Consider the following 54,095-nt stretch of genomic DNA (forward strand, 5'->3'; position numbering starts at 1 on the left):
CGCTCAGGCGGGCGCGGTCTTGAATATCCGTCAGCATTTGCATAGCTGGCCCTTACAGGTTGGGCGAGATTCTCGCAAGCCTAAGCGAAGGTTTCCCGGAAAACGTGATCCCCCTGAAAGCCGGGGCCGGGGCGTGGGCGGGGTTGAACAATGAGCAAGCTGAGCGTGATCTATCTGGGCCTCTGCGCCGCGGTCCTGACCGCGGGGCTTGCCGTGCAATCTGTCCAGGGCGGCGCGACACCCTCGCAGACCGGCTTTTCGGAAAACACCCTCCGCGCGGTGATCGACGCGACCGGCCAGGGGCCGCATTAGGCGCCCCTGCGGCGCCGCGCCATCGCAGCACTCGAAACGTATTGTCCCGGCAGCGCCGGTCGGGCCGCCATGGCCCCGGCGCGTTGCGCCTGTGGTGCGAGCGGCGCCTAACCGCCCGCCCGACAAGGCTTGTCTGGTGAAACCTGACGGTGCAAGCTGACCTTCCCCGCACCAGGAGCCCAGATGGACCCGCAGACCGACCCCGCCAACGCAATCGCCCTGCTCGAGGGCCTTCTTACCAACGCGCAGGCCTGGGCCGAGTTCTATTTCAACATGCTGCTGCGCCCCTGGATCCGCTATCAGGTGCTCATCGCGGTGACCCTTCTGGCGGTGGCTTGGGGCGTTGGAAGCCTCGCCCGTCCGCGGCTGCACGACTGGATGCGCGGCCGCGAAGGCTGGCCGCGCTGGCGGATGCGGGTGCTGGTGATCGTGCATCGCCGGCTCAGGATGATCTTCTTTGTCGCCCTGATGTGGATCGCCGTGCTGATCATGCGCGAGGTGACCTGGCCCTCGCGCTCCTACCTGCTTGCGATCTTTGCCAATCTTGCCGCCGCCTGGCTGTTTGTCGTCTTTGCTACCCGGTTGATCGACAATCCGCTGTTGCGCACCACGGTCCGCTACGGCGCCTGGATCTGGGTCACCCTGTCGATCCTCGGGCTGACCGCGGACACCCAGCGCCTGCTCGAAGGCCTGGCGATCACTCTCGGCGACATGCGGCTTTCGGCCTGGCTGCTGGTGCAGGCGTTGGTGATCCTGACGGTGACAATTGCGCTGGCGCGCTTCATCGCCAAGACCACCGCCACCCGGATCCGGCGCAACGAGGATATCTCGCCGTCGATGCAGGTGCTGGCGGTGAAATTCCTCCAGGTGGTGCTTTACGGCGCGGCCTTCTTCATCGGGCTCAACATGGTCGGCGTCGACCTGACCGGGCTGGCGGTGCTCTCGGGGGCGATCGGCGTCGGCCTCGGCTTCGGGCTGCAAAAGGTGGTGTCGAACCTGGTGTCGGGCATCATCATCCTGATCGACAAGTCGATCAAGCCGGGCGACGTGATCAGCCTGGGCGAGACCTTTGGCTGGATCAACGCGCTCGGCGCGCGGTATGTCAGCGTCGTCACTCGCGATGGCCGCGAATACCTGATCCCCAACGAGGATCTGATTACCGGCCAGGTGGTGAACTGGTCGCATTCCTCGGATTTCGTGCGACTGGATATCTTTTTCGGCACCGCCTATGGCGACGACCCGCACAAGGTGCGCAAGCTGGCCATCGCGGCGGCCTCGGGCGTCAAACGGGTGCTGGAACATCCCAAGACCCCAGTTTGCCATATCGTCGGCTTCGGCGACAGTTCGGTTGATTACATCCTGCGCTTCTGGATCAGCGATCCGACCGGCGGGCTGACCAACATCCGCGGCGATGTGTACCTTGCGCTTTGGGACGCTTTCCAGGAAAACGACATCTCGATCCCCTTCCCGCAGCGCGAGGTGCGGATGCTCAATGACCGGGCGGAGGAAACCGAGTCCGGCGGCATATTGCAACCCTGAGCCCAGTTTCATTGAATTGTGACCCTCGGATTGCTAGATTGAGGGTACGCCAAGCGCCGGGCGATGCGGCGCGAAACCAAGGAGGACCGAGTCCTGACTCTTACCGTTGCGGCAAATTCTGCCGTTCAAGGCGCGCCCCGTACGGGCCAACATGCGGAAGTCACCAGCGAAGAGCTGCTTGCGCAAATCCTGACATCTCTTTCCGACAGCAAGGCCGAGGACATCGTGGAGATCGACCTCCGCGGCAAAACGGCCATGGGCGACTACATGGTGATCTGCTCCGGCCGGTCGTCACGTCAGGTCGCGGCGATTTCGGAAAAGCTTGTCGACATGCTCAAGGCCGATCTTGGCCGCAGCGCCAAGACCGAGGGCAAGGAAACCGGTGACTGGGTGTTGATCGACACCGGCGATGTGATCGTTCACGTTTTCCGCCCCGAGGTGCGCGAGTTCTACCAGCTGGAGAAGATGTGGCTGCCGACAGGCGAAGCCGCGTCGCGGCCCACGGGCCACTGACCCAGCCGGATGCGTGTGCATATATGCGCGGTGGGCCGCCTCAGGGCGGGCCCCGAGAAGACATTGATCGAGGATTATGCCACGCGCTTCGACAGGACGGGCCGGGCTCTCGGGCTGGGCCCCGTGACCTTTCACGAGGTCGAGGACCGCAAGGGCGGCGGCATGCCCGCCGAGGCCGCCCTGTTGCGCAAGGCGCTGCCCGATGGCGCGGTCAAGCTGGCGCTGGACGAGCGCGGCAAGCTGATGAGCTCTCCCGATTTTGCAGATGTTCTGGCGCGTCACCGCGATGATGGCCGCGGCGATCTGGCGCTGATCATCGGTGGCGCCGATGGCATCGACCCCGGGTTGCGCGCGGAATGCGACATGGCGCTGTCTTTCGGCAAGATGGTCTGGCCGCATATGCTGGTGCGGGTGATGCTGAGCGAGCAGCTGTATCGCGCCGCCTCGATCCTGGCCGGCGCGCCGTATCACCGGGTCTGAAACGCGCTCCTGCCCGCCCCTCACGCCGACGTCTCATCCGAAGCGAAGTCAGATCGGCGTTGACAGAAAAGACGCTTTGCGCGGCCCCTGCCCCGCACACGTAGCCACGGCGCCGCTTCGGCTTAGCCGCAATTGCTTGCGGCCCGTGCGCAGCCGGGCGGCGCCGTGGCATGCCGTGCTGCGGCCCGTCGGGCCGCCGTGAGGGTGGTCGCATGCAAGACAGGGACACAATGCCACAGATCCGCTGTCACCGCAATGCCACAGCCGTCAGTTTACTGGCTCCAGAAGGCTGATAAAGGTATCGCCGTACCGGCGCGCCTCGAGCAGATCGAATCCCTCGGGCGCGACCTGTGCCGTGCTTTCCTCCCAGACGATCAGCGCATCGGCGGCGATCCAGCCGCCGGCTTGCGCCGCGGCCAGCGCCTTGGCGCCCAGCGCCTTGCCATATGGCGGATCGAGAAAGACCAGATCGAACCCCGCCCCCTCGTTTGCCGGAAGCCGGGTGGCATCGCGGGCGATCAGCCGCGCCCGCCCGGCCTCGCGCAGCAGCGCGATATTGGCGCGGATCAGCTTTTGCGCCTTGCGGCCGTCATCGACAAACACCACCTCGGCGGCGCCGCGCGACAGCGCCTCGAACCCCAGCGCGCCGGTGCCGGCAAAGAGATCGAGCACCCGCGTGCCATCGAAGGGCGCACCGAAGCGGCCGCCACCCAGCATCCCGAACAGGCTCTCGCGCACGCGGTCGGTGGTGGGCCGCAGATGCGCGCCCGCATCGCCCTTGCCGACCGGGGTCAGCGCCCGGCCGCGATGTTCTCCGGCAATGATCCTCACCGTTTCAACAACGTCTTCATATCGCCGTCGGGGGTGTGCACCTCGTCGCGGGTGATGGTCTTGCCGGCCTCGATCAGCCGCTTGGCCACCATGTAGCCGCGGGCGTCGTTCATCGCGTCGACCGCCACCAACTGCGCGCCGTGGAAATACCAGAACGAGGTGCGCCCATCGTCGCCATGGCGGGTCTCGACATGGTCATAGCCGGTGTTGAGCCCGGCAATCTGCAACTTGCAATCGTATTGATCCGACCAGAACCACGGCTTGGCGACATAGTCCACATCGCCGCCCATCATGTTCTGCGCCACAACCTCGGCCTGATCGATGGCATTGGGCACGCTTTCCAGACGAATGCGTGTGCCCCGATAGGGAAAAGAGGTGCAATCCCCGGCCGCATAGACATCCGGCGCCGAGGTCCTGCCACGAGCGTCGGTCTTGATGCCGTTGTCGATCTCCAGCCCGGCCGCCTCGGCCAGCTCGGTCGCCGGCACGATGCCGACCCCGACAACCGCCATGTCGACCGCGATCTCGCTGCCATCAGTGAACCTGGCGCCGCTGACGTCGCCGTCGCCCAGCAGACGTTCGAGCCCGACACCTTCGCGGATATCAACCCCGTGGCTTTTGTGCAGCGCCCGAAAATGGTCCGAGGTCTCCCTCGCCGCCACCCGTTGCAGGATGCGCTGGCCCATCTCGACCAGGGTTACCTGCATGCCCTTCTTGGCCGCCACCGCCGCCGCCTCGAGCCCGATGTAGCCGCCGCCGACGATCAGCGCCCGCGCCCCCTCGCGCACCTGCGGCGCCATCGCGTCGACATCGGCCAGGGTGCGCACGGTAAAGACATTGCCCAGATCGCCGCCGATCGCCGCTGGCAACCTGCGCGGGTGCGACCCGGTGCAGAGCGCCAGCTTGTCGTAGGCCAGCCCCTCCGCGCCCAGCGACACCGTCTTGGCGCCGACGTCGAGCTCCGTCACCTCGGTGTTCAGCCGCAGCGTGATGTCCAGATCGTCATAGAAGTGCGCCGGCCGCAGATAGAGCCGCTCCTGCGCCATTTCGCCCAGCAGATAGGCCTTGGACAGCGGCGGCCGTTCATAAGGCGGCACCGGTTCCGCGCCGATCAAGGTGATCCGGCCGTCAAAGCCGCTGTTGCGCAGCTTGGCAACAAGCGATGCCCCGGCCTGCCCGCCGCCGACCACGATGAAATGCGCCATGGGCTGTCCTTTCGCTGAAATCCGAATATCTTGCTGGCCCTCGCCGCGGCAAAGCCTATATCGGGCGTCACGGCGAACGCAATTCGAATAGGACCACAGACATGACGATTTCATCCGGCGACACCCTGCCCACGGCCACCCTGCTGCGGATCGGCGCCGACGGGCCCGAGACGGTGGATCTCGGGGCACGGCTCAAGGGCCGCAAAACGGTGATCTTCGGGCTGCCGGGCGCCTTTACCCGCACCTGTTCCTCGGCCCATGTGCCGAGCTTCATCCGCACCCGGGCGGCGTTCGAGGCCAAGGGCGTGCAGGACATCATCTGCGTCTCGGTCAACGATCCCTTCGTCATGCACGCCTGGGGCGAAAGCAGCGGTGCCAATGCCGCCGGGCTGAGCTTTCTGGCCGATTCCGGGGCCGAGTTCACCAAGGCGATCGGCATGAACTTCACCGCGCCCGCCGTGGGGTTCTTTGACCGCTCGGTGCGCTACGCGCTTTATGCCGAGGACGGCGTCGTCCAGGTGCTGCACCGCGAGGAAAGCCCCGGCGTCTGCGAAGCCTCGGCCGGTGAGGCGCTGCTGGCGGCGATCTGATCTCCCCGTCCCGGACCCCGATCCGGGACCTCGCCCCGCAGGTCGGGACCACGGCCCCGACCATGAGGCCCCGGATCAGGTCCGGGGCGCGGGGCTCAATCGGCGAGCTGGTCCATCTTGCGGGCCAGCTTGACGTCGAGCGAGGACAGCCCGTCGACGTCATGGGTCGTCAGCACCACCTCGACGGTCTTGTAGACATTCGACCATTCCGGGTGATGGTTCCATTTCTCGGCATAGATCGCGACCCGCGTCATCCAGCCGAAGGCGTCGATGAAATCGTCGAACACATAGGTCTTGCAGATCGCGTCGCGATCGTCGTCGATTGTCCAGCCCTTGGCGACCAGCGGTGCAAGCATGGTCTTGCGGCCCGTGTCAGACAGTTTCTCGCTCATTGCTGTTCCTCCTGTTGGTCGCGCCGGAACGGGCCATAACTTGTCAGGATCTCGATATCCTCGTCAATCGCCGTGCGCTCCGCTTCGAGATAGCGCGAAATCGCCTCGGCAAAGCCCTTGTCGGCCACCCAATGCAGCGAATGGCAGGGCACCGGCAGATATCCGCGCGCCAGCTTGTGTTCGCCCTGCGCCCCGGCCTCGACCCGCGCCAGCCCCCGGCTGATGGCAAAGTCGATGGCCTGATAATAACACGCTTCGAAATGCAGGCAGGGGTGCTCTTCGATACAGCCCCAATAGCGGCCATACAGCACTTCGCGCCCGATGAAATTCAGCGCCCCCGCCACCGGCCTGCCGTCGCGCTCCGCCAGCACCAGCGCGATATCGTCGCGCAGCGCCTCCTGGGCGATGTCGAAAAACGCCCGCGTCAGATAGGGCGTGCCCCATTTGCGGCTCCCGGTGTCCTGGTAGAACACCCAGAAAGCATCCCAGTGCTCGGCTTCGATCTGATCGCCTGTCAGGGTGCGGATCGTGCCGCCGAAACTCCGGGCGCGCTGGCGTTCCTTGCGGATGGTCTTGCGCTTGCGCGACGAGAGCGCGGCGAGGAAGGCGTCGAAATCTTCGTAACCGTGGTTTTCCCAGTGGAATTGCTGGGTCTGACGGCGCAGCAGACCCATGCTTTCGCCCGCCCGGGCCTCTTCTTCGGTACAGAAGGTCACATGCAGCGACGACAGGCCATTGTTGGCCGCCAGCCGGATCGCGCCCTGTATCAGCGCCGAGGCGCCGATTTCGGCAAAGCCCGGCCGGGTGAGAAAGCGCCGACCGGTGGCCGGGGTGAAGGGCACCGCGACCTGAAGCTTGGGGTAATAGTCGCCGCCGGCGTTCTCATAGGCATGCGCCCAATTGTGGTCGAAGATATATTCGCCCTGGCTGTGGCTCTTGGCATAAAGCGGCGCGCAGGCGATCACCTCGCCGCCCAGCCGCGCGGTCAGGTAGGTCGGCTGCCAGCCGGAGCCGCGCCCGACCGAGCCGCTGGCCTCAAGCGCCTCGAGGAAGCGGTAGGTGGTGAAAGGGTCAAAAGGCCGCCCGCCGTCGTCTGTTTCGGGGCAGGCACAGGCATCCCAGACGGCGGCGCCGATCTCGGATATCCGGTCATGGGTCTGGATTTCAATCTGGGTTTCGCGCATCACACCTGCCTTCGTCCTTCAGAGACTTGGCGTCTCGGGACGCGCATTCAAGCCAAATACTGCTCGAAGGTGATATTGCAGGCCACCCGGCGCGCCGCTGCCTCCTGCGCGGGCGTGCGCACGGTCCAGCACAGCACCGGCACCCCGCGGGCCTTGAGCGCGGTGACCGGGGCGGCCGTCAGATCCGAAAGATCATGACTGATGAAACTGGCGCCAACCCGGTCAAAATCGGCGATGTCGCGCAGATGCGCGCGGGTCGCCTCCGGCAGCTTCGCGCTGTCGCCATCGTCAAAGGCGCAGGTGGTCAGCCCGCGCGGCAGATCGGGCGCGAGGCGCGCCATCTCGGCCATGGAATGCGGGTTGAACGACATCACCGCCACCGGCCCGGCATAGCCGTCGAGCGCCTGCGCGGTGGCCTGTTCCAGCGGGCCCACATCCGGCCCCATCGCGCCGTCCTGATCCTTGATCTCGACCAGCAGCGGCACCTGTCCCGCAGTGATCGCGAGCACCTCGGCCAGGGTCGGAATGCCTTCGTCGCCGCCGGTCAGCGCAATCGCGCCCAGGGCCTCGGCCGTCCGGTCCCGGATCGCGCCCCGCGCGCTGGTCAGCCGGTCGAGGGCATAATCGTGAAACACCATCGCCTGACCGTCGGCCGAAAGTTGCAGGTCGATCTCGATGCCATAGCCCCGCGCGATGGCCGCGCGGATCGCGGCGCGCGAGTTCTCGGGCCGCCCGTCGCTGCGGTCATGCAGGGCGCGGTGGGCGATCGGGCGGGTCTGAAAGGCGGCGGGCAGGGTCATGCGATCTCGAAGATGCCTTCGATCTCGACCGCCACGCCGAGCGGCAGCGACGCCGCCGAGACCGCCGAGCGGGCATGCCGTCCGGCCTCGCCCAGAACCTCGACCATCAGGTCCGAGGCGCCATTGATCACCTTGGGCTGGTCGGTGAAATTCGGGGTGGAATTGACAAAGCCGGTAAGCTTGACCACCCGTTTCAACCGCCCCAGATCGCCTTCGCAGGCGGCGCGCACCTGGGCCAGCAGACTCAGCGCGCAGGCCTGCGCCGCCGCCGCCCCGGCCTCGACCGCCATGTCCTCTCCCAGCTTGCCGAGGATCAGCCCCTCGGCACCGGAAGAGATCTGGCCAGAGACGTAAAGCGTGTCGCCGGAGCGCACGAAAGGCACGTAGTTCGCGGCCGGCGCGGGGGCGTCGGGCAGGGCAAGGCCCAGCTCTGCAATGCGGGCTTCTATCGGGTTGTCCATCGGGCACCTCCTGAGATTTGCCGCGACGCTAGTGCGCGGCGGACCTCAGGGCAAGGCCCTTCGATGGCTCAACTTTCGCGCATCGCCCGGGCCAGGTAATCGGCCAGCGGCTTGAGCAGATAGACCATCGGCGAGCGCGCCTCGGTGCGCAGAAACGCCTCGACCGGCATGCCGGGGATCAGCGCCGTGCCCGCCGGCAGTTTGGCCACTTCGCCCGGCCGCAGCACGATCTCGGCGCGGTAGTAAGGCTGGCGGCTGACCTCGTCTACAAAGGCGTCGCCGGAGATCTTGACCACCTCGCCGAAGATCTCGGGCGTTTCGCGCTGGCTCAGCGAGGTCAGGCGCAAAAGCACCTCCTGACCGACGCGCACCTCGTCGATATTGATCGGCGCGACGCGGGCGGCAATCACCGCCGGGCGGTCACGCGGCACCAGGTACATCAGCGGCTCGGCCGGGCGGATCACCGCGCCCTTGCCGAACACCGCCAGATCATAGACCGCGCCAGCCACCGGTGCGCGGATCTCCATCCGGCCCAGCCGGTCGCGCAGCGCGGTCACCTCCTCGGCCAGCTCCCATTCGCGCACGCGCAGGTCGCGCAACTGGGTGATCGCCTCTTCGCGCAGCCGCGACCCGATCGACAGGATGGTGATGTCGATTTCGGCAATCCGGGTCAGCGCCTGTGCCTTCTGTGCCGTCAACTCGCCCGCCAGCCCCTGAAGCTCGGCCCGCTGCCGCTGCACCGCCAGCACCCGCGAGGCCTGGGCCAGCTTCTTGTCGAGCAGGGTCTGCTGGTTCTCCAGCTCCTCTTCGATCAGCGCCCGGCGCTCATCGAGCGCTTCCTGCTGCGCCTCGATGCCCTCGATCTGAACGGCGATCTGCCGCGACTGGGCGCGCAGCCGGTCGATCTCGCCCGCGGTGGATTCGGCGCGCGCCAGGAACAGCCGGGTCTGGCCGGCGATCATCTCGGCCACCGAAGGCATCTCGGCGGCGGCGTCACGCAGGCGCGGGTCGTACTCCGGGCGCGCGGCGCCATCGCGCTCGGCCTCGAGCCGTCCGCGCCGGGCCATGATCTCGTGCATCTGGTCTTCGGCGATGGTCAGCTTGCCGCGCACCAGCGCCGGGTCGAGCCGGAGCAGCACCTGGTCACCGGCAACGATATCGCCCTCACCCACCAGCAGTTCCGAGACCGTGCCGCCATCGGGGTGCTGGATCGCCTGCCGGTTCTGGTGCACCTCGACCTGCCCCGAGGCGATCACCGCGCCGCTGATCCGGCTGAGCGCCGCCCAGCCGCCAAAGCCGCCGACCAGCGCCACCAGCGCCAGCACGCCGAGAAACAGCGGCGTACGGACAGAGAATTCCCGGTTCATTGCACCCCTCCCGGCCCGGCCTGGCGGATCTGTGCCGCATTCTGCACGGTTTTCTTGAGCACCTCGTCGCGCGGGCCAAAGGCCACCCGCGCGCCGTGATCGAGCACCAGCAACAGATCGCATTCCTGGATCGCCGCCGGCCGATGCGCCATGATCAGCACCGCACCGCCGCGCGCCTTGACGGCGCGAATGGCGGCATTGACGGCGGCGCTGCCCTGGTTGTCGAGGTTGGAATTGGGCTCGTCGAGCACCAGGATCTCCGGGTTGCGATACAGCGCGCGGGCGAGCCCGATACGCTGCATCTGCCCGCCCGAGAGCCGCCCGCCATGCGCGTCGATCACCGTGTCATAGCCGTTCGGCAGCTTCAGGATCAGCTCGTGCGCCGCCGCCATCTGTGCCGCCTGCACCACCTTGTCGGCATCCGGCTCCGCTTCGAGCCGGGCGATGTTCTCGGCGATGGTGCCATCGAACAGCTCGACCTTCTGTGGCAGATAACCGATGTATTGGCCAAGCTTTTCCGGCGGATATTGATCGAGCGTCGCACCGTCGAGGCGGATCCGCCCCGAGGCCGGCGTCCAGAGCCCGGTAAGCGCGCGCGCCAGGGTCGATTTGCCGGCCCCCGAAGGGCCGATCACGCCCAGCGCCTGCCCCGGCTTGAGATCGAAGGAGATCATCCGCAGCGCGGCCTGCCGCTCGGTCGGCGGAATGATGGTGAGCTGTTGCACCTCGAGCCGCGCTCTGGGCCGGGGCAGCTCCATCCGCGGCTTTTCCGGCGGCGTGCTGCCCAGGAGCTGCGCCAGCGCCTGCCAGCCATGGCGCGCGCGCTGCGCCACGCCCCATTGGCCGATCAACACCTCGATCGGCGCCAGCGCCCGGCCCAGCAGGATCGATCCGGCAATCATCGCGCCGGCCGACAGCTCGCCACGCAGCACCAGCCAGGCGCCGAGCCCCAGCATCGCCGATTGCAGCAGCAGCCGCAGCGCCCGGGTCAGCGCGGTAAAGCCGCCACTGACGTCAGAGCTTCGGATCTGACCGTCGAGCGCCAGCTTGCGGGCGCCTTTCCAGCGCGCCAGCGCCGCCTTGTGCATGCCCATGGCATGGACCATCTCGGCCTCGTCGCGCATCCGGCTGGCCACCGCCTCGGATTCATGTGCGGCGCGGCCATGGGCCTGCACCGGCGCTTTCTGCATCTGTTGCGAGACCAGCGCGATCGCCACCAGCACCGCCCCGCCGCCCAGCGCCATCAGCCCGAGCAACGGATGGAAGATGGCGATCCCGGCGAGGAAAAAGGGCGTCCAGGGCAGATCGAACAGCGCCATCAGCACCGGCGAGGTCAGAAAACGCTGCACCGATTCCAGATCGCGCAGCCCGGTGGCCGAGGCCGCGTCGGGCCGCGCCGCCGCGCGCCGCAGGCTGGCGTTGAACACCCGGTCATCCAGCCGCGCCTGAAACCGCGCGCCGACCCGTGCCATGATCCGGCCGCGGACGAAATCCAGCAGCCCCATCGTCGCATAGAGAAAGATCACCAGCGCCGAAAGCGCCACCAGCGTCGCCTCGGACCGGCTCGACAGCACGCGGTCATAGACCTGAAGCATGTAAAGCGGCCCGGTCAGCATCAGCAGGTTGGCGAAAAAGCTGAACAGCCCCACCGCCCAATAGAGCCCGCGGCTCTCCCGGCGCACCTTGCGCAATTCGCTCAGACCGGCTTCGCGTGGTTGCATACGCGGTTTCTCGCTCTTGTTACCGTGACCCGGACTTGATGGCCGCCGGACGGCTTGCTCACCATGCCCCGATAGGTCAGATTAAACCAGTGTCGCCAAATGGCCACAACGCCGCAAAGCCCCGGATTACGCCGTGGGCATCGGTCCTGAATAGACTACATAGCGATTATTGCGAAGCGATTGAGATTGCCAGTGCCGTCAGATTTTACATCCAGGATCCGCAGGGCCCTAGCCGGGCTCGCGCTTGGCCTTTTGGCCGCCTGCACCCTGCCCGAGCCCGGGCAGGTGACCCGCGACGGCATCTTCGATCCCTACGAGGCCCGCAACCGCCAGATACACGAACGCAGCAAGGACTTTGATCGCCAGGTCACCCGCCCGGTAGCGATCGCCTATGCCCGGAACGTGCCGGAACCGGCCCAGGACATGGTGACCAATTTCGCCAACAACCTTGCGGTGCCGGGCGCGGTGGTCAACCAGGTGCTGCAATTCGACCTTGGCGGCGCGCTGCACAACAGCGTGCGCTTCGGGCTGAACACCACGCTGGGCTTTGGCGGGGTCTTCGACGTGGCGGCCGATTTCGGCCTTCAGGAGGACGAGGCCGATTTTGGTCAGACCCTGGCGGTGTGGGGCGTGCCCGAAGGCGCCTTTCTCGAACTGCCCATCCTCGGCCCCGCGACCGAACGCGACGCAGTGGGCCAGGTGGTGGATTTGGCGCTTGATCCCCTGAATGTGATCCCCTGGCCGGAAAAGCTCTATCTCAGGCTGCCGGCAGCGGTCGCCGAAGTCGGTCAAAGGGGCCGTTACGCGGCCTCGGTGGATTCGATTTTCTACGAAAGCGCAGACAGTTACGCCCAATCCCGCCTGATCTACCTCCAGAACCGCCGGTTCGAAGTCGGAACGGGCCAAGGCTCAGGTCATGACGCGGCTTCGGGCGAAATTGACCCTTATGCAGAGTTGTCAGACCAGATTGTCGACCCATATGAAGAGCTTTACGGAGAACAGTGACATGTTGCGCAGACACTTCCTCACCGGCACCGTGGCAGCTGTGGCGGCGACGTCCTTTTCGGCGCTGCCCGCCCTGGCCCTGACCCCGGCCCGCGCCAGAACCCTGGTCGACGCGCTGGTGGCCGATATTAACCGGGTGATCGCCTCCGGCCAGTCACAGAGCGCGATGAACGCCGAGTTCGAGCGGATCTTCCGGCGCTATGCCGATGTGCCGACGATTGCCGCCTATGCGCTGGGGGTGGACGGTCGCCGCGCCAGTGCCGCGCAGAAACGCGCCTTTCAGGAGGCCTTCACCGGCTATATCTCACGCAAATACGGCGCCCGCTTCCGCGAATTCATCGGCGGCCGGATCGAAGTGAACGGCGTGCGCCAGGTCAAGAGCTTCTACGAGGTGAACTGCATCGCGCATCTGCGCGGCGAGGCACCTTTCGCGCTTGATTTCATGGTGTCGGACAATGCCGGCCGCGACCTGTTCTTCAACATGAAGATCGAAGGCGTGAACCTGCTGCTGACCGAACGCACCGAAATCGGCGCGATGATCGACCGCCGGGGCGGCGATATCGACGCGATGATCCAGGACCTGCGCAGCGCAAGCTGACGGAGGGGCTTGCCCGACGCCGGCGGCCGCGCCGCTGATCCTAGGCAAACAGCCGGTAGTAAATGCCGTCCGGCAGAAACTGCCCAAGCCGAAACAGCCAGGCGAAAGGCACGGGGAAGCTCTTCTCGAACCGGTCGGAATTCATGTGCTCGAAGATCGACAGGGCGGCCGCTTCGGGCTCCATCAGCGCGGGCATCCTGAAGTCGTTCTTGTCGGTCAGGCGGGTGCGGATGAACCCGGGATTGACCAGCTGCACCCTGACGCCCGAGCCGCGCAGATCGGCGTGCAGCGCCTCGGCCATGGCCATGACGCCGGCCTTCGAGGCGCCATAGCCGGTCGCGCCGGGCAGCCCGCGAAAGCCCGCGAGCGAGCCGGTCATGACGATATGGCCGCTGTCGCGCGCCACCATGCCCGGCACCACCTGCCCCAGCACCCGCGCGGCGCCGGTGAAGTTCACGTCGCACATCGCGGCGACCTCTTCGGCATTCCAGGCCTGCGCCGGCTGCGGCCAGTAAACCCCGGCGAGATAGACCAGCCCGTCGATCTCCCCCGCCTCGGCGGCGGCGCGCGCCACCCCGTCGGCATCGGTCACGTCGCAGGCCACCACCTGCGCCCGCCCGGGCAGCTCCGCCGCAAGTTCACGCAGCCGGTCTTCCGACCGCGCCGAGAGGATCAGATGCGCTCCCGCCCGGCTGAGCTTATGCGCCAGCGCCCGGCCCAGCCCCTCGCTCGCGCCCACGATCCAATAGCGTTTGCCCACGAATTCTATCATCTTGCCTCCAGCAGGCACGCCCCCGCCTCGCGGCCCGGCGCGCCAAATTTGTGTAATCGGCTCCGGTTGATGATCGGGCCATCCGGCCCGGGATACAACCGCCAGGCTCTGGCACAGATAGGCCGGTCGCAGCCCGGCGCCAGCCTCAGCGCGAGACCTCCTGGCGCGGCGCCTCCGGCCGCCTGCGATACCGCGCGCCTTTCCACCACAGCTTGAGCGCCTGCCAGTGGATCAGCGCCAGCACCCGCCGTGCCCCGAACGGCCGGCGCAGACAGAAGCCCAGGATCGCCCGGTCGGTCAGCGGCGCGCGCGGGCCGGTCAGGGTGGCGGTCACCCCGCCTTGGCCGGTGTCGAGATCGATCCAGATGCCGATGCAGTCGGCGCGGATGTCGAAGCGGAAGGTATACTGTCCCGCCACCGGCTGAAACGGCGAGACATGCAGGATCTTGCGCGCGGCGATCCGGTCTTCTGCCGTGAGCGGTGAGTAATCCGGTTTGTGACAGAGATAGCAATGGCGGTCGCCGAAGGTATTGGTCACCTCGGCAATCACGGCGCAGAGCCGCGCCGCCTCGTCATGGATCAGCCAGAAGCTCACCGGGTTGAACACATGGCCCAACACCCGTGGCTGCGCCAGAAGCTGCACCCGCCCGCCCAGCGGCACCTGGTATCGGGCCAGAACCTCGCGCAGCCAGGCCGGGCCGCGCCCCTGTTTCGGCGCGCCGCCGTGGTCGCTGTCGTGCACCGAGGTCAGCCCGGCCCGGTTGCGTCCAAAGAGCCGGGGGCCCGCCACATCCGCCTCGGCATCGAGCAGCACATAGTCGACCGCATAGCGAAAGCTGTTCTCGACCTCGCCCTTGCGTCCGTGCCAGGTGTGGCCGGCGATATGCTCGACCTGGGTCATTCCGCGGCCACCATGACATCGGGGCGCGCCAGGATGCGGTCGGCGACATCCGCCGCGCTTGCCAGACCGTCTTCGTGAAAGCCATTGCGCATCCAGGCGCCGCAGAACCAGGTGCGCCGCGCGCCATTGAACCCCGCCACCTCGCCCTGCGCCCGCAGCGCGGCCAGGTCATATACCGGATGGCGCAGAGTGACCTGATCGTAGATCAGTTCGTCGCGGATCGGCTTGCGGGCGTTCAGGGTGACAAACATCGGGTCGTTCGCCGGGATCGGCTGCAACTTGTTCATCCAGTAGGTCAGGTCGATCTTGCCATCGCGCGCACTGCGGCCTTCGGTGTAGTTCCAGGACGACCAGCAGCCGCGCCGCCGTGGCATAGCGCGGGGATCGGCATGCAGGGTGATCTCGTTGGGCTGATAGCCGATCGCGCCCAGCGCCCGGGCCTCTTCGGTCGCGGGATCGGCCAGCAGCGCCAGGCTGTCGTCGGAATGGGTGGCCAGCACCAGTTCGTCGAACACCTCCCAGCCGCCGCCCGCGACGCGCAGCTCGACATGATCGGGAAAGCGACGCACGGCGCGGACCGGCGCGCCGATCCGCAGATCGACCAGACGGCGGCGCAGGCTGGCCTCGAGCCGGCGCACATATTCCACCGATCCGCCCTGCACCGTATACCATTGATGCTGCCCGGAATGGTGCAACAGCGCGTGGTTCTCGAAAAACTGGATCAGCGCCTGCGCCGGAAACCGCATGATCTGCTCCGGCGGCGTCGACCAAATCGCACCGGAGAGCGGCAGCAGGTAGTAATCGCGGAACCAGTCGCCAAGCTGCATCTGCTCCAGGAAATCTCCCAGCGGCTGGTGCCGGTCGCTGGCGGCATCGAGCGCCCGGGCGTTGAACCGCAGGATGTCGCGGATCATGCCGAGGAACTTCGGGTTGAACATGTTGCGGCGCTGGCTGAACACCGCCTTGAGGTTTTCGAGCCCGTATTCCATCTCGCCGCCGCGCAGCGAGGCGGCAAAGCTCATGTTGCTCGGCGCCACCGGCACGCCGAGCTGTTGGAACAACGCGGACAGACGCGGATAATTGGCGTGGTTGAAGACGATGAACCCGGTGTCCACCGGCTGCTGCCCGCCCTGCCCCGCCATCACCGTGCGCGCATGGCCCCCCAGCCGCGGCCCGGCCTCAAACAGCGTGACCTCGGCCGCGTCGGCCAGGAAATGCGCAGCCCCCATGCCGGAAATGCCACCACCGATGACGGCAATCCTGCGGCGAAAGGGGGAAGAGGGGTCAAGCGGCATGAGGTCGTCCTGTTGTTTGGCTCGGTATCATCAGGTCTACGGCGCCAGCCGCGAAACGGATGAAAAAAACTGGCAGAACCAATGATCCATTCCCCGCGCCCCGCCGTATCCTGCACATGCTGATCGCGACAAAACCCCGTCAGGCGGGTGACATTCCGCCGGTTTCGCCGTCTTATGTTCCCGGGGCCATCGGCTCCGTGACGTCAGGGGAACAGAAACGACAGATGAAATCCGCGCCAGCACGGGCCGATTGGGTGGCCCATGTCATTCGCATCCGCGACGCGCGGGACGAGACCGCCTTTGCCGAGCTGTTTGCGCATTTCGCGCCACGGGTGAAAGCCTTTCTGATGCGCTCGGGCGGGGATCCGGCGATTGCCGAGGAATGCGCGCAGGAGGTGATGGTCACGCTCTGGCGCAAGGCGCATCTGTTCGATCCGGCGCGCGCCAGCGTCGCCACCTGGATCTTTACCATCGCCCGCAACAAACGGATCGATGTGCTGCGCCGACAGCGCCGCCCCGAGCCCGAAGACCTGAGCTGGGGCCCCGAGGAAGCGCCCGATCAGGCCGATATCGTGACGCTGCAACAGGAAAGCGCGCAGCTGAGCGCGGCCATCGCCCGCCTGCCCGAGACACAGCGCGAGCTGATCCAGCGCGCCTATTTCGGCGAGATGAGCCACGGCGAGATTGCCGCGGCCACCGGCCTGCCGCTGGGCACGATCAAATCCCGCATCCGACTGGCGCTCGACCGCTTGCGCCATGCCATGAAATGAGCACCGCCATGACCGATGAGATCACCCACCACCTGACCGACGCCCTGCTGATGGCCTATTCGGCGGGCACCCTGCCCGAGGCCTTCAACCTCGCCGTCGCCACCCATGTCTCGATGTGCGACGCCTGCCGTGCCGCTGTCGAGAGCTATGACGCAGTGGGCGGCGCGCTTCTGGCCGAGACCGAGAGCCAAGAGATGGCCGCCGATGCCCTTTCATCGGCGCTGGTGATGATCCGCGACACACCGGCAGAAGCCCCGGCGCCGCGCCCGGCCGATATTCCGGCGCCGCTGGCCGGCTACATCGGCGGCAGCCTGGCGGATGTAACCTGGCGTCCGGTGGGCATGGGGGTCAAACAGGCCGTGCTCAAGACCTCGCCAGAGGCCACCGCGCGGCTGCTGTACATTCCCGCCGGGGCGGCGATGCCCGACCATGGTCACAAGGGGCTCGAACTGACGCTGGTGCTGCGCGGCGCGTTCTTCGACGAGGACGCGCGCTTTGGCCCCGGCGATGTCGAGGTTGCCACCGAGGCCGACGAACACACGCCGATCGCCGATATCGGCGAGGATTGCATCTGCCTCGCCGTCACCGACGCGCCGTTGAAATTCCGCGGCTGGCTGCCCCGCCTGGCGCAACCCTTCCTCGGTATCTGAGGCCGGAGGCTTCGGGCCAGGCGCCCCCGTCCCGGACCTGATCCGGGACCTCGCCCGCCCACCAAGAGGCCCCGGACCAGGTCCGGGGCGCGACTGCCCTATGTCCGCGGCAGGGGCACCACGTTTTCACCGCTCTCAGGCGCCAGTTCCTCGAAATCGAAATTGTCGAGCCGGCGCGCCCGGCGGCCGGCCTTGTCGGCGCTGATCTTGATCTCGGAGATATCTTTGGCGGCCTGGCCGAAATGCCGGTCGAGGCTCTCGACCCGCGTGCCCAGCCGCTCGACATCGGCAAAGAGCAGGCTCAGTTCCTTGCGGATCGCGCCGGCCTGTTCACGCATCCGCGCGTCCTTGAGGATCGCGCGCATGGTGTTCAGCGTCGCCATGCAGGTGGTGGGCGAGACGATCCAGACCCGGGCGGCGAACCCCTCGCGCACCACTTCCGGGAAATTGCCGTGCAGCTCGGCATAGATCGCCTCGGAGGGCAGGAACATCAGCGCGCCCTCGGCGGTCTCGCCGTCGAGAATGTAGCGCTCGGCGATGTCGCGGATGTGCTTGCGCAGCGACTGCCGCAGCAACTGCGCCGCGCGTTGCGCGCGCTCGGGGCTGTCGGCGCGGCGCAGCGCTTCATAGGCCTCGAGCGGGAATTTCGAATCGATGGCGATCGGCCCCGGCGGGTTGGGCAGGTGGATCAGGCAATCGACGCGACGGCCATTGGAGAGCGTCGCCTGCAAGGTGTAGCTGTCGGACGGCAACGCTTTGGTGACGATATCATTGAGCTGGATCTCACCGAACGCGCCCCGGGTCTGCTTGTTCGACAGGATGTCCTGCAACGACAGCACGTCGCCCGAGAGCTTGGTGATATTGTCCTGCGCCTTGTCGATGGCCGAAAGCCGCTCCTGCAATTCGCCGAGGCTCCTGGCGGTGCGGCGGGCCGAGCCGTGCAGGTTCTCCTGCATCTGCTGTTGCACCTGGCCCAGGCGCTGCTCCATCAGTTGCAGCATCTTGATCTGGCTCTGCGCCTGCGCCTCGCTGACGTGATGCAGCCCGCCCGACAGCCGCTCCTGGCCTTCGCTCAGGCTCTGCACCCGATGGCCCAGCATCCCCATCTGCTGCGCCAGTGGCTCGGTCAGCCGGGCCGAACGGGCGGCCGCGCGGGCGGTCGAGACCAGCAGCCAGAGCACGACGACAAGCACCAGGCCAGCGACCAGCAGCGCCAGAACCTGCGGGTCATCCAGCGTCAGGGGGGTGTCGCCGATCCGGATCATGTGCGGCCGAACAGCCGCTCGATGTCGGAGAGCTTGAGCTCCACATAGGTCGGGCGGCCGTGGTTGCACTGGCCGGAATGCGGCGTCGCCTCCATCTCGCGCAGGAGCGCGTTCATCTCTTCGGCCTGCATCCGGCGGCCGGAGCGGATCGAGCCGTGACAGGCGACGCGGCTGAGGATGGCATCGATCCGTTCGCGCAGCTGGGCGGATTGCCCGAGATCATGCAGCTCGTCGAGAATGTCGCGCAAGAGCGCCTCGGCGTTGACTTCGCCGAGGATCGCCGGGGTCTCGCGCACCACCACGGCACCGCCGCCGAAAGGCTCGACGGTGAGACCGAGATCCGCCAGCGCCGGAGCATGTTCCAGCAGCAGGGCGCAATCGGTGCCCGACAACTCCACCACCTCGGGGATCAGGAGCGCCTGGGCAGCGATGCCGCTTTCCGCCGCCTGCCGCTTCAACCGTTCATAGACCAGCCGCTCATGCGCAGCATGCTGATCGACCAGCACGATGCCCTGTTCTGTCTGGGCGATAATGTAATTCTCATGTACCTGGGCCCGTGCGGCGCCGAGCGGATGGCTCTGCGGCGCCGGCGCATCCGTGGTGTCGACCACGGGCTCCGGCGCCGGCTCGACCCGGGCGCTGTAGCTCTGTGCCATCTCGGCAAAGCCGGGCGCCTGCGCCTGATACGCCGCCTGCCGCGCCGCCGGGCCGGGACGGTCGAGCGGCGGCCGGTCCATCTGGTAGACGCGGGGCTCGGTCGGCTCGACCCGCATGGCACCCAGGGTGGCACCGGCGACGGTGGTCGAGGCTCGGTGCCCGGCCCCCGCCAGCGCATGACGCAGCCCCGAGACGATCAGCCCGCGCGCCAGACCGGGGTCGCGGAAACGCACTTCGCTCTTGGCCGGGTGCACGTTGACGTCGACCAGCCGCGGATCGCAATCGACAAAGAGCGCCACCGCCGGATGCCGGTCGCGCGACAGGAAATCGGCATAGGCCCCGCGCAGCGCGCCGTAGAACAGCTTGTCGCGCACCGGGCGGCCATTGACGAACATGTGCTGCGCCACCGCCGAGCCGCGCGAATAGGTCGGCAGCGCGGCAAAGCCGGTGAGGTGATGGCCCTCGCGCTCAGCATCGAGCGGCACCGCGTTCTCACTGAATTCGCGGCCGAGGATCTGCGTCAGCCTGCCGTTCAGGGCGTCAAACAGCTCGCCCGACATCGGCTCGGCGCGAAAGCTGACCCGCGCCTGATCGCCGGTGACATCGCGCAGCGTGAAGCCGGTGAAGGGCTCGGCCATGGCCAGCCGTTTCACGACGTCGGAGATCGCCTGCATCTCGGCCCGGTCCGACCGCAGGAACTTGAGCCGCGCCGGGGTGGCAAAGAACAGGTCGCGCAGCTCGACCGTGGTGCCCCGGTTGCAGGCGGCGGGCTTGACCGGCCCATGATCGCCGCCCTCGACGTGGATCATCGCCGCCTCCTGCCCGCCGGCGCGCGAGGTGATCGTCAGACGCCCCACCGCGCCAAGCGAGGGCAGCGCTTCACCCCGGAAACCAAAGGAATGGATGTTCAGGAGGTCGGAGCCATCGATCTTGGAGGTGGCATGGCGGCTGAGCGCCAGCGGTAGCTGTTCGGGCGTCATGCCGCAACCGTTGTCGCGCACCCGGATCAGGCTCTTGCCGCCGGCGGCAATGTCGATCTCGATCCGCGTGGCACCGGCATCGAGCGCGTTTTCCACCAGTTCCTTGACCGCCGAAGCCGGGCGCTCCACCACTTCGCCGGCGGCGATGCGGTTCACCGCCGCATCATCGAGCTGGCGAATTTCAGGTGCGTCTCTGTCGCGGATATTGGGGGGCTGATCCTTCATACCCCAAAACCTAGCATGGCCGCATTTGATTCTGCGAGGGGGTTTCGCGGCTGACCTCGAGCGGCCCCAAGGGGCCGGGGCGGGCATGTCCCGCGTTCGCGCCCCGGACCTGATCCGGGGCCCCCGCGCGGCCTCCAACACGGGAGCACAAAAGGAATGACCCTGACATGAAAAAGGCCCGGGCGTTTCCACCCGGGCCTCTCAGTCCTGTCACTCCGGGCTTAGCCCTTGGAGAATTCCGGGTAGGCTTCCATGCCCAGCTCGGCCATGTCGAGACCGTTGATCTCTTCTTCCTCGCCGACGCGGATGCCCACGGTGGTTTTGAGGATGAACCAGATCACGCTCGAGACCACGAAGACGAAGATACCGACCACGATGATGGAATAGAGCTGCGTGCCCAGCGAGGCGTCGCCATTGGTGAAGACCACGGCAATGGTGCCCCAGACGCCGGCGAAGAGGTGCACCGGGATGGCGCCGACCACGTCGTCGATCTTGAGCTTGTCGAGGAACGGCACCGCAAAGACCACGATCACGCCGCCGACCGCACCGATCAGGGTCGCGGCACCGAGCGTCGGGGTCAGCGGCTCTGCGGTAATCGAGACCAGGCCCGCCAGCGCGCCGTTGAGCACCATGGTCAGGTCCGGCTTCTTGTAGAGCACCTGGGTCAGGATCAGCGCGGCGATGGCGCCACCGGCCGCGGCGGTGTTGGTGTTGGCAAAGATGCGCGACACGTCGGCGACGTCACCCACGGTGCCCATGGCCAGCTGCGAGCCGCCATTGAAACCGAACCAGCCGAGCCACAGGATGAAGGTGCCGAGGGTTGCCAGAGCCAGGTTGTGGCCCGGGATCGGCACGGTCTTGCCGTCCTTGGTGTATTTGCCGATACGCGGCCCGAGGATCAGCGCGCCGGCCAGAGCGGCCCAGCCACCGACCGAGTGCACCACGGTCGAACCGGCGAAATCGAGGAAGCCCATCGCATCCAGGAAGCCGCCGCCCCATTTCCACGACGCCTGCAACGGATAGATGATCGAGGTCAGGATCACGGTAAAGATCAGGAAGGGCCAGAGCTTGATGCGTTCGGCCAGCGCACCCGACACGATCGAGGCGGTGGCGGCGCAGAACATCAGCTGAAAGAAAAAGTCCGAGCCGGTCGAAGCATAGCCGTAGTCATCCGCCGCATCGGCGGTCACGCCCACGGCCTCGAGCACGCCGGGGCCCCAGACGCCCGACAGGATGCCGTCAATCGCCCATGTGCCCAGCGGGTACATCAGGTTGTAGCCGATCAGGTAGTAGAAGATCGCGGCAAAGGAAAACAGCGCGATGTTCTTGGTCAGCTGCATGGTCACGTTCTTGGCGCGCACGAGACCCGCCTCGAGCATGGCGAAACCCGCGGCCATCCAGAAGACAAGAAAGCCACCGATCAGAAACAGCAGCGAATTGAAGATGAAGACGCTGTCGGTCGCGGCGTTCACGCCGGGCACCGGGCCGTCATCCTGGGCAAGCCCGAGGCTGGGCGCGGCGATCAACGCGGCGGCAAGTCCCAGTTTGGTAAGAGTTTTCATGTGGTCTATCCCCTATGTCCGCTGCGCTTACAGCGCGTCGTCGTTCGTTTCGCCGGTGCGCACGCGCACGGCCTGTGCCACGTCGAGCACAAAAATCTTGCCGTCGCCGATCTTGCCGGTCTGGGCGGTGCTGGTGATGGTCTCGACAACCTGGTCGGCCATGGCGGCGGACACGACGATTTCGAGCTTGATCTTGGGCACGAAGTTCACGGCGTATTCCGCGCCACGGTAAATCTCGGTGTGCCCGGACTGCGAGCCGAAGCCCTTGATCTCGGTCACCATCATGCCGCGCACGCCGATGCCGGTCAGCGCCTCGCGCACTTCTTCAAGCTTGAACGGCTTGATTGTCGCAATGATGAGTTTCACGTTCTTCCCTTTCGGTAAGCGAGCCCGGGGCCCGCGGATTTCGCAGATGCAGAAAAACGGTGCTTCAGGGTGTTGGTGAAGTTTTCAGTGCAGTAAAAGACGGCGAAAACATCGGCGTTTGCACAATTTTTGCACAATCGCTGTGGCGTGATTAAAAATTAGTCAGTAAATAAACGGTGGGATCGGTCGCATGCTCTCAACATTTCGGGTCGAAACCGCTAATTTGGGTGCAAAGCGATAATCCCGAGCAGGTTAGTGACATGAGTGATTCCGGTCGTCGGAAACCGCGGTTGGTGGCGGAGAAGAGGTACCCCGGAAAATCCGGCGCCCCTTCGGGCAAGACACCGCCCAAGAGCCGCAAACGCACGGCCCGGCCCAGCCGCAAACCGGTGCGGCGGGGGCCTGTCGGCTATCTGTCGATGATGCTGCGCTGGGTCTTCGGGCTGCTCTGGAAGGCGGCGGTGCGGGTGGCCGCGGTGATCGCCCTGCTGATCGGCGGCGGCGTGGCCTATTACTATTCCACCCTGCCCCCGGTGCAGGCGCTGCTTGACGGCCGGGCCCGCGGCTCCGTCACCATGCTCGACAACACCGGCGAGGTCTTTGCCTGGCGCGGCGAACAGTTCGGCGGCGCCATCGATGCCGAGACCGTCAGCCCGCATCTGCGCAACGCCGTGGTGGCCACCGAGGACCGCCGCTTCCATAACCACCTGGGAGTCTCGCCCCGCGGCGTGGCCAGCGCCATTCGCATCAACCTCAGCGAAGGGCGCGGGCCGCTGTCGGGCCACGGCGGCTCGACCATCACCCAGCAGACCGCCAAGCTGCTGTGCCTCGGCACCCCCTACAACGAAAAGGACTGGGAGAGCGAACGCGCCTACGAGGCCGATTGCCGCGAAAGCTCGCTCTGGCGCAAGATCAAGGAAGCGACCTATGCCATCGCCATGGAGGTCAAATATTCCAAGAACGAGATCCTGACGGTCTATCTCAATCGCGCCTTCCTCGGCGAAGGCTCGCGCGGATTCGAGGCCGCCAGCCAGCGCTACTTCGGCAAATCCGCCAATGAGGTGGAACCGGCCGAGGCGGCGATGCTGGCCGGGCTGCTGGTGGCGCCGTCGCGCTATGCGCCGACCAACGACCTCGAGCGGTCGCAGCGCCGCGCCGCGACGGTGATCCGGCTGATGGAGGAACAGGGCTATCTGGACAAGGCCGAGGCCGATCGCGCCCAGGCCAACCCGGCGGTGCTGTCCGAGGCGGCCGAGGCCGAAGCCGGCGGTTATTTCGCGGATTGGGTCATGGCGTCGGGCCCCGAGTTCTTTACCCGCAACACCACCGAGGACGTGATCATCCGCACCACGCTCGACCAGCGCATCCAGCGCGCGGCCGAAGAGGCGATGATCCAGATCTTCGAAAACAACGTGCGCGAAGGCTCCAAGGCCCAAGCCGCGATCGTGGTGATGTCGGCCGATGGCGCGGTGCGCGGCATGGTGGGCGGCCGCAGGACGCGGGTGTCGGGCGTCTTCAACCGCGCCACCCAGGCCCAGCGGCAGACCGGCTCGTCCTTCAAGCCCTTTGTCTATGCCACCGCCATGGAGATGGGTTATTCGCCCTTCGACAAGGTCCGCGACGAGCCGTTCTGCATGGACATTCCCGGGTCCGGCGAGTGGTGCCCGAAGAACTACACCAACGACTTCAAGGGCACGGTGACGCTGACCGAGGCGCTGAAGAACTCGCTCAACATCCCCGCCGTCAAGATTTCCGAGGCGCTGGGCCGTGACCTGGTGCAGAAGGTGGCGCGCGATTTCGGCATCGACAGCACCCTGGCCGACACGCCGGCGATGGCGCTGGGGGCCTCGGAATCGACGCTGATCGAGATGGTCGGCGCCTATGCCGGTATCCTCAACGGCGGCTCGGCGGTGACGCCTTATGGCCTGGTCGAGCTGAAGCTGCTGGGCGAGGACGTCCCGATGATGGACGCCACCGGCGGCATCGGCGAACGGGTGATCCAGAAGGAAGCCGCGCGCGCGCTGGTCTACATGATGGAAAAGGTGGTCTCGGAAGGCTCCGGCCGCCGCGCCGCCCTGCCGGACCGTCCGGCTGCGGGCAAGACCGGCACCACGCAAGCCGCGCGCGACGCCTGGTTCATCGGGTTCACCGCCGATTACGTCGCCGGCGTCTGGATGGGGTATGACGACAACACGCCGTTGACCGGCGTGACCGGCGGCGGGCTGCCGGCCGCGATCTGGCACGAGACCATGCGGCGGGTGCACGAAGGCCTGCCGGTGCGCGAGCTGCCGATGGATGTGCCGGCCGCCCCGGCGCCCGAGCCGCAACCCGAACAACAGCAGCCGCGCCGCCGGGCGCCGGCCGAGAACCTCGCCGAGACGGTGCTGCAACAGGTGCTGCGCGACCTGTTCGGCGGCAACTGAACCCGACAAACATAGCGGGCCGGCCCCTGACGGACCGGCCCTTGCTTTCCTCTTGCTCAAAATACCCTCGGGGGAGTCCGGCTCTGCCGGACGGGGGCAGAGCCCCCTGCCCCCGCAAGGCCTCAGATGCCGGTGTCGACGATGGCCTTGGCCAGCACGGGAACGGTGTGGGCGTTGAGCCCGGCGATGTTCATCCGGCTGTCGCCCACCATGTAGATCGCGTGATCCTCGCGCAGACGTTCGACCATCTCCGGGGTGGTGCCGAGGCGCGAGAACATGCCACGGTGTTCGGCGACAAAGCCGAAGCGGTCCGAGCCTGAGGCCGCCTGCAATTCCGCCGCCAGCTGCTCGCGCAGCTTGAGCATGCCCAGCCGGATGTCCTCCAGCTCGGACGCCCAGTCGGCGCGCAGATCGGGATCGGTCAGCACCAGCGTCACCAGCCGCGTGCCGTGATCCGGCGGGAAGGAGAAGTTCTGCCGGTTGAGAAAGGCCAGCGCGCCTTCGTGCGTGTCGCGCCGCGCCGCCTCCTGGCTGATCGCCAGGGCGAGGCCCGCGCGCTCGCGATAGATGCCGAAGTTCTTCGAGCAGGAGGCCGCGATCAGCAGCTCGGGCACCGAAGAGGCCACCAGCCGGGTGCCCGCCGCATCCGCATCCAGGCCGTCGCCAAAGCCCTGATAGGCGATGTCGATCATCGGCGTCGCGCCGGTCTTCAAGAGCAGGTCGACCACCGCCTGCCATTGCGACATGTTCAGGTTGGCCCCGGTCGGGTTGTGGCAGCAGCCGTGCAGCAGGACCAGGTCGCCGGGTTGCGCCTCGGCCAGATCGGCCATCATGCCGTCGAAATCCACCGCCCGGGTCTCGCTGTCGAAATAGCGATAGGATTGCGTCGGCAGCCCCATGAACTTGAGGATCGACAAGTGGTTCGGCCAGGTCGGATCGGAGACCCAGACCCGCACGTCCGGGTTGGCCATCCGCGCCAGCTCGAAGCACTGGCGCACCGCGCCGGTGCCGCCGGGCGTCGCCGCGCCGGCGATTTTGTCGCTGGGCACCGCATCGCCGAGGATCAGACCGGCCAGCGCATCGCGGTACGCCGGATCGCCGATCAGCCCGACATAGCTCTTGGTCTCTTCCTGCTCCCAGAGTTTCTTTTCCGCCGCCTTGATGGCGCGAAAGATCGGCGTCTTGCCGTCGGCATCCTTGTAGACGCCGACCCCGAGGTCGATCTTTTGCGGCCGGGGATCGTCGCGATAGAGCTTCATCAACTCGAGGATCTTGTCGGCGGGTTGGTCGGTCAGATGTGACAGCATGGGCGTCAGGCCTCTCCAGTGGCAACGGGCACGGTGGGGAATTGCCCCCACTCGGCCCAGGAGCCGTCATAAAGCGAATGATCGGCCTTCCCCATGCGTTCCAGTGCCAGCGACAGGATCGCCGCCGTCACGCCGGACCCGCAGGAGGTAATGACCGGTTTGGACAGATCGACCCCCGCCGCCTCGAAGATGGCGCGGGTCTCGTCGGGTGATTTCATGGTGCCATCGGCATTCAGCAGGCTGGCGTAATGCACGTTGCGCGCGCCGGGGATATGGCCCGAGCGCAGCCCCTCGCGCGGCTCCGGCGTCTCGCCGGTAAAGCGCGTCGGGCTGCGGGCGTCGACGATGGCATGGGTGCCCAGCTTGGCCGCAGCGCTGACCTGGGTGACATCGCGCACGAGGCCGTTCTGCACTCGTACCGTCATGTGGCGGTCGCGGATCACCGGTGCCATGTCCTCGATCTCGCGACCCTCGGCCTGCCATTTCGGCAGACCGCCGTCGAGCACGGCGATATTGTCCTGGCCCATCAGCCGGAACAGCCACCAGACCCGCGCCGCCGAGAACAGGCCGGTGCTGTCATAGACCACCACCTGATGGCCGTCACCGACGCCCAGGCTGCGCATCCGGCTCATGAATTTCTCGACCGGCGGCACCATGTGCGGCAGGTCCGAACGGGCGTCGCTGATCTCGTCGATGTCGAAAAAACGCGCGCCGGGGATATGCCCGGCCTCGTATTCGGCACGGGCGTCACGGCCGGCGTCCGGCATGTGCCAACTGGCATCCAGGATGCGAAGATCCGGATCCTTGAGATGTTGCGCCAACCAGTCGGTCGAGACCAGCGTTCCGGGATCGTCCTGCGCCATGAAGCCCCCTGAAAATGCGATTGGCCCTTCCTATCCAAGCCCAGGGAAGGAGACAAGTGGGCTGTCCGGTCACCCACCGCATCGCCCGGCCGTCACAGTGCAGGCGCGGCGAGGGGGATGACCTCTGCGGCGCCGACGCGATGACCCCGCCGTGCCTGATCGCGCTCGGGCGTGCCGGGCGGCGCTGGCCTAGCCGTCCTTCAGCAACCTCTGTTTCTGCCGGTTCCAGTCGCGCTTGGCGTCGGTCGCCCGCTTGTCGTAGTTCTTCTTGCCCTTGGCGATGCCGATCTTGAGCTTGGCCAGACCCTTGTGGTTGAAATAGAGCACCAGCGGCACCAGGGTCATGCCCTTGCGCTGGGTCTCGTTCCACAGCCGCGACAGCTCCTTCCGGGAGACCAGAAGCTTGCGGCGGCGGCGCTCTTCATGCGGAAACATCGCACGGTCGTAAGGCGCGATATAGGAGTTCACCAGCCAGAGCTCGCCATCCTCGACGGCGGCATAGCTCTCGGCGATATTGGCCGAGGTTTCGCGCAGGGATTTGACCTCGGAACCGGTGAGGATCATGCCGCATTCGACGTCATCGGCGATGGCATAATCGTAGCGGGCCCGGCGGTTTTCCGCGAGCACCTTGTAGTTCGGATCGGTCTGTTTCTTCTTGGCCATTGGACCTGACTATATCGGGCGGCGGGGCGTGTCCATCAAGGGCTTGATGGCAGAAGGGTCAAACAGGAGCTGCGCGCCCCGGAGCGCAAGTCGCGCGGTTGCCGATCGGCCGGGTGGCGCGCCGATCATCGCCGGTGCACCTTTGGCGCGACGGGGCGGGTCGGGCTACAGCGCCCGGTCCAGCGCCGCCTCCAAAGCCGCATCCTCGGCAATCGCCAAACGCACCGGCACGGTCAGCACCTTCTGCCGGAACTCCGCCGGCAAGCGCACCGCATCCTTCTCGGTGCAGACCAGCTGCGCCCCCTGCGCCGCCGCCTCCGCCTCGAGCCGCGCCATCAAGGCCGCGGTCAGCGGCTGGTGATCCTCCAGCGCCTCGCCGCGCCGCAGATCGGCGCCAAGCGCCCGCAGCGTGGCAAAGAACTTTTCCGGATGGCCGATCCCGGCAAAGGCCAGAACCGGCAGCCCCTGCCAGTCCATGCCGGTCTGCAAGGGCTCCAGCCGGCCGGTCACATGCGGCACGCTGATCGCCCCGCCCCAGGTGGCGCGAAACTCGGCCTGCGCCGCCGCCCCGCCAATCGACAGCAGCAGATCGGCGCGCGCCAGCCCCGCCGCCACCGGCTCGCGCAGCGGCCCCGCCGGCAGGCACCGCCCGTTGCCGAAGCCCTTGGCCGCATCCACCACCACCAGAGACAGGTCCTTGGCCAGCCCCGGGTTCTGGAACCCGTCGTCCATCACCAGAACATCGGCGCCGTCCGCCACCGCCAGCCGGGCGCCCGCCGCCCGGTCGCGCGCCACCACCACCGGCGCAAAGGCCGCAAGCAACAGCGGCTCATCGCCGACATCCGCCGCGCCGTGGCGCTTGGGATCGACCACGACCGGCCCTTCCAGCGCGCCGCCGTGGCCGCGCGACAGAACGACCGGCCGGCGCCCCCGCGCCCTCAGCCGCATCAGCAGGTCCATCGTCGTCGGCGTCTTTCCGGTGCCGCCGGCATTGAGGTTGCCGACGCAGATCACCGGCACCTCGGCGCGCAGATCGGGCGCCCGCGCCACCCGCCGCGCCGTCGCCCGCGCGGTCAGCGCGCCGAGCGGCGCCAGCGCGCGCGCCGCCAGAGCCAGCCGGTCCGGCGGGGTAAACCAGAAGCCGGGCGCGCGCATCAGGTCACCTCGGCCAGGTCGAGCGCGTCCTGGATCAGATCCATGATCCGGTCCGACACCTGAGCGCCCTCCGACACGATCTCCCAGGCGGCCAGCGACATCGCCGCCGCCCGGTCGGGGGCCACCAGCTGCTTGAGCGCCGTGGTCAGCGTGTCGGTGTCGCGCACGATTCGCGCCGCGCCGGCCTCGGCCAGGCGCGAATAGGCGTGCAGATGCCGGCCGATGTTGGGGCCGTAGAGGATCGCCGAGCCCAGCGCCGCCGGCTCGAACGGATCGCAGCCGCCATGCCCGGCCACCAGCGACGAGGCCATGAAGGAGATCGGCGACAGCCGATACCACAGGCCCATCTCGCCGTAGGTGTCGGCGAGATGCACCTCGGTTGTCTCGTCGGGAAACTCGCTATCGGACCAGCGGGTGAAACTCATGCCGCCGCGTTCCATCCGCCTTGCCATGTCATCGCCCATCTCGGGCTTGTCCGGCACGATGATCAACAGCAGCCGATGCGCCCAGGACGAGACCGCACGATGGGCGCGCAGTACCGTGGTCAGTTCTTCTGGCTGCACCATCGCCGCCAGCCAGACCGGCCGTGTGCCGATGGCGGTACGCATATCGGCCAGGTCGGTCTGATTGCAGCCGATCGCGGCGCTGCCCTCTTGCAGCGGTCCGGTGATGGTCAGGTCTTCCTCGGCCATGCCGAGCTTGCGCAGCCGCCGCGCGGCATTGGCGTCCGAGGCCATGACCGCGGTGAAATATTCCAGCAGCACCGGCGCCGGGTCCGGCAGCAGCGGCACCGGACGGGTGTCGAACCCGTCCTCGCGTGCATCCACCAGGTACAGCGCCAACCCGGCCTCGGCCACCGTCACCACATGCGAGGTCACCAGATCGCCACAGGTCCACAGGCAGAGCTCGGGCCGCCAATGCGCCAGAAACTCGCGCATGTCCTCGGGGTGCAGGCCGGGGGCCGGCACCATGATGATCTGTTTCTTCAACCGTTTCGGCCCGGTCACGCCGGGGGCCAGGGTGACCAGCACGTAGGCATTCGACCGCTGCGAGATCAACCGCGCGGCCAGCTGCATGATGGCCGAGATGCGCTCGCCACGTGTGGCATGGACCCAGACCAGAAGCCCCGGCGGCCGGGGCGGATAGATCCTGTCCTGCCGCTCGCGGCGGCGGGCCCAGGCCATATGGGCCTGAACGGTCAGGGGGCGCGGCTGATCTGTCAGTTTTCAACCTCTTCGGTCGGCGAGCCTTCGGCCTCTTCGTCCAGCATCCGGTGCAGATGCGAAATGAAATAGCGCATGTGGGCATTGTCCACCGTGCGCTGGGCCTCGGCCTTCCAGGCATTGTAGGCGGTCTGGTAATCGGGGAAAATTCCCACGACATGGATGTCGTCGACGTTCTTGAAGGTGGTTCCCGAGGGATCGACAAGCTCGCCGCCAAAGACAAGGTGCAGACGCTGGGTCATTCAGGGTTCCTTTTGGCCGGTGATGTGCCCCAGAACCTACCGCCGCAGGGGCCGGGGTCAAGGTGCCGGGATCTCGCCCTCCGCCGGCGCCGCAAACCGGCTCCAGCCCCGAACCTTCCCGCCATGCCTCGCCCCCTCCCGCCCAGCGCGCCGGGGGCTTGCGCCGCGTTGAATGCCGTTTCAGCCCGCGCCCCCGGGGCCACGAGGACCCGGGGCAGACCCGGGTCGGGTCTCTCGGGCGGCCCCTGTGCCCGCCGCGCGCACCACCGTGGCCAGTTCGGCGAGCTGTGCCGCCAGCGGCGAGGTCTTGCGCCAGATCATGCCGATGGTGCGCGAGGGCCGGACCTCGGTGAAAGCCGAGACCGCGACATCGGCCGATCGGGTCTCGACCGCGACCGCCATCTCGGGGATCAGCGTCACGCCGATGCCGGCGCCCACCATCTGCACCAGCGTGGTCAGCGACGAGCCGTCCAGCCCATCGCGCGACAGCGCCGAGCGGATGTTGCAGAAGCTGAGCGCCTGATCGCGGAAGCAATGCCCCTCTTCCAGCAGCAAGAGCCGCATCTCGCGCAGTTTTTCGCGGTCTGGCACAGGCTTGTCCGCATCCGCCCGGGGCCGCACCAGCATGAAATCCTCATCGAACAGCGCCACCTCGGTCAACCCGCTTTCCGAGATCGGCAGGGCAACGATGGCGCAATCGATCCGGCCGCCGGTCAGCTCGTCGATCAGCGTCTCGGTCAGGGTCTCGCGGATGTGCAGGTCGATGCCGGGATACCCCCGGGTCAGCGCGGCGATCACCCGGGGCAGCAGATAGGGCGCGACGGTGGGGATCACCCCGATCCTGAGCCGCCCGATCAGCCGCCCGCGCGTCGCCCGCGCCATCTCGCCCAGCTCGTCCACCGCGCCAAGGATCTCGCGCACCCTAGGCGCCAGCGCCTCGCCGAAGCCGGTCAGCCGCGCCTGCCGGGTGCCGCGCTCGAAGAGCGGCGCCCCGAGAGTTTCCTCCATGTCCTTGATCTGCACCGACAAGGCCGGCTGTGACACCGAACAGGCTGCCGCCGCCTGGCCGAAATGGCCGTGCCGTGCCAGCGCCTCGAAATAGCGCAATTGTCTCAGGGTCAGATTGATCATAAGATTTATTTATCACAACGATCCGTAAATACAATTTTCTTGTATCGAAATCCTTTGTTAGCCTCGCGTCAGACCAGCCGGATTCGCCGCGTGGCGAAAACCGGTTGGGTGCCTGACAAGCAAGTCACGACAGCCAATCATGGGAGACAAGGACATGGACGGTAACGATATGGGCAAATGCCCGGTGATGCATGGCAGCAGCCCGGCCGGGCGCCGCTCGCGCGACTGGTGGCCGAACGCGCTCAACCTCGACATCCTGCATCAGCACGATGCCAAGGTGAATCCGATGCCCAAGGATTTCGACTATCGCGAAGAGCTGAAAAAGCTCGATGTCGACGCCTTGAAAAAGGACGTCGAAGCGCTCCTGACCGACAGCCAGGACTGGTGGCCGGCGGACTGGGGCCACTATGGCGGGCTGATGGTGCGGATGGCCTGGCACTCGGCCGGTTCCTATCGCCTCTCTGACGGTCGCGGCGGTGGCAACACTGGTAACCAGCGTTTTGCGCCGCTCAATTCCTGGCCCGACAACGTCAGCCTCGACAAGGCACGCCGCCTGCTCTGGCCGATCAAGAAGAAATACGGCAACAGGATCTCCTGGGCCGACCTGATGATCCTCGCCGGCAACATGGCTTATGAATCCATGGGCCTGAAGACCTTTGGCTTTGCCTTCGGCCGCGAGGACATCTGGCACCCCGAGAACGATGTTTTCTGGGGCGAGGAAAAGGAATGGCTGGCGCCGTCGGACGAACGCTACGGCGATATCGAAGATCCGGGCACCATGACCGGCCCGCTGGCGGCGGTGCAGATGGGGCTGATCTACGTCAATCCCGAGGGCGTCAACGGCAACCCCGATCCGGCGCGCAGCGCGCTGCACGTGCGGGAAACCTTTGCCCGCATGGCGATGAACGACGAGGAAACCGCGGCGCTGACCGCCGGCGGCCACTCGATCGGCAAGGCACATGGCGCGGGCGACGCCTCGACCCTCGGACCGGACCCGGAAGCGGCCGGCGTCGAGGCGCAGGGCTTTGGCTGGGTCAACCAGAACCAGGGCGGCAAGGCGTCGAACGCCATCTCTTCGGGGATCGAGGGGGCCTGGACCGCCGATCCCACCAAATTCGACATGGGCTATTTCGACATGCTCTTCGGCTACGAGTGGGAGCTGACCGAATCTCCCGCCGGGGCGAAGCAGTGGAAGCCGGTGGACATCCGCGAAGAGGACATGCCGGTCGATGCCTCGGACCCGTCCAAGCGCACCATACCGATGATGACGGATGCCGACATGGCAATGAAGGTTGACCCGATCTACAACGAGATCTGCCAGAAGTTCATGGCCGATCCCGAGTATTTCAAGGACACCTTCGCCCGCGCCTGGTTCAAGCTGACCCACCGCGACATGGGCCCCAAGGTGCGCTACATCGGGCCCGATGTGCCGCAGGAAGACCTGATCTGGCAGGACCCGATCCCCGCCGGCGCGACCGATTATGACGTCGCGGCGCTGAAAGCCAGCATCGCCGACAGCGGATTGTCGGTCTCCGAGCTGGTCTCGACCGCTTGGGACGCCGCGCGCACCTACCGCGGCTCGGACCTGCGCGGCGGCGCCAATGGCGCGCGCATCCGCTTTGCGCCGCAGAAGGACTGGCAAGGCAACGAGCCGGAGCGTCTGGCCCGGGTGCTGGACACCCTCGCGCCGCTGGCCAAGGACGCCGGGGCCTCGCTCGCGGACGCCATCGTTCTGGGCGGCAATGTCGGGATCGAAAAGGCCATCGCCGCCGCCGGCCTGACCGTCGACGTGCCCTTCGCCCCGGGCCGGGGCGATGCCAGCGAAGCGATGACCGACGCCGAGAGCTTCAATCCGCTGGAGCCCTTCGCCGATGGCTATCGCAACTGGCTGAAGGAGGATCTCGGGGTGCCGCCCGAGGAGCTTCTGGTCGACCGCAGCCAGCTTCTCGGCCTGACCGCGCCGGAGATGACCGTACTGGTCGGCGGCATGCGGATGCTGGGCACCAACCACGGCGGCAGCAAGCACGGGGTGTTCACCGACCGCGAAGGCGCGCTGGTTCAGGACTTCTTTGTCAACCTGACCGACATGTCGAACCGCTGGGAGAAGAAGGACGACGGCTCCTATGCGATCATCGACCGCAAGACCGGCGAAGAGAAATGGACCGCCACCCGGCTCGATCTGGTCTTCGGGTCAAACTCGATCCTGCGGGCCTATTGCGAACTGTATGCCCAGGACGACCACGCCGAGAAATTCGCGCGTGACTTCGTCGCGGCCTGGACCAAGGTAATGAACGCCGACCGCTTCGACCTCGAAGCGGCGGCCTGAGCCAAGACGCGCGTCGCCCGTGCAAGCCCCGGGCGGCGCGCCCCGAAACCCTCGCGTCCCGGACCCCGCTCCGGGACCGCGCGCCCGGAACCAAGAGGCCCCGGGTCAGGCCCGGGGCGCGAAGATGCTCCCCTGTTTGCTGGAAAACCGTAGCCGCCTCACCGCGCCGCGTGACCGTCTGCGCAGCGTCCTTGCCGCAAACCACCCGTCCCGGACCCCGCTCCGGGACCGCGCGCCCGGAACCAAGGGGCCCCGGGTCGGGCCCGGGGCGCGAAGATGCTCCCCTGTTTGCTGGAAAACCGTAGCCGCCTCACCGCGCCGCGTGACCGTCTGCGCAGCGTCCTTGCCGCAAACCACCCGTCCCGGACCCCGCTCCGGGACCGCGCGCCCGGAACCAAGGGGCCCCGGGTCGGGCCCGGGGCGCGGGGGCGAACGGGTCACACCCCGTAGTAGTCCCGATACCAGTCCACAAAAGCCGCGACGCCGGCTGTCACGTCGGTCTGCGGGCGGTGCCCGGTCAGGGTCTGCAACAGCGAGGCGTCGGCCCAGGTGGCGGGCACGTCGCCGGGCTGCATCTCCATGTAGTTGCGCCTGGCCTTCTGCCCGATGGCCGCTTCGATCGCCTCGATGAAAGCCAGAAGCTGCACCGGCTCGGAATTGCCGATGTTCACCACCCGGAACGGCGCCACCGGCGACAGGCTGTCGCCATCGGCCACGACGCCATCCCCGGGCCGTTCCGGCACCGCATCGATCAGCAGGCGGATACCTTGGACCAGATCGTCGATATAGGTGAAATCACGGCGCATGTCGCCGTGGTTGTAGACGTCGATCGCCTCGCCGTTCAGGATCGCCTTGGTGAACTTGAACAGCGCCATGTCCGGCCGCCCCCAGGGCCCGTAGACGGTGAAGAAGCGGAACATGGTGATCGGCAGGTCGTAGAGATGGGCATAAGAATGGCCCATCGCCTCGTTCGCCTTCTTGGTGGCGGCGTAAAACGACATCTGGGTATCGGCCTTGTGCCCCTCGGCATAAGGCATCTCGGTATTGGCGCCATAGACCGAAGAAGTCGAGGCCATCAAAAGATGCGCGCAGGGCGTAGCGCGCACCGCTTCCAGCAGCTTGAAGGTGCCGATCAGGTTGGCCTCGACATAGCTCTGCGGGTTGTCGATGGAATAACGCACCCCGGCCTGGGCGGCGAGATGCACGATCACATCCGGCCGCTCCGCCGCGATCAGCTCTTGCAGCACCCCGTCGCGCTCGATCCGGTCGGTGACGGCGCGAAACCCCGGGGCCTGCAACAGCATCGCCTGCCGGCGCTGCTTCAGCGTGACGTCGTAGTAATCGGTCATCGCGTCGAGGCCGATGACCTCGTAGCCATCGGCGAGTAGCCGCTGGCACAGATGAAAGCCGATGAAGCCGGCCGAGCCGGTGACCAGCGCCTTGGGCATGGCTCAGCCCGCCTGCGCGCTGGCTTCCCGGCCGCGCCCGATCGAGGTGTATTCGGCAAAGCCCGCGCCAAGCGCAACCGCCTCGGAGTAGATATTGCGCAGATCGGCCATGCGCGGCGTCACCATGCCGCCGGCGATCCGCTCGAGATCCAGCGCGCGGAACTCGTTCCACTCGGTCAGGATCACCACCACATCGGCCTTGTCCGCGGCCTCATAGGCATCGGCGCACCATTCGACGCCGGGCAAGAGCGCCTCGCCTTCGTGGCGGCCCTGCGGATCGGTGACCCGCACCCTGGCGCCACCGCCCACCAGCGCCGGCACGATGGTCAGCGACGGCGCGTCGCGCATGTCGTCGGTATTGGGCTTGAAGGTCACGCCGAGCACGGCGACGGTCTTGCCGTTGAAGCTGCCGTCGCAGAGGTCGCGCAACTTCTCGACCATGCGGCGCTTGACCTCCTCGTTGATCTGGATGACCGCCTCGGTGATCTGCATCGGGCTGGCGTGTTCCTGGCCGATCCGGGCCAGCGCCTTGGTATCCTTGGGAAAGCAGGACCCGCCATAGCCGGGGCCGGCATGCAGGAACTTGTTGCCGATGCGGCCGTCGAGGCCCATGCCCTTGGACACCTGCTTGACGTCGGCGCCGACCTTTTCGCAAAGCGCGGCGATTTCGTTGATGAAGGTGATCTTGGTGGCGAGAAAGGCATTGGCGGCGTATTTGATCATCTCGGCCGACTCGAGATCGGTGGTGACGATCGGAAAATCGCGCAGGAAGAGCGGCCGGTAGATCTCGGCCATGACCTGCGCCGCGCGCTCGGTCTGGACGCCGACGACCACGCGGTCGGGCTTCATGAAATCGTCGATCGCCGCGCCTTCGCGCAGGAACTCGGGGTTCGAGGCGACGTCGAATTGAAGATCGGGATTGGCCGCCGCCAGCTCCTGCGCCACCTTGCGGTTGGTGCCGACCGGGACCGTCGATTTGGTGACCACCACGATGTAATCCTTGGCGGTCCCGGCGATCTCTCGCGCCGCGGCCATCACATAGGTCAGATCGGCATGGCCATCGCCGCGCCGGGTCGGCGTGCCGACGGCGATGAACACCGCATCCGCGCCGTCCAGCGCCTCGGCCAGATCGAGGGTGAAGGTCAGCCGGCCTGCCTCGACATTGGTGGCCATCAGCCGGTCGAGACCGGGCTCGAAAATCGGAACCTTGCCGGCCTTGAGCATTTCGATCTTGCGCGGATCCTTGTCCACACAGACCACCTCATGGCCAAAATCCGAGAAACAGACGCCGGAGACGAGCCCCACGTAACCGGTGCCGAGCATTGCGATCTTCATGAAAACCTCCAGCCAGAATGTCTGCCGTTCTGCGGCAGCGCGGCCAGCGATGCAAGACCAATCCTCGGGTCGCGCCGCAGGACCGAAGCATCACATGTGAATGATGTCGTCCAGGATCGAAACCAGCATCTTGACCTTCTCTTCGCCGAGGGCGGCCGCCACCTCGTCGGAGATTTCTCGCGCCTTGGGGGCGTTCTTGACCAGCACCTGATGACCCGCGGCGGTGATCGACACCACCTGCCTGCGGCGGTCTTCGGGATTGGTGCGGCGGGTGACATAGCCCTTTTCGGACAGGTTCTGCACAATCCGGGTCTGGCTGGGCATCAGAAGGCTGGCGCGCTCGGCCAGCTTGGTGGCGTCCTGAGGGCCGAATTCCTCAAGCACCCGCAAGAGCCGCCACTGCTGTTCCGTGAGGCCGGTGACTTGCAGGGCCTCGCGGATCGGGATCATCAACCTCTCTCGGGCGCGCAAGAGAGCGATTGGCAAGGATTGATCGGTGGGCGGCAAATCGACTGGCGGAAAATCTGCGGCGTCTTGCGTCATATTGCTTTTTTACTCCCTGCCACGCCATCGGATCACAAAAATGAGCCAATTGGTACCGTTTTTGCTTCCGTAAGCCGCGATAGCGTAAAGCACAAGCGTCTGAGGCACGGTGTGAACTACGCAGATACCACAGTTACCGCGCAGCAGGGTGGCTGACAAACGGGAAGGGTCGCACAGCCCGCCAGAACACGATACCGTGAACAGGCCGACAAAATACCGGAAAGGGGCGAAATTTCGGGCGATGGCACAGACGCGCCCTATAGGCGGGCGACCGCTCCCCCAGCCGCCCGCCGACGGATCGTTCCGTGAGTGATGAACCCAACAGAGTTCAGAACGACCGTCCAGGTCCTGACCGCCCCCGTGTCTCTCCGGGATCGCAGTGCGGTAGGAACCCCCATGCTCCATGTGTCGCATGGTGAGCGCACTAAAGGCAGGGTTCACCCGGATGGCCATATGTCTTGTCGGATAGGAGGCCTATACGTTCGTATAGAATTTGGCCTCAGGCCGGGGCCGGCCGCGCGCCGAAGATGGCCGATCCGACGCGGACGTGGGTGGCTCCCAGCGCGATGGCCTCTTCGAAATCGCCTGACATGCCCATCGACAGGCCGTCCAGCCCGTTGCGCGCGGCAAACTTGGCCAGCAGGGCAAAGTGCAGGCTGGCGGCCTCGTCGACCGGCGGAATGCACATCAACCCGCGCACCGGAAGATCGAGCGCCCGACACTCGCTGACAAAGCCGTCGATCTCGGCCGGCAGGACGCCGGCCTTCTGCGGCTCTTCGCCGGTGTTGACCTGAACAAAGAGCTCGGGACATTGCCCCAGCTCCTGGGCCAGCCGCGCCAGCGTCTGGGCCAACTTGGGACGGTCGAGGGAATGGATTGCCTGCGCCAGTTCCATGGCCTGGCGCGCCTTGTTGGTCTGAAGCGGACCGATGATGTGCAGTTCGATGCCGTCATAGCGCTCGCGGAAGCCGGGCCATTTGCCGGCGGCCTCCTGTACCCGGTTTTCGCCAAAGATCCGATGCCCCTGATCGAGAACGGCGGCAACGCGGTCGTCGGGCTGCTTCTTGGACACCGCAATCAGCCGGGTGGTCCCGGTCTCGCGCCCGGCGGCGGCTTCGGCCTTGTGCATCCGTTCGGTGATCTCGTTCAGTCCCATGGCGCGCCTCGTCAGTCTTGTCCCGCTGCTATCCTTCGCACGGGCCAGAGGAAAAGCGCCACCGGAAAACCAGGGCTTCAAAAAAGAAAAGAGCGGGTCTTGCGACCCGCTCTTCCCTAACTGTGGCTGGCGCCGTTCTTAGAACGACATTGCCAGACCGACGGACCAGCTGTTGCCGTTCTCGTCGTCACCGGTGGTGGTGAACTGGTCGTGAACGGTCGAGTTGCCGTAACCTGCTTTGGCCGAGAGGCCGCCGCCGAGGTCGTAGGTCGCCGCGATGCCGAAGCCCGAGGTGTACTCGTCGCCGTCGATCATGTACTGGCCGAAGTTCACGCCAACTGCCAGAGCGTTCATCTCGTAGCCGAGGCCCAGAGCGCCGTGGGTTGCTTCGTCACCGTCGATTTCGAGCTGGGTGAAGGAGAAGCCGGTGGTCACGCCGTTGGCGAAGCCCGCGTCAACCGACACACCCACAACCGAAGCCGAAGCGTCGTTGGCAACCGGCAGACCGCCGAATCTGATGGTGTTCACGTCGTTGACCGACTGGTAGCCAACGCCGACGCCCAGGGCAACGCCCGAGAACTCGCCGGAGTAACGGACACCGACACCCCAGACCGGGTCGTCGTTGCCAGCGTCGTCGATTTCAGCCGACAGCGATGCGGTGACGTTGCTGAAAGCATAGTCGAAACGCGCGATCTGACCGTCGTAGAAGCCGTCGAGGCCGTTGTTGCCGAAGCCGCCGAATGCAACGTGCTCTTCGTTGTCGCCGATGGAACCGCCTGCGAAGTTGGTTTCTTTCAGCGCCTGGTCGAATGCACCGTTGGTGTCACCCATGGTCAGGGTTGCGCCGCCAGCGGAAACGAACATGGCAACGCCACCGTCGTCTGCGTTGTTCTGGGTCGCGTTCGACACTGCGCCGCCTTCGTCGAGGTCGACAGCCGCACCGAAGGTCAGGCCGTTGTCGGCGGTGCCGGACATGGAGAAGGTGACGTCGATGTCGGTGAAGAACTGAGCTTCCTGGTCGGTGGTGCCAGTGGCGAGCGGACCAGCGAAGTTGATGTTTTCGCCGCCCATGATGCCCATCTCGGCCAGGCCGGTGATGTCAATGGTGCCAGCGCCGGAGCCGGTGACTTCTGCCGAAGCGAAGCCTGCGGTTGCGACCAGTGCGGTGGTTGCAAACAGAATGTTTTTCATTGTTTCCCTCATGTGTCTTGTGCACGTACCAAACCGGTCGCCCGGTCTTGATGAGCCTCTCATGCACCTTCCGACCCTCCCGATGCAAGCGCGTGCCGAAACTGTGGCGGCAACAAGGCCATGAGTGATGCGCTTTTGTCACAAGAAATCAGGCCCCGGCGAATACCCCCGTCGGCGCACCCTTCTGTCACCCGAAAAACCGCGGATTGGGATTGCGAATGAGGATCTTGTCGTCTCTGGCCCCGGCTTGTATTGAGGGGCCTGACGTCACCGAAACCTATCGGCCAGGAGCGCTTGATGACCGCCACTTCCAGAAAAGCCGCGATTCTTCTGGCGGCCGCCATGCTTGCGCTGACGGCCTGTGGCGCGCAGTTCGCTCCGGGACGCAGCACCGACGAGGTGCTGGAGGAGGAAATCTACGGCAACCGGGGCGCGCCGCGCTCGACGCTGTGGGATTTCTTCCGCGGGCCGCAGGACCGTTCGCGGATCGGCAAGGTCAACAAATATATCTGGAATGCCGCGCTCGAGGTGCTGGATTTCCTGCCGGTCGAGTCGGTCGATCCCTTCACCGGGGTGATCACCACCGGCTATGGCACGCCCCCGGGCGGTGGCCGCGCCTATCGTGCGACGATCTATGTCACCGATCCGGCGCTGGACGCCCGCTCGCTCAACCTCGCGCTTCAGACCCGCGCCGGACCGGTCTCCGCCGAGACCGCCCGCGCCATCGAAGATGCCATCCTGACCCGCGCCCGCCAGCTGCGGGCCCAGGACAAGCGTCTTTGACCCCCGCTTTCAGGAACCTCTGAGGGGCCGGGGCGTTCGGCCACGGCCGGACGGGCCTAGCCGGTCATCACGCAGAGAAGTTCGAACATCAGCGACACGCCGAGCCAGGCGGTGGCGCCGCTGGTGTCGAACGGCGGTGAGACCTCGACCAGATCGGCCCCCGCGATATCGAGCCCGGCAAGGCCCCGCACCACCTGTTGCGCCTGAAAGGAATTCGGGCCGCCGATTTCCGGCGTGCCGGTGCCCGGCGCGAAGGCCGGGTCGACGAAATCGATGTCGTAGCTGACATAGACCGGAGCCTCGCCGACGATCTCGCAGGCCTCGGCCATCACATCGGTGACGCCGCGGGCAAAAAATTCTTCGATCGGGATGACCCGAACGCCGACCGCCTTGGCGAAATCGCGGTCCTCGAAGTCATAGGCGGTGCCGCGGATGCCGATCTGGACCACCCGCGCCGGATCGAGCAGCTCTTCCTCGATGGCGCGGCGGAAGGGCGTGCCATGGGTGTACATCGTGCCGCCGAAATAGCTGTGGAAGAGATCGGTATGGGCGTCGAAATGCACCATACCCAGCGGCCCGTCCTCGGCCAGGGCGCGCAGCACCGGCAGCGAGGTCAGGTGATCGCCGCCGGCCGTGACCGGCCGGATGCCGGCGGGGGCAAGCCTTTGATAAAACGCCGTGATCCGATCCATCGAATCGTCGATATCGGCCGGGTTGATGCCGACATCGCCCAGATCGGCGCAATTGGCCGCCTCGAAGGGGCGCACCCGGGTCGCGGCGTTTTCGGCGCGGATCATCGTCGAGGCGTCGCGCAACTGGCGCGGGCCGTGGCGCGGCCCGGGGCGGTTGGTGGTGCCGCTGTCCCAGGGGACGCCGATCAGGCCGATGTCGACCTCGTCGAACCGGGCATGGCCGGGGGGAACCACCGGCAAGCGCATGAAACTCGGCACGCCGGCAAAGCGCGGCAGTTCCATGCCCGAGACGGGGGTAAAGAAATCCTGTGTCATGTCAGTGCCTTTCCAGTCGTGCGCGGCGGGTGACCGGGCCTCCGCCCTGGGCCGCGATTCGCGCAATGGCCGCAGCCAGCGGCTCTTCCGCCACCGCCATGTGATGGGCGTTGGCGTGGAGCAAAAGGTCTGCGCCGGCAACCCAGCCGACGTGACCTTTCCAGAACAGGAGATCGCCGCGGCGCAGCGCGGCATCCGCGGCCAGGGTAGCGCCCAGCGCCGCCTCTTGCAGGTCGGAATCGCCGGGACAGGGGATGCCGCAGGCCAGGCACCCGGCCTCGACGAGCCCGGAACAATCGATCCCGAAGGCCGAATTGCCGCCCCAGAGATAAGGCGTTCCGAGGTAGAGCCGGGCCACCGCGACCGGATCGGCGCAGCGCTGCGCCAGCGGCGCCAGATGCGCGGAGGGGGCCCAGACCCAGGCCGTTGCCTTGTCTGCGCCGGCGCAGATGGCGATTTCGGTCCAATCGCCGCTCTGATCGCGGGTGGCGACCCGGGCGCCATGCGGCAGAACCGCAACTTCGTTGCGCGCCTTGAGATCCGGGTCGGACTTGCAATAGCTCATCCGCGTAGCGACCCGGTGGGTCGGTGCCGGCATGTCACGTGACAGGGCGTCGGTCTCGACATGGCCGACGTAACCGTTGTGCTCGCAATAGCCGAAAGCCATGCCATCGCTCACCTCGAGCACGCGAAAGCCCTGTCCGAGCAAAAGCTCGCGTTCGCGCCTGGCTCCGTCGGCATCGCTGATTACGGCGGTGGCGGTCACCACCTGCCAAAGCTCCCCTTCGGTGAACCGCGCCGCCGCCACCTGCCCTTCGAGCGAGACATGCGCCACACGACCGTTGGATTTGAGCACCCGGGGGTCGGCGGTCATTCCGCCGGCTCCAGCCCCATCAGGTCGGGCAGCGCGGCGAGGATGGCGCGCGCGCCCATGCCGACGCCGCCCTTGGGCCGGCCGGGCCGGGCCTCGGGTTGCCAGCCGTAGATGTCGAAATGCGCGTAGCGGGTATCCTCGTTCACGAAACGGCGAAGGAAGAGCGCGGCGGTGATCGAGCCCGCGAACCCGCCCTTGGGCGCATTGTCGAGATCGGCGATGCCGGGTTCGATCATGGTCTCGTAGGGCTCCCAGAAGGGCAAGCGCCAAAGCGGATCCTGCGCCCGCCTGCCGCCGGCCTCGAGTGCGGCGGCGGTGGCGTCATCGGCGTAGAAAGGCGCCAGATCGGGGCCCACCGCCACCCGGGCGGCGCCGGTGAGCGTGGCCATCGAGATCACCAGGTCGCTCTCCTCTTCGCAGGCCAGTGCCAGCGCATCGGCCAGCACCAGACGGCCCTCGGCATCGGTGTTGTTGATCTCGACCGTCAGCCCCTTGCGCGAGGTCAGGATGTCGCCGGGGCGGAAGGCGCCGGCCGAGACCGAGTTTTCCACCGCCGGAATCAGCACGCGCAGCTGCACCGGCAGATCCAGCGCCATGATCATCTGCGCCAGCCCCAGCACCGTGGCGGCCCCGCCCATGTCCTTTTTCATCAGCCCCATCGAGCTGCCGGGCTTGAGATTGAGCCCGCCGGTGTCGAAACACACGCCCTTGCCCACCAGCGTCACCTTGGGGCCGGACTGGCCCCAGCGCATGTCGATCAGCCGCGGGGCGCAATCCGAGGCGCGGCCGACGGCGTGGATCAGCGGAAAGTTCTCGGCCAGAAGCTCGGTGCCGCCGATCACGCTGCATTGCGCGCCGTAGTCATGCGCCAGCGCTGCGGCGGCGGCCTGCAACCCGTCGGGCGTCATGTCGTTGGCGGGGGTGTTGATCAGGTCGCGGGTCAGCGCCTCGCCGGCCGCAATCGCCTCGATCCGGGCGGTATCGACCCCTTCGGGGGCCACGAGGCGGACCTGTTTCCCGGGTTTTTCCTTATAGGTGTCAAAGCTGTAGCCGGCGAGAAGCCAACCAAGAAGCTCGGCCTCGATATCACCTGGATCCTGTGGCAACCCGCTTTCGATGTGATAGGTGCCCGCTGGCAGGCTCTGCGCCACAGCGGCAAGGGCAAAGCGACCGCGGGCCCGGTCCTTGGCCGATCCGACACCGCCCAGCGCGGCCTCGGGCGCGCCGTCCTCACCAGGAAACAGCAGCACCTGCCCCGGCCCGGCCACAAAGCCATTGGCTTCGGCCCAGCCACGCGCGCCCGGCTCCTGGGCCAGGCGCCAGCCGTCAAAGGCCTCGGCGGTGAGCAGGGCAAGCGGGATCGATGCCTGATCGGCATCGGCGAATGTCAGGGGATGGTCCTGCGGCATGACGGTTACTCCGGCGGAATGGATTTTGCCGCAGCCTAGCCTGCCCGGGCGCACCTGCAAGGGCAGAGGTGCGATTGTCTCGCGTCCCGCCGCCAGCGCGGGGGGCTACATCATGAATTCCTGCAAATCCCAGATAGCCGTCAGCGATCGGTCGCCGGTGCGCGCCAGCCGCGACAGCGTGGCCGCCATGGCCACCGCATCGTTCTGATCGATGCAGGCACAGACATCGCGCGCCACCGAAGAGAGCGCGACCATCCCGATTTGATCGGCGATCCGCGACAGCGAGCGCAGGCATTTGCGCATCTCGGCCAGATCGCCGCGCTTGTGCAGCTTGTTGGCGTAAGACATGCGCACCGCAATTTCCTCGAGCGCGCGGCACACCACATCCTCGGCGCCGGCGTCGCCCATGCGGCGATAGAGGTCTTCGATCCGCTCCTGGTCGAGCCTGACGCCTTCGTCATATGCGAGCATTCCTATCCGTTCCACGGTTCCCACCTTCATTCACGCCCCCACGGCCTGGCCCAGAATGACGGCAAAGAGTTTTGGAAACCTTGCGGACGACAGATTATTTCGCTCGAATTCTCGGCAATTCGGGCGTATCACCGCTGCGCGGAAAGAAGACGGGAGACCGCCAATGGAACACGCCAAGAGCCTGCCGAAGTACCTGGTCCAGCGTTATCAGGGATGGAAAGCCACCGATTACGCCGAAAACGCCGCGTGGTATCGCCGACTTGCCACCGAGGGGCAGCGGCCCCGCGCGATGGTGATTTCCTGCTGTGACAGCCGGGTTCACGTGACCTCGATCTTTGGCGCCGACACCGGGGAATTCTTCATTCACCGCAATATCGCCAATCTGGTGCCGCCCTATGCGCCCGACGGCGACCACCACGGCACCTCGGCGGCCGTGGAATACGCGGTTACCGCGCTCAAGGTGGCGCATCTGATCGTGCTGGGGCATTCGCAATGTGGCGGGGTGCAGGGCTGCATCGACATGTGCAACGGCAAGGCGCCGGAGCTGGAAAAGCCCAATTCCTTTGTCGGACGCTGGATGGACATCCTGCGGCCCGGTTACGACGCGATCAAGGATGCGCCCGAGGGCGAAGCCCAGGCGCGCGCGCTGGAAAAGCGCTCGGTGGTGATCTCGCTGGAAAACCTGATGACCTTTCCCTTCGTCGAAGAGCGGGTCAAGAGCGGTGCCCTGTCGCTGCACGGCCTGTGGACCGGCATCGGCGAAGGGGCGCTCGAGGAATACGATCCGGCATCGGACCAGTTCCGCGCGGTGGGCTGACCTCGGCCTGCGCCGGGCGTCAAACCCCGGCAAGGCTACTGGATCGGGCCTGACGTCGGGCCGGTTTTGCCACCGGCCGCAAACCGGGTCAGGCCAGAAGGACACCGCGGCCGCGGCCATCGTGCGAGGCGAGCACCTTGGCCCGGCCCAGCCGCAGGCTCAGCGCCCGAAGCGGATGACCGAGATATTTGCACGAGCAGATCCGCTCGCCGCTGTCCATGTCGGTCAGGACAAGCCGTCCTTGGTGGAAGCCTAGGCCGAAGCCCTTGCGCGCCAGTTTGCGGCTCAGGTTGCCCCAGCTTGTTGCCTGTTGGAACACCGGGGCCAGCATTGCCCGAAGTAGAACACCGGTTTCGCAATCCAGCCGATTGCTGCTTTCCGGACCCCGCCAGCGGGTCTGTGCCAGACCGGGCTCGGCGAGGATTTCAATGTGATGTGCCATGCTCATAACCTCCTACGCATCTAGCGTGCTCGCGGATTGTGGCAACACCGGGGCAGGTGTTTTCATATATTGTGCGGAGCGTCTATACTGCAACACAATGTTTCTCAGACGTGAATATCGCGTGAAGAAGGTGGACGTTTGCCTGCGGTCTTCAGGGCCCCTGCCCCATGCCCCACGGCAAAGAAAAAGGGCCGCCCCGGGGGCGGCCCTTGTCTCGTAACCTCTTGACGGAGATCAGCCTTTTTTCAGCACCCGGTTGCCCATGGTCTCGGCGATCTGCACTGCGTTGAGCGCCGCGCCCTTGCGCAGGTTGTCCGAGACGCACCACAGGTTCAGGCCGTTTTCGATCGTGCTGTCCTGGCGGATGCGGCTGATGAAGGTGGCGAAATCGCCGACACATTCGACCGGCGTGACATAGCCGCCATCCTCGCGTTTGTCGATCACCATGACGCCCGGCGCCTCGCGCAGGATGTCGCGCGCCTCGTCCTCGTCGAGGAAATCCTCGAATTCGACATTCAGCGCTTCGGAGTGGCCGACAAAGACCGGCACCCGCACGCAGGTCGCGGTGACCTTGATCGACGGGTCGACGATCTTCTTGGTCTCGGCGACCATCTTCCATTCTTCCTTGGTCGAGCCGTCCTCGAGGAAGACATCGATATGCGGAATGACGTTGAAGGCGATCTGCTTGGGGTAGACCTTGCGTTCGTATTCGTCGGTCGGGTTGTAGACCGCCTTGGTCTGATCCCAGAGCTCGTCGATGCCGTCCTTGCCCGAGCCGGAGACCGACTGATAGGTCGAGACCACGACGCGCTTGATGCGGGCGCGGTCGTGCAGCGGCTTGAGCGCCACCACCATCTGCGCGGTCGAGCAGTTGGGGTTGGCGATGATGTTCTTCTTGGCATAGCCCTCGATCGCATCGGCGTTCACCTCGGGCACGATCAGCGGCACATCGGGATCGTAGCGATAGAGCGAGGAATTGTCGATCACCACGCAGCCGGCCGCGGCCGCGATCGGGGCGTATTTCTTGGTGGCATCGGAGCCGATGGCAAACAGCGCCATGTCCCAGCCCGCGAAGTCGAAGCCCTCGATGTCCTTGGTCTTGAGCGTCTTGTCGCCAAAGCTCACTTCGGTGCCCAGCGACCGGCGCGAGGCCAGCACTGCGATCTCGTCGACGGGGAAGCCCCGTTCGGCGAGGATGTTGAGCATTTCGCGGCCCACGTTGCCGGTGGCGCCTGCGACGACGATTCGATAACCCATCGGTTCCTTTTCCTTCGTCTCGGTATGAATGGGGCGCGTGATACAGGGTTGCGGCCGGTTGTTAAAGGGGCATTCGCCGCGACGCTCCTGGCGGGCCGGGTGCAGGGGGGCTCTGCCCCCCGGCCTGCGGCCGCCCCCCGGCGGTATTTCACAAGAGAAGAAGCTGCGGGATCAGTCGAGCCGGTCGCGGCTGAACAGATAGGGGATCATCCCGGCCAGGGTGATGAGCGCAAAGATGGCGAAGACCGGCGCATAGCTGGCCTCGATCGGGCCCTGGGCGGCGGCCCCCTCCTGCACGCGACCAGTGACGACCTGAAAGATGCCGACGCCGGCAATGCCGAAAAGGTTCATCAGCGTCACGCCGCGCCCGATCAGGTGATCCGGCGCATAGCTGCGGCCATGGGCGAGGATCAGCGGAAAGGTCATGCCGAAGAACCCCACGATGCAGAACAGCGCGAGAACGGTGACCACGCCCGGGGCCGGCCAGAGCCAGAGCGCGGTGCAGCCCATCACCACCAGGGCATTGCCCGGCAGGACCACCCATTTGCGCGAGCCGAACCAGCGGTCGAGCGGCCCGTAGGCAAAGGTGCCGGCGATCATCGCCACCCCCATCGCCAGCGTCGCCAGGCCGATGGCGCCTGGCGTCAGCCCGTGCACGTCGCGCAGGTACGGCCCGATCCAGAGCGCCCGCAGCCCGCCCGAGGCGGCGTAGTTGACGAACATCATCGGAATGACCAGCCAGAGCGCGGGCAGGCGCAGCAGGTCGAGCACGGAGCCGCGGAGGGTGGTTTCGGCGCCGGGCGGGTCGCGCACCAGGAAGAACAGGCCAAGCGCGATCGCCGCCGAGGCCGCCGCCAGCGCCCAGAGCGTCTCGCGCCAGCCGATGGCCTCGACCAGCAGGGTGAGTGGCAGGGTGCCGGCGAGGTTGCCCAGAGTGCCGATGCCCAGCACCGTGGCCGCCAGCGAGGCAAAGATCGCCGGCCGGCAGGTGCGCGCGAAGATGTAATAGGAGGCCATCAGCACCGGCGAACAGCCCAGCCCGATCAGCCCCATGGCCAGAGTCACATGCACCGGGCTCTGCGCCAGGGCAAACCCCGCCGCGCCGCCGGCGCCGCCGATGGCAAAGAGCACCGCGGCGGTGCGGCGCGGCCCGATCCGATCCAGCGCCGCGCCGACCGGGATCTGCATCAGCGCAAAGACCAGAAACCAGACGCCCGAGGCGGTGGCGAGGTCATCGGGGCGGGCGCCGATGTCGCGTTCGAGCACCTCGGCCAGCACGGCAAGGAACGAGCGAAAGAACTGGCTGAACACATAGCTCAGCGTCAGCAGGATCAGACCGGCGTTCATGTGACCTCCCTGGAAACCCGGTCTGGATTACACAGGGCTGGCGCCAAGACAAGCCGCGGCCTGCCGCCCGGCCCAGGCGCCGGTGGCCAGACAAGCGGTCAGCAGATAGCCGCCGGTCGGGGCCTCCCAGTCGAGCATTTCACCGGCAACGAATGTGCCGGGGCGCGCGATCAGCTCGAGCCCCGGGGTCAGCGCCTCGAAGCCGATGCCGCCGGCGGTGGAGATTGCCTCGTCCATCGGCCGTGGCCCGGCGTGGCGGATCGGCAAGTCCTTGATGCGCCGGGCAAGCTGGCCGGGATCCTCGGGCAGCGGCTGGCCGAATTCCATCAGCAGCGCCTGTTGCACCGGATCGAGCCGGGCCTGCTTGCGCCGGAAATTCGCCGCCGTCATCTTGCCGCGCGGCTTGGCGAGTCGGCGGGCCAATGTCTCCGCATCCGTGTCCGGCGCGAGATCGACGCTCAGGGGCGCGCCGTCGCGGACCGCGGCCGAGATCGCGTAGATGCCGCCGCCCTCGAGCCCGCGGTCCGAGATCACCGCTTCGCCGCGGCTGCGGGCCGGGCCCGCCTGCCAGGCGACGCCCTTGACCGGCATGCCGAACCGCGCTGCCATATGTGCCGACCACTCGACGCGAACGCCCATGTTGGCCGGCCGGAACGGCGCCAGCGGCACGCCCGCGGCACGCAGGGCCTCGGCCCAGGCGCCATCCGAGCCGAGCCGCGCCCAGCTCGCCCCGCCCAGCGCCAGCACGGTGACCCCGGCCGTGACACGCTGCACCCCCTCGGGGGTGGCAAAGACCGCCGCCCCGTCCGCCCAGCCCTGCCAGCGCCAGCGGGTGCGGCGGGTGACACCATATCCGTCGAGCCGGGCCAGCCAGGCGCGCAGCAGCGGCGAGGCCTTCATCGCCTGCGGAAAGACCCGGCCGGTCGGGCCGGTGAACAGCGGCTGGCCCAGCGCCTCGGCCCAGCGCCGCACCTCGTCCGGGCCAAGGGCCTCCAGCATCGGGCGCAAATCGTCGGCGCGGGGCCCGAAGGCGGCGAGAAATCTGTCGAAGTCTTCGGATTTTGTCAGGTTCAGCCCGGATTTCCCCGCCATGAGAAACTTGCGCGCCGGCGAGGGCTTGGCCTCGGCCAGCAGAACCGCATGCCCCGCCTGCCCCAGCACCTCGGCCGCCATCAGCCCGGCCGGGCCAGCGCCAATGACCAGCGCCGCGACCGTCATGTCACCGCAAAGGCGCGATCGCCCGTCCCGACTCGGCCACCGGGCCACGGCATTGCACCCGGGCGCCGGTGCGCGGCGATGGCCCGGGCCCGCTGTGCAATTGTTGGCCCACCGGCGAGATCGAAGTTCATTGCTGTCCTCATGTCGCGATGACCCGCCCCCGTGATGCCGCGATGTGGCGCGGCTGGCAAGGTGCCCCGGGCCGGGGATTTGCTGCGGCCCGGCCGTCGGGGCTGATTTTCGGCCCGTCTCCGGCTAGGGTTGGCGCAGGATGACCGACGCGCCCGACCCGATCTGCCCGCTCTGCCACCGCCCGATCCCGCCGGCGGCGCAACAATCGCTGCACCACCTGATCCCCAGGCTCAAGGGCGGCAAGCGCGGGCCAACGGTGCTGCTGCACCAGATCTGCGGTATTATGGAGCAAACTCACCAAATATGGTTACATTGGAAAATTATCGAGTCTTTCGAATCACTTAGCTGGCGTTGACTAACTCCATGATTCTGCTATGTTTTTACTATGGATGCTACATATAACCTCAACGGCGGGTTCAAGCCGACAACGAAGCGGTTTGCGGACTTAGACGGCCCAGACTACTTTCCCACTCCTGCTTGGGCGACCCACGCACTCATCGACAATGAGAAGTTTGATGGAGGTATTTGGGAGTGCGCTTGTGGCGATGGCGCGATGTCGAACGTTCTGGAGAAGACGGGAAAGAGTATCCAAAGCTCCGATCTTTACAATCGCGGGTACGGGGAGGCCGGAGTGGACTTTCTTGATACGGCGTTGAAGGCGGACAATGTAGTTACAAACCCGCCGTATAATGCCGCAGAGGGTTTCGTGCGAACCGGATTAGTGTCAGCACGCCGGAAGTTCGCGCTTCTACTTCGGCTTGCATTCCTAGAAGGCGTCAATCGACAAAAAACGATATTCTCGATTTCGCCGCCTTCTAGGGTTTGGATTTTCAGTGAGCGGATTACATTCTATCCCGCTGGCGCTACTGTGAAAGGTAGTGGGACCACAGCTTATGCTTGGTTTGTTTGGGACAAGGATAGCTTCGGCACCGAACTGAAATGGCTCCAGCCTGGATACAAGGCAAAGTATCGCTAGATGCGTTTCCTTCCAGCGTCGGTGATTTGGCAACCGGTCTTAGGTACGTGAACCAACCAGCCCTCGGCAATCGCATTCCCCTCAGCCTCATGATGTGACTGGATATTTCGCACGATTTGCTCCCACATCTGTTCATTGGGCCGCGTGGTAGACTGACGTTGGTCATCCGCAGTCAGTGTGATTTCGCTCGGAATCTCTTTATATAGCTGTTCAAAAGTTGCGGTTCCATCCGGAGATCGCGCAGCAATACGCATAACTGCGGTTGCTATTTCCGCTTCGGTGGTATGTACCATATCGAATCCTGTTCTTTTGGAAAGGCGAGCCTATTTCTCGACTGGCTCAATCTCCAAATCAAGTGCCTTTATGCACTGAAGTAGGAACGCTGCACTAAACCCGCCACGGCTTATTTTGTTCGCCACACCGCCCTTGCTCATATCAACCCCTATGGACGCAAGGCGTTCTGTTAGCTGGTCGTAGGTCACGCCCTTCTGTGCCATCGCATCGCGAAGGAAGCGCTTGGCTTTTTCCTCAAACTCCGCATTCAAGGGATTGCCCTTCCTGGCCGTTGGCGTCGGAGGGGCTGGGCGGGTCGTTTCGTCGATCACGTTCATGATGGCCTCAAATAACCGGATATGGTTATATTAGTGCTTGACGGGCGGTTTGTCCAATGCCATAAATTAATAACCAAATAAGGTTATTGTTATGGCTCAGCACTTCCTCCTCTCCCCCGCCGCAAAGACCCTATCGCTGGTCAAGATCATGCGCATGTCGGATGATGAAGCTCGGGCCGCGTTCCGGGCTCTGCGCTGGACGGAAACGGAAGGTGAGCCGATCTGCCCCGAGTGCGGTTGCGTTGAACACTATGACCTGAAAACCCGCCCGGTCTGGAAGTGTAAAGGCTGCGGTAAGCAATTCAGCGTCACCAGCGGCACGATCTTTCACAGCCGCAAGCTGGCGGTTCGCGACATTCTGGCGGCAATCGCAGTGTTCATAAATGGAGCCAAGGGATACAGCGCCCTGCAACTGTCTCGTGACCTTGCAGTCGATTACAAGACTGCGTTTGTCCTGCTGCATAAGGTCCGCGAAGCCATAGAGACCGCCCGCGAAGCTGGCGCGCTTAAAGGCGACGTTGAGGTCGATGGCGCGTACTTCGGTGGCTATGTGAAGCCTGCCAATGAGCGGAAAGACCGCAAGGACCGCCGCAAGAAAATCAACCAGTCTGGCAAGCGTCAGGTCGTCATTGCCGTTCGTGAGCGTGGCGGTGAAACCCGCACCCACGTTGGCACCAACGAAGCCGAAGGCGTTGCCGTAGTCAAGCGGACCGTCGAGAAGGGCGCGACCGTTCACGCTGACGAAGCTTCGCATTGGGATCGCCTCGCCGCCAACTTCCCGATAAAGCGTATCAATCACAAAGAGGCATACTCAAAAGACGGAGCCTGCACCAATCAGGCCGAAAGCTTCTTTAGCCGCATCCGCCGCGCGGAAATCGGCATTCATCATCACATCGCCGGGAAGTACCTTCACGCATACGCCGTTGAGATGGCTTGGCGCGAGGACAACAACCGCGTTGCCAACGGCCACCAGTTCACGATGGCCGTTGGCGCTGCGGCACTTGCCGAGAAGTCGGCACAGTGGTGCGGCTACTGGCAGAGGTGACAAAAACACCGGGCGCGCATCCCCTTGGCGCAAGTTGCCCGCTTGTTCTCGCAAACGTAAGCGCTTAATGCGCAGCGATTTCAGCTTGACGTTTTACGCCTGCGCACATATGAGTCGGTGTATGGCAAACGAAATCCACATCATCTTGCGCTTGCGCGACGAAGCCGTCAAAAAACGGGCCGGTGCGCTTGAGCGTGTTGAGAAGGCGCAGCGTGAGGCGGACCGCTTTCAAGTTGAGGCGGACGCATACGACAAGGCCGTTAAAGCCATGGAGCGCGCTGGAATCGCTGACTTGGCGAAACACATTGATATTGATATGTCGCCGAAGGCAGGCGCATCGGACAAGTGGGTTAGCATTTATAAGGCGCTCTACGAAACTGCGGATGCGCCTTATTCGTATGAAGACTTGAGCGCGGCCATCGAGTTGGCCGGACATGAGGCCAGTGCGGGCGGGCAGCGAACTCAAATGATGAACGCCGTTAAAGCCGGATGGTTCGACCGTGTTGGCCACGGAAAATTTGAATTTACAGGTTCTGGGCTGGCGCTCATTGGCGCTGACCCGTCCGAAACTTCAGGCTCCGCAGAACCTGAAGAAGCGAAAAGCGAAGATGCTGGCGGCATCTTCGCTTTTCAAAACCCCAACTTCGACCGGTCCGGTCAATGAAAGGAGTATCCCTATGTGGCAGGCCGCTTTGATAGACTGAGCCGCGCCCACCAAGCGCGGCTTTAGCCGAAAGGCGGACGATGGCGGCTCTGCGGTGCCGTCATCGTTTTTCTACACGAAATAAGGGCGTTTAGTCAAGCCGGGCTTCGGCTAACGGACGCTCTTTGCCACACGAAAGGTAGCAAAGTATGGCAAATATGCTGGTCACTTATGACCTTAACGGGCCAAATCCGTCTCACCGCCAGATGGATGATCTGATACCGAAGCTGGCGGTAACATACGCCCGCGTTCTCGAAACAGTATGGTGGGTTGATTACCCGGGTACGGTTGCGGCGCTTCGTGATCGTCTGCAAACCATTCTCGGCAGAGAGGACCTGCTGTTGGTGGTCGAGTGTAAGAGTGCGGCATGGACAAAACTCCTCGTCGAGAGCCAATCATTCAAAAACGCTTTTGAGAAGGCGGCATAGTGACTCAGGGAGGGCGGCTCACGGGTCGCCCTCCCCATCCATGAGGGACCAAAGCCCCCTATCATTCTGCACCATTCCATTCTTCTGCATGGCCCACAGCGCTTGATATGTGCGCCTGTAAGCAGCCTTGGGGTCAAGCCCCGCCCTTACGCGTTCTGCTATCTCAGCGCCGGTCAACGGGCCGCATCGCAGCGCATCGAAGATGGCTCTCTGCAATTCGCCTCGCTTGAAGTAGTGGGGGATTTTACGCGGCAACGGCAGGCTTTCCGGAGCAACGCCAAGCTGACATAAAAGCGCGTCCGCATGTTCCTGGCCCTCAAGCCCCTCACGAATAATCCGGCACCGCATGAAGTGCAAAGCCGACACAAGGCTCTCATCCTTCCATGGGCGGTAGTAATAACGCTGTCTCATGGCGGCAGCATACATCACCATTTCAGGTTATTCAATAACCATATTTGGTGAGTTTGCTCCATAATACCGCAGATCTGCCACAACGAGATACACGCCACGCTGACCGAGGCCGAACTGGCGCGCGACTTCAACACGGCCGAGGCCCTGCGCGCCCATCCCCGGCTGGCGAATTTCATCCGCTGGGTGGCAAGACGCCCGCCGGACTTTCATGCCCGCAGCGCCGGCGGGCGACGCAAACGCTGAGCCGGATCAGGCCGCCTCCGCCACGCCGGCCTGAAGACCGCCGGCATCCAACCAAGGGAGCACGCACCATGGCCGTCACCTATACCGAGTTCCCCGAGAAAAAGCGCGTCGAATTCACCGTCAGCGGCCAGATCACCAAGGCGGACTACGACAGCATCGCCGGTCCGATGGAAGCCTTCATCAACGCCCATGGCACGGTGCAGATGATCGAGGTGGTCGATCATGTCTCGGGCTTCGACCCGGGCCTTCTGCTGCCCGGCCTCCGGTTTGACATCAAGGCGCTGCCGCATATCAGCCATATCGCGGTGGTCACCGACATCGGCTGGCTGAGCCCGATTGCCCGGTCGGTGGGCGCGCTTCTGCCCACCCGGATGCGGGTGTTCCCGCGCGACGGGCTGGATGCGGCGCGGGCTTGGCTCGACGGCGAAATCCCGGGTGATTGAGGCGGCAGGCGGGGTTGTCTTGCCCCGCGCG

At 65.8% G+C, this 54,095-nt stretch carries 56 protein-coding genes and 1 pseudogene; 19 read left to right on the forward strand and 38 right to left on the reverse strand.

Features of this window, described 5'->3' with window-relative positions:
• The first annotated feature begins 150 nt into the window (after positions 1-150).
• The 4 genes from AC0J5K_RS14745 (at position 151) to rlmH (ending at position 2,844) form a co-directional block, all read left to right on the forward strand.
• Positions 151-312 carry a hypothetical protein gene (locus tag AC0J5K_RS14745; RefSeq protein WP_158499046.1) on the forward strand — a complete coding sequence of 54 codons (162 nt, stop codon included), beginning with the start codon at positions 151-153 and terminating at the stop codon, positions 310-312.
• A 183-nt stretch (positions 313-495) separates the two neighbouring features.
• On the forward strand, positions 496-1,851 hold the full coding sequence (locus AC0J5K_RS14750) for a mechanosensitive ion channel family protein (protein ID WP_274566227.1): 1,356 nt from the start codon (positions 496-498) through the stop codon (positions 1,849-1,851).
• A gap of 63 nt (positions 1,852-1,914) precedes the next feature.
• The gene (gene rsfS, locus AC0J5K_RS14755; RefSeq protein ID WP_082154539.1) at positions 1,915-2,364 is read left to right on the forward strand and encodes a ribosome silencing factor; all 450 of its coding nucleotides are present in this window, start codon (positions 1,915-1,917) and stop codon (positions 2,362-2,364) included.
• 9 nt (positions 2,365-2,373) lie between these two features.
• On the forward strand, positions 2,374-2,844 hold the full coding sequence (gene rlmH, locus AC0J5K_RS14760; protein WP_274566226.1) for a 23S rRNA (pseudouridine(1915)-N(3))-methyltransferase RlmH: 471 nt from the start codon (positions 2,374-2,376) through the stop codon (positions 2,842-2,844).
• Between the two features lie 267 nt (positions 2,845-3,111).
• On the opposite strand, the gene rsmD is transcribed toward rlmH, so the two are convergent.
• Together rsmD and AC0J5K_RS14770 are read right to left on the reverse strand one after the other, a co-directional pair.
• Positions 3,112-3,675, reverse strand: coding sequence for a 16S rRNA (guanine(966)-N(2))-methyltransferase RsmD (rsmD, locus tag AC0J5K_RS14765; RefSeq protein WP_048533082.1), 564 nt, complete (start codon positions 3,673-3,675; stop codon positions 3,112-3,114).
• Positions 3,672-4,880 carry an NAD(P)/FAD-dependent oxidoreductase gene (locus AC0J5K_RS14770; RefSeq protein ID WP_274566225.1) on the reverse strand — a complete coding sequence of 403 codons (1,209 nt, stop codon included), beginning with the start codon at positions 4,878-4,880 and terminating at the stop codon, positions 3,672-3,674. Before AC0J5K_RS14770 ends, rsmD begins: the two co-directional genes overlap by 4 nt.
• A gap of 101 nt (positions 4,881-4,981) precedes the next feature.
• Here AC0J5K_RS14770 and AC0J5K_RS14775 point away from each other — a divergent pair, with 101 nt between their 5' ends.
• Positions 4,982-5,470, forward strand: coding sequence for a peroxiredoxin (locus tag AC0J5K_RS14775; protein ID WP_048533085.1), 489 nt, complete (start codon positions 4,982-4,984; stop codon positions 5,468-5,470).
• A 95-nt stretch (positions 5,471-5,565) separates the two neighbouring features.
• On the opposite strand, the gene AC0J5K_RS14780 is transcribed toward AC0J5K_RS14775, so the two are convergent.
• From AC0J5K_RS14780 to AC0J5K_RS14805, 6 genes are all read right to left on the reverse strand, one after another.
• Positions 5,566-5,862: a 4a-hydroxytetrahydrobiopterin dehydratase gene (locus tag AC0J5K_RS14780; protein ID WP_048533087.1), complete on the reverse strand. Its 297-nt coding sequence runs from the start codon at positions 5,860-5,862 to the stop codon at positions 5,566-5,568.
• On the reverse strand, positions 5,859-7,046 hold the full coding sequence (locus AC0J5K_RS14785) for a GNAT family N-acetyltransferase (protein WP_274566224.1): 1,188 nt from the start codon (positions 7,044-7,046) through the stop codon (positions 5,859-5,861). Before AC0J5K_RS14785 ends, AC0J5K_RS14780 begins: the two co-directional genes overlap by 4 nt.
• 47 nt (positions 7,047-7,093) lie before the next feature.
• Positions 7,094-7,846 (reverse strand): glycerophosphodiester phosphodiesterase family protein, encoded by a 753-nt coding sequence (locus tag AC0J5K_RS14790; protein WP_074835835.1) that lies wholly within the window; start codon positions 7,844-7,846, stop codon positions 7,094-7,096.
• Complete coding sequence (locus AC0J5K_RS14795; protein WP_074835837.1) at positions 7,843-8,307, reverse strand: RidA family protein; 465 nt, start codon at positions 8,305-8,307, stop codon at positions 7,843-7,845. Before AC0J5K_RS14795 ends, AC0J5K_RS14790 begins: the two co-directional genes overlap by 4 nt.
• A gap of 68 nt (positions 8,308-8,375) precedes the next feature.
• Positions 8,376-9,674, reverse strand: coding sequence for an HlyD family type I secretion periplasmic adaptor subunit (locus AC0J5K_RS14800; protein ID WP_274566223.1), 1,299 nt, complete (start codon positions 9,672-9,674; stop codon positions 8,376-8,378).
• Complete coding sequence (locus AC0J5K_RS14805) at positions 9,671-11,395, reverse strand: type I secretion system permease/ATPase (protein WP_274566222.1); 1,725 nt, start codon at positions 11,393-11,395, stop codon at positions 9,671-9,673. Before AC0J5K_RS14805 ends, AC0J5K_RS14800 begins: the two co-directional genes overlap by 4 nt.
• Before the next feature lie 192 nt (positions 11,396-11,587).
• Between AC0J5K_RS14805 and AC0J5K_RS14810 the strand changes: the two genes are divergently transcribed.
• Complete coding sequence (locus AC0J5K_RS14810) at positions 11,588-12,400, forward strand: MlaA family lipoprotein (RefSeq protein ID WP_274566221.1); 813 nt, start codon at positions 11,588-11,590, stop codon at positions 12,398-12,400.
• A gap of 1 nt (position 12,401) precedes the next feature.
• On the forward strand, positions 12,402-12,998 hold the full coding sequence (locus AC0J5K_RS14815) for an MlaC/ttg2D family ABC transporter substrate-binding protein (protein ID WP_074835841.1): 597 nt from the start codon (positions 12,402-12,404) through the stop codon (positions 12,996-12,998).
• Positions 12,999-13,038: 40 nt separating this feature from the next.
• Here the strand turns inward: AC0J5K_RS14815 and AC0J5K_RS14820 are convergent, their stop codons facing one another.
• The 3 genes from AC0J5K_RS14820 to AC0J5K_RS14830 form a co-directional block, all read right to left on the reverse strand.
• Entirely contained in the window at positions 13,039-13,770 is a 732-nt protein-coding gene (locus AC0J5K_RS14820) for an SDR family NAD(P)-dependent oxidoreductase (protein WP_274566220.1), read from the reverse strand.
• A 145-nt stretch (positions 13,771-13,915) separates the two neighbouring features.
• Complete coding sequence (locus AC0J5K_RS14825; protein WP_274566219.1) at positions 13,916-14,671, reverse strand: DUF1365 domain-containing protein; 756 nt, start codon at positions 14,669-14,671, stop codon at positions 13,916-13,918.
• A complete protein-coding gene (locus AC0J5K_RS14830) occupies positions 14,668-15,966 on the reverse strand; it encodes an NAD(P)/FAD-dependent oxidoreductase (RefSeq protein WP_048533101.1) in 1,299 nt (432 codons plus the stop codon). The genes AC0J5K_RS14825 and AC0J5K_RS14830 overlap by 4 nt, the downstream gene beginning before the upstream one ends.
• A gap of 224 nt (positions 15,967-16,190) precedes the next feature.
• Between AC0J5K_RS14830 and AC0J5K_RS14835 the strand changes: the two genes are divergently transcribed.
• Positions 16,191-16,736, forward strand: a complete 546-nt coding sequence (locus AC0J5K_RS14835; protein ID WP_048533103.1) for a sigma-70 family RNA polymerase sigma factor — start codon at positions 16,191-16,193, stop codon at positions 16,734-16,736.
• An 8-nt stretch (positions 16,737-16,744) separates the two neighbouring features.
• Positions 16,745-17,386: a ChrR family anti-sigma-E factor gene (locus AC0J5K_RS14840; RefSeq protein WP_048533105.1), complete on the forward strand. Its 642-nt coding sequence runs from the start codon at positions 16,745-16,747 to the stop codon at positions 17,384-17,386.
• A gap of 98 nt (positions 17,387-17,484) precedes the next feature.
• On the opposite strand, the gene AC0J5K_RS14845 is transcribed toward AC0J5K_RS14840, so the two are convergent.
• The 4 genes from AC0J5K_RS14845 to AC0J5K_RS14860 form a co-directional block, all read right to left on the reverse strand.
• Complete coding sequence (locus AC0J5K_RS14845) at positions 17,485-18,651, reverse strand: DNA recombination protein RmuC (protein WP_074835850.1); 1,167 nt, start codon at positions 18,649-18,651, stop codon at positions 17,485-17,487.
• Positions 18,648-20,513 carry a DNA mismatch repair endonuclease MutL gene (gene mutL, locus AC0J5K_RS14850; RefSeq protein ID WP_274566218.1) on the reverse strand — a complete coding sequence of 622 codons (1,866 nt, stop codon included), beginning with the start codon at positions 20,511-20,513 and terminating at the stop codon, positions 18,648-18,650. The genes AC0J5K_RS14845 and mutL overlap by 4 nt, the downstream gene beginning before the upstream one ends.
• Positions 20,514-20,734: 221 nt before the next feature.
• A complete protein-coding gene (locus AC0J5K_RS14855; protein ID WP_048533109.1) occupies positions 20,735-22,075 on the reverse strand; it encodes an ammonium transporter in 1,341 nt (446 codons plus the stop codon).
• 27 nt (positions 22,076-22,102) lie between these two features.
• Entirely contained in the window at positions 22,103-22,441 is a 339-nt protein-coding gene (locus AC0J5K_RS14860) for a P-II family nitrogen regulator (RefSeq protein ID WP_048533111.1), read from the reverse strand.
• Positions 22,442-22,701: 260 nt separating this feature from the next.
• Here AC0J5K_RS14860 and AC0J5K_RS14865 point away from each other — a divergent pair, with 260 nt between their 5' ends.
• On the forward strand, positions 22,702-24,864 hold the full coding sequence (locus AC0J5K_RS14865) for a transglycosylase domain-containing protein (protein WP_170850521.1): 2,163 nt from the start codon (positions 22,702-22,704) through the stop codon (positions 24,862-24,864).
• 122 nt (positions 24,865-24,986) lie between these two features.
• On the opposite strand, the gene AC0J5K_RS14870 is transcribed toward AC0J5K_RS14865, so the two are convergent.
• From AC0J5K_RS14870 to AC0J5K_RS14900, 7 genes are all read right to left on the reverse strand, one after another.
• Complete coding sequence (locus tag AC0J5K_RS14870) at positions 24,987-26,171, reverse strand: amino acid aminotransferase (protein ID WP_074835854.1); 1,185 nt, start codon at positions 26,169-26,171, stop codon at positions 24,987-24,989.
• A 5-nt stretch (positions 26,172-26,176) separates the two neighbouring features.
• Positions 26,177-27,034 carry a 3-mercaptopyruvate sulfurtransferase gene (sseA, locus tag AC0J5K_RS14875; protein ID WP_048533114.1) on the reverse strand — a complete coding sequence of 286 codons (858 nt, stop codon included), beginning with the start codon at positions 27,032-27,034 and terminating at the stop codon, positions 26,177-26,179.
• Positions 27,035-27,223: 189 nt separating this feature from the next.
• Positions 27,224-27,697 (reverse strand): SsrA-binding protein SmpB, encoded by a 474-nt coding sequence (gene smpB, locus AC0J5K_RS14880; RefSeq protein ID WP_074835856.1) that lies wholly within the window; start codon positions 27,695-27,697, stop codon positions 27,224-27,226.
• Positions 27,698-27,862: 165 nt separating this feature from the next.
• Positions 27,863-28,852: a tetraacyldisaccharide 4'-kinase gene (gene lpxK, locus AC0J5K_RS14885; RefSeq protein WP_074835857.1), complete on the reverse strand. Its 990-nt coding sequence runs from the start codon at positions 28,850-28,852 to the stop codon at positions 27,863-27,865.
• The gene (locus tag AC0J5K_RS14890) at positions 28,852-30,036 is read right to left on the reverse strand and encodes a 3-deoxy-D-manno-octulosonic acid transferase (RefSeq protein ID WP_274566217.1); all 1,185 of its coding nucleotides are present in this window, start codon (positions 30,034-30,036) and stop codon (positions 28,852-28,854) included. Before AC0J5K_RS14890 ends, lpxK begins: the two co-directional genes overlap by 1 nt.
• A 35-nt stretch (positions 30,037-30,071) precedes the next feature.
• Entirely contained in the window at positions 30,072-30,317 is a 246-nt protein-coding gene (locus tag AC0J5K_RS14895; protein ID WP_048533120.1) for a DUF4170 domain-containing protein, read from the reverse strand.
• 180 nt (positions 30,318-30,497) lie between these two features.
• Complete coding sequence (locus AC0J5K_RS14900; RefSeq protein ID WP_048533122.1) at positions 30,498-31,448, reverse strand: hydrogen peroxide-inducible genes activator; 951 nt, start codon at positions 31,446-31,448, stop codon at positions 30,498-30,500.
• 154 nt (positions 31,449-31,602) lie between these two features.
• Here AC0J5K_RS14900 and katG point away from each other — a divergent pair, with 154 nt between their 5' ends.
• Positions 31,603-33,774, forward strand: a complete 2,172-nt coding sequence (gene katG, locus AC0J5K_RS14905) for a catalase/peroxidase HPI (protein ID WP_274566216.1) — start codon at positions 31,603-31,605, stop codon at positions 33,772-33,774.
• 437 nt (positions 33,775-34,211) lie between these two features.
• Here katG and AC0J5K_RS14910 read toward each other — a convergent pair whose 3' ends face one another.
• From AC0J5K_RS14910 to AC0J5K_RS14930, 5 genes are all read right to left on the reverse strand, one after another.
• Positions 34,212-35,222 (reverse strand): NAD-dependent epimerase/dehydratase family protein, encoded by a 1,011-nt coding sequence (locus tag AC0J5K_RS14910; protein ID WP_074835863.1) that lies wholly within the window; start codon positions 35,220-35,222, stop codon positions 34,212-34,214.
• A 3-nt stretch (positions 35,223-35,225) separates the two neighbouring features.
• On the reverse strand, positions 35,226-36,557 hold the full coding sequence (locus AC0J5K_RS14915) for a UDP-glucose dehydrogenase family protein (RefSeq protein ID WP_074835865.1): 1,332 nt from the start codon (positions 36,555-36,557) through the stop codon (positions 35,226-35,228).
• 90 nt (positions 36,558-36,647) lie between these two features.
• Positions 36,648-37,007: a MarR family transcriptional regulator gene (locus AC0J5K_RS14920; RefSeq protein WP_244526454.1), complete on the reverse strand. Its 360-nt coding sequence runs from the start codon at positions 37,005-37,007 to the stop codon at positions 36,648-36,650.
• A 592-nt stretch (positions 37,008-37,599) separates the two neighbouring features.
• Entirely contained in the window at positions 37,600-38,256 is a 657-nt protein-coding gene (locus AC0J5K_RS14925) for a YggS family pyridoxal phosphate-dependent enzyme (RefSeq protein WP_274564303.1), read from the reverse strand.
• A 138-nt stretch (positions 38,257-38,394) separates the two neighbouring features.
• Positions 38,395-39,447 carry a porin gene (locus AC0J5K_RS14930; RefSeq protein WP_473009716.1) on the reverse strand — a complete coding sequence of 351 codons (1,053 nt, stop codon included), beginning with the start codon at positions 39,445-39,447 and terminating at the stop codon, positions 38,395-38,397.
• A 297-nt stretch (positions 39,448-39,744) separates the two neighbouring features.
• Between AC0J5K_RS14930 and AC0J5K_RS14935 the strand changes: the two genes are divergently transcribed.
• Positions 39,745-40,230, forward strand: coding sequence for a DUF3576 domain-containing protein (locus AC0J5K_RS14935; RefSeq protein WP_048533136.1), 486 nt, complete (start codon positions 39,745-39,747; stop codon positions 40,228-40,230).
• A 56-nt stretch (positions 40,231-40,286) separates the two neighbouring features.
• On the opposite strand, the gene speB is transcribed toward AC0J5K_RS14935, so the two are convergent.
• The 4 genes from speB to AC0J5K_RS14955 all read right to left on the reverse strand — a co-directional run bounded on the left by speB (position 40,287) and on the right by AC0J5K_RS14955 (position 44,021).
• Positions 40,287-41,237, reverse strand: coding sequence for an agmatinase (gene speB, locus AC0J5K_RS14940; RefSeq protein ID WP_274564300.1), 951 nt, complete (start codon positions 41,235-41,237; stop codon positions 40,287-40,289).
• 1 nt (position 41,238) lies between these two features.
• The gene (locus AC0J5K_RS14945) at positions 41,239-42,111 is read right to left on the reverse strand and encodes a C40 family peptidase (RefSeq protein ID WP_274564299.1); all 873 of its coding nucleotides are present in this window, start codon (positions 42,109-42,111) and stop codon (positions 41,239-41,241) included.
• A complete protein-coding gene (locus tag AC0J5K_RS14950; RefSeq protein ID WP_274564298.1) occupies positions 42,108-43,520 on the reverse strand; it encodes a leucyl aminopeptidase family protein in 1,413 nt (470 codons plus the stop codon). The genes AC0J5K_RS14945 and AC0J5K_RS14950 overlap by 4 nt, the downstream gene beginning before the upstream one ends.
• Before the next feature lie 105 nt (positions 43,521-43,625).
• Positions 43,626-44,021: a hypothetical protein gene (locus tag AC0J5K_RS14955; RefSeq protein ID WP_048533140.1), complete on the reverse strand. Its 396-nt coding sequence runs from the start codon at positions 44,019-44,021 to the stop codon at positions 43,626-43,628.
• Positions 44,022-44,154: 133 nt separating this feature from the next.
• Here AC0J5K_RS14955 and AC0J5K_RS14960 point away from each other — a divergent pair, with 133 nt between their 5' ends.
• Positions 44,155-44,808 carry a carbonic anhydrase gene (locus tag AC0J5K_RS14960; RefSeq protein ID WP_274564294.1) on the forward strand — a complete coding sequence of 218 codons (654 nt, stop codon included), beginning with the start codon at positions 44,155-44,157 and terminating at the stop codon, positions 44,806-44,808.
• A gap of 88 nt (positions 44,809-44,896) precedes the next feature.
• Here AC0J5K_RS14960 and AC0J5K_RS14965 read toward each other — a convergent pair whose 3' ends face one another.
• From AC0J5K_RS14965 to AC0J5K_RS14980, 4 genes are all read right to left on the reverse strand, one after another.
• Entirely contained in the window at positions 44,897-45,250 is a 354-nt protein-coding gene (locus tag AC0J5K_RS14965) for a hypothetical protein (protein ID WP_048533142.1), read from the reverse strand.
• Positions 45,251-45,484: 234 nt separating this feature from the next.
• Positions 45,485-46,507, reverse strand: a complete 1,023-nt coding sequence (locus tag AC0J5K_RS14970; RefSeq protein WP_274564291.1) for an aspartate-semialdehyde dehydrogenase — start codon at positions 46,505-46,507, stop codon at positions 45,485-45,487.
• Positions 46,508-46,678: 171 nt separating this feature from the next.
• Entirely contained in the window at positions 46,679-47,854 is a 1,176-nt protein-coding gene (locus AC0J5K_RS14975; protein WP_274564290.1) for an MFS transporter, read from the reverse strand.
• Positions 47,855-47,881: 27 nt separating this feature from the next.
• Positions 47,882-49,072 (reverse strand): TIGR03862 family flavoprotein, encoded by a 1,191-nt coding sequence (locus AC0J5K_RS14980; protein WP_274564288.1) that lies wholly within the window; start codon positions 49,070-49,072, stop codon positions 47,882-47,884.
• 271 nt (positions 49,073-49,343) lie between these two features.
• On the opposite strand from AC0J5K_RS14980, the pseudogene AC0J5K_RS14985 reads away from it, so the two are divergent.
• Together AC0J5K_RS14985 and AC0J5K_RS14990 are read left to right on the forward strand one after the other, a co-directional pair.
• Positions 49,344-49,481 (forward strand): annotated as a pseudogene (locus AC0J5K_RS14985) (HNH endonuclease); the annotation flags it as partial.
• 108 nt (positions 49,482-49,589) lie between these two features.
• A complete protein-coding gene (locus AC0J5K_RS14990) occupies positions 49,590-50,180 on the forward strand; it encodes a hypothetical protein (protein WP_274564286.1) in 591 nt (196 codons plus the stop codon).
• Here the strand turns inward: AC0J5K_RS14990 and AC0J5K_RS14995 are convergent.
• Together AC0J5K_RS14995 and AC0J5K_RS15000 are read right to left on the reverse strand one after the other, a co-directional pair.
• The gene (locus AC0J5K_RS14995) at positions 50,177-50,473 is read right to left on the reverse strand and encodes a hypothetical protein (RefSeq protein WP_274564284.1); all 297 of its coding nucleotides are present in this window, start codon (positions 50,471-50,473) and stop codon (positions 50,177-50,179) included. The genes AC0J5K_RS14990 and AC0J5K_RS14995 overlap by 4 nt on opposite strands.
• Before the next feature lie 30 nt (positions 50,474-50,503).
• Complete coding sequence (locus tag AC0J5K_RS15000; protein WP_274564282.1) at positions 50,504-50,791, reverse strand: DUF6471 domain-containing protein; 288 nt, start codon at positions 50,789-50,791, stop codon at positions 50,504-50,506.
• A gap of 91 nt (positions 50,792-50,882) precedes the next feature.
• Between AC0J5K_RS15000 and AC0J5K_RS15005 the strand changes: the two genes are divergently transcribed.
• The 3 genes from AC0J5K_RS15005 (at position 50,883) to AC0J5K_RS15015 (ending at position 52,967) form a co-directional block, all read left to right on the forward strand.
• Positions 50,883-51,836 carry an IS1595 family transposase gene (locus AC0J5K_RS15005; protein ID WP_274564280.1) on the forward strand — a complete coding sequence of 318 codons (954 nt, stop codon included), beginning with the start codon at positions 50,883-50,885 and terminating at the stop codon, positions 51,834-51,836.
• Between the two features lie 121 nt (positions 51,837-51,957).
• Positions 51,958-52,500: a hypothetical protein gene (locus tag AC0J5K_RS15010; RefSeq protein WP_274564278.1), complete on the forward strand. Its 543-nt coding sequence runs from the start codon at positions 51,958-51,960 to the stop codon at positions 52,498-52,500.
• Between the two features lie 188 nt (positions 52,501-52,688).
• Positions 52,689-52,967: a hypothetical protein gene (locus tag AC0J5K_RS15015; RefSeq protein WP_274564276.1), complete on the forward strand. Its 279-nt coding sequence runs from the start codon at positions 52,689-52,691 to the stop codon at positions 52,965-52,967.
• Positions 52,968-52,985: 18 nt separating this feature from the next.
• Here AC0J5K_RS15015 and AC0J5K_RS15020 read toward each other — a convergent pair whose 3' ends face one another.
• Positions 52,986-53,393 (reverse strand): hypothetical protein, encoded by a 408-nt coding sequence (locus AC0J5K_RS15020; protein WP_274564274.1) that lies wholly within the window; start codon positions 53,391-53,393, stop codon positions 52,986-52,988.
• 296 nt (positions 53,394-53,689) lie between these two features.
• On the opposite strand from AC0J5K_RS15020, the gene AC0J5K_RS15025 reads away from it, so the two are divergent.
• Entirely contained in the window at positions 53,690-54,064 is a 375-nt protein-coding gene (locus AC0J5K_RS15025; RefSeq protein WP_274564273.1) for a SpoIIAA family protein, read from the forward strand.
• Positions 54,065-54,095: the final 31 nt, after the last annotated feature.

The organism is Marinovum sp. E3, from assembly GCF_055755275.1.

Excerpts from the sequence above, each read along its gene's own strand:
- AC0J5K_RS14970 (WP_274564291.1), bottom strand. The coding sequence starts at position 46,507 with ATGGGTTATCGAATCGTCGTCGCAGGCGCCACCGGCAACGTGGGCCGC.
- AC0J5K_RS14915 (WP_074835865.1), bottom strand. The coding sequence starts at position 36,557 with ATGAAGATCGCAATGCTCGGCACCGGTTACGTGGGGCTCGTCTCCGGC.
- AC0J5K_RS15025 (WP_274564273.1), top strand. The coding sequence starts at position 53,690 with ATGGCCGTCACCTATACCGAGTTCCCCGAGAAAAAGCGCGTCGAATTC.
- AC0J5K_RS14775 (WP_048533085.1), top strand. The coding sequence starts at position 4,982 with ATGACGATTTCATCCGGCGACACCCTGCCCACGGCCACCCTGCTGCGG.
- AC0J5K_RS15020 (WP_274564274.1), bottom strand. The coding sequence starts at position 53,393 with ATGTATGCTGCCGCCATGAGACAGCGTTATTACTACCGCCCATGGAAG.
- AC0J5K_RS14840 (WP_048533105.1), top strand. The coding sequence starts at position 16,745 with ATGACCGATGAGATCACCCACCACCTGACCGACGCCCTGCTGATGGCC.
- AC0J5K_RS14855 (WP_048533109.1), bottom strand. The coding sequence starts at position 22,075 with ATGAAAACTCTTACCAAACTGGGACTTGCCGCCGCGTTGATCGCCGCG.
- AC0J5K_RS14800 (WP_274566223.1), bottom strand. The coding sequence starts at position 9,674 with ATGAACCGGGAATTCTCTGTCCGTACGCCGCTGTTTCTCGGCGTGCTG.
- AC0J5K_RS15015 (WP_274564276.1), top strand. The coding sequence starts at position 52,689 with ATGGCAAATATGCTGGTCACTTATGACCTTAACGGGCCAAATCCGTCT.
- AC0J5K_RS14805 (WP_274566222.1), bottom strand. The coding sequence starts at position 11,395 with ATGCAACCACGCGAAGCCGGTCTGAGCGAATTGCGCAAGGTGCGCCGG.
- rlmH (WP_274566226.1), top strand. The coding sequence starts at position 2,374 with ATGCGTGTGCATATATGCGCGGTGGGCCGCCTCAGGGCGGGCCCCGAG.
- AC0J5K_RS14950 (WP_274564298.1), bottom strand. The coding sequence starts at position 43,520 with ATGCCGCAGGACCATCCCCTGACATTCGCCGATGCCGATCAGGCATCG.
- AC0J5K_RS14890 (WP_274566217.1), bottom strand. The coding sequence starts at position 30,036 with ATGGCCTGGGCCCGCCGCCGCGAGCGGCAGGACAGGATCTATCCGCCC.
- AC0J5K_RS14835 (WP_048533103.1), top strand. The coding sequence starts at position 16,191 with ATGAAATCCGCGCCAGCACGGGCCGATTGGGTGGCCCATGTCATTCGC.
- AC0J5K_RS14960 (WP_274564294.1), top strand. The coding sequence starts at position 44,155 with ATGGAACACGCCAAGAGCCTGCCGAAGTACCTGGTCCAGCGTTATCAG.
- AC0J5K_RS15010 (WP_274564278.1), top strand. The coding sequence starts at position 51,958 with ATGGCAAACGAAATCCACATCATCTTGCGCTTGCGCGACGAAGCCGTC.
- AC0J5K_RS14975 (WP_274564290.1), bottom strand. The coding sequence starts at position 47,854 with ATGAACGCCGGTCTGATCCTGCTGACGCTGAGCTATGTGTTCAGCCAG.
- AC0J5K_RS14830 (WP_048533101.1), bottom strand. The coding sequence starts at position 15,966 with ATGCCGCTTGACCCCTCTTCCCCCTTTCGCCGCAGGATTGCCGTCATC.
- sseA (WP_048533114.1), bottom strand. The coding sequence starts at position 27,034 with ATGGCGCAGGACGATCCCGGAACGCTGGTCTCGACCGACTGGTTGGCG.
- AC0J5K_RS14900 (WP_048533122.1), bottom strand. The coding sequence starts at position 31,448 with ATGATCAATCTGACCCTGAGACAATTGCGCTATTTCGAGGCGCTGGCA.
- AC0J5K_RS14955 (WP_048533140.1), bottom strand. The coding sequence starts at position 44,021 with ATGAAGGTGGGAACCGTGGAACGGATAGGAATGCTCGCATATGACGAA.
- AC0J5K_RS14845 (WP_074835850.1), bottom strand. The coding sequence starts at position 18,651 with ATGATCCGGATCGGCGACACCCCCCTGACGCTGGATGACCCGCAGGTT.
- mutL (WP_274566218.1), bottom strand. The coding sequence starts at position 20,513 with ATGAAGGATCAGCCCCCCAATATCCGCGACAGAGACGCACCTGAAATT.
- katG (WP_274566216.1), top strand. The coding sequence starts at position 31,603 with ATGGACGGTAACGATATGGGCAAATGCCCGGTGATGCATGGCAGCAGC.
- AC0J5K_RS14745 (WP_158499046.1), top strand. The coding sequence starts at position 151 with ATGAGCAAGCTGAGCGTGATCTATCTGGGCCTCTGCGCCGCGGTCCTG.
- AC0J5K_RS14995 (WP_274564284.1), bottom strand. The coding sequence starts at position 50,473 with ATGGTACATACCACCGAAGCGGAAATAGCAACCGCAGTTATGCGTATT.
- AC0J5K_RS14930 (WP_473009716.1), bottom strand. The coding sequence starts at position 39,447 with ATGAAAAACATTCTGTTTGCAACCACCGCACTGGTCGCAACCGCAGGC.
- AC0J5K_RS14815 (WP_074835841.1), top strand. The coding sequence starts at position 12,402 with ATGTTGCGCAGACACTTCCTCACCGGCACCGTGGCAGCTGTGGCGGCG.
- AC0J5K_RS14945 (WP_274564299.1), bottom strand. The coding sequence starts at position 42,111 with ATGACCGCCGACCCCCGGGTGCTCAAATCCAACGGTCGTGTGGCGCAT.
- AC0J5K_RS14790 (WP_074835835.1), bottom strand. The coding sequence starts at position 7,846 with ATGACCCTGCCCGCCGCCTTTCAGACCCGCCCGATCGCCCACCGCGCC.
- AC0J5K_RS14935 (WP_048533136.1), top strand. The coding sequence starts at position 39,745 with ATGACCGCCACTTCCAGAAAAGCCGCGATTCTTCTGGCGGCCGCCATG.
- AC0J5K_RS14750 (WP_274566227.1), top strand. The coding sequence starts at position 496 with ATGGACCCGCAGACCGACCCCGCCAACGCAATCGCCCTGCTCGAGGGC.
- AC0J5K_RS14895 (WP_048533120.1), bottom strand. The coding sequence starts at position 30,317 with ATGACCCAGCGTCTGCACCTTGTCTTTGGCGGCGAGCTTGTCGATCCC.
- AC0J5K_RS14990 (WP_274564286.1), top strand. The coding sequence starts at position 49,590 with ATGGATGCTACATATAACCTCAACGGCGGGTTCAAGCCGACAACGAAG.
- AC0J5K_RS14910 (WP_074835863.1), bottom strand. The coding sequence starts at position 35,222 with ATGCCCAAGGCGCTGGTCACCGGCTCGGCCGGCTTCATCGGCTTTCAT.
- AC0J5K_RS14770 (WP_274566225.1), bottom strand. The coding sequence starts at position 4,880 with ATGGCGCATTTCATCGTGGTCGGCGGCGGGCAGGCCGGGGCATCGCTT.
- smpB (WP_074835856.1), bottom strand. The coding sequence starts at position 27,697 with ATGGCCAAGAAGAAACAGACCGATCCGAACTACAAGGTGCTCGCGGAA.
- AC0J5K_RS14780 (WP_048533087.1), bottom strand. The coding sequence starts at position 5,862 with ATGAGCGAGAAACTGTCTGACACGGGCCGCAAGACCATGCTTGCACCG.
- AC0J5K_RS14920 (WP_244526454.1), bottom strand. The coding sequence starts at position 37,007 with ATGATCCCGATCCGCGAGGCCCTGCAAGTCACCGGCCTCACGGAACAG.
- lpxK (WP_074835857.1), bottom strand. The coding sequence starts at position 28,852 with ATGCGCGCGCCCGGCTTCTGGTTTACCCCGCCGGACCGGCTGGCTCTG.
- AC0J5K_RS14870 (WP_074835854.1), bottom strand. The coding sequence starts at position 26,171 with ATGCTGTCACATCTGACCGACCAACCCGCCGACAAGATCCTCGAGTTG.
- AC0J5K_RS15005 (WP_274564280.1), top strand. The coding sequence starts at position 50,883 with ATGGCTCAGCACTTCCTCCTCTCCCCCGCCGCAAAGACCCTATCGCTG.
- speB (WP_274564300.1), bottom strand. The coding sequence starts at position 41,237 with ATGACACAGGATTTCTTTACCCCCGTCTCGGGCATGGAACTGCCGCGC.
- AC0J5K_RS14825 (WP_274566219.1), bottom strand. The coding sequence starts at position 14,671 with ATGACCCAGGTCGAGCATATCGCCGGCCACACCTGGCACGGACGCAAG.
- AC0J5K_RS14820 (WP_274566220.1), bottom strand. The coding sequence starts at position 13,770 with ATGATAGAATTCGTGGGCAAACGCTATTGGATCGTGGGCGCGAGCGAG.
- AC0J5K_RS14965 (WP_048533142.1), bottom strand. The coding sequence starts at position 45,250 with ATGGCACATCACATTGAAATCCTCGCCGAGCCCGGTCTGGCACAGACC.
- AC0J5K_RS14925 (WP_274564303.1), bottom strand. The coding sequence starts at position 38,256 with ATGGGACTGAACGAGATCACCGAACGGATGCACAAGGCCGAAGCCGCC.
- AC0J5K_RS14980 (WP_274564288.1), bottom strand. The coding sequence starts at position 49,072 with ATGACGGTCGCGGCGCTGGTCATTGGCGCTGGCCCGGCCGGGCTGATG.
- AC0J5K_RS14785 (WP_274566224.1), bottom strand. The coding sequence starts at position 7,046 with ATGCGCGAAACCCAGATTGAAATCCAGACCCATGACCGGATATCCGAG.
- AC0J5K_RS14865 (WP_170850521.1), top strand. The coding sequence starts at position 22,702 with ATGAGTGATTCCGGTCGTCGGAAACCGCGGTTGGTGGCGGAGAAGAGG.
- AC0J5K_RS15000 (WP_274564282.1), bottom strand. The coding sequence starts at position 50,791 with ATGAACGTGATCGACGAAACGACCCGCCCAGCCCCTCCGACGCCAACG.
- rsfS (WP_082154539.1), top strand. The coding sequence starts at position 1,915 with ATGCGGCGCGAAACCAAGGAGGACCGAGTCCTGACTCTTACCGTTGCG.
- AC0J5K_RS14795 (WP_074835837.1), bottom strand. The coding sequence starts at position 8,307 with ATGGACAACCCGATAGAAGCCCGCATTGCAGAGCTGGGCCTTGCCCTG.